Source organism: Pseudomonas sp. F-14 TE3623, from assembly GCF_053629015.1.
In genome coordinates this window covers 1,690,514-1,746,474 of sequence record NZ_JBRJHM010000001.1, presented here as the reverse complement: position 1 = coordinate 1,746,474, position 55,961 = coordinate 1,690,514, and the positions used below count along the sequence as shown (strand labels likewise).

Annotated in this window: 57 protein-coding genes (2 of these 57 running past the window's edge); 25 read left to right on the top strand and 32 right to left on the bottom strand. The window is 59.7% G+C overall.

Annotated elements, in window-relative coordinates:
* Positions 1-80, bottom strand: partial view of a thioredoxin-disulfide reductase gene (trxB, locus tag AB7M29_RS07800; RefSeq protein ID WP_217857658.1) — the beginning only. 877 nt of this gene lie to the left of the window's left edge; the window shows 80 of its 957 coding nt (coding positions 1-80); its start codon is at positions 78-80; the stop codon falls past the left edge of the window.
* A gap of 315 nt (positions 81-395) precedes the next feature.
* Between trxB and cysZ the strand changes: the two genes are divergently transcribed.
* Both cysZ and AB7M29_RS07790 read left to right on the top strand, forming a co-directional pair.
* Positions 396-1,151, top strand: a complete 756-nt coding sequence (cysZ, locus tag AB7M29_RS07795; RefSeq protein ID WP_454246635.1) for a sulfate transporter CysZ — start codon at positions 396-398, stop codon at positions 1,149-1,151.
* A gap of 40 nt (positions 1,152-1,191) precedes the next feature.
* Positions 1,192-2,403 carry a glycosyltransferase family 4 protein gene (locus tag AB7M29_RS07790; protein ID WP_454246634.1) on the top strand — a complete coding sequence of 404 codons (1,212 nt, stop codon included), beginning with the start codon at positions 1,192-1,194 and terminating at the stop codon, positions 2,401-2,403.
* An 88-nt stretch (positions 2,404-2,491) separates the two neighbouring features.
* Here AB7M29_RS07790 and AB7M29_RS07785 read toward each other — a convergent pair whose 3' ends face one another.
* The 3 genes from AB7M29_RS07785 to AB7M29_RS07775 form a co-directional block, all read right to left on the bottom strand.
* Positions 2,492-3,595 (bottom strand): NADH:flavin oxidoreductase, encoded by a 1,104-nt coding sequence (locus tag AB7M29_RS07785; RefSeq protein WP_063341534.1) that lies wholly within the window; start codon positions 3,593-3,595, stop codon positions 2,492-2,494.
* Between the two features lie 300 nt (positions 3,596-3,895).
* Complete coding sequence (locus tag AB7M29_RS07780) at positions 3,896-4,378, bottom strand: glutathione peroxidase (protein WP_052965554.1); 483 nt, start codon at positions 4,376-4,378, stop codon at positions 3,896-3,898.
* 122 nt (positions 4,379-4,500) lie between these two features.
* A complete protein-coding gene (locus tag AB7M29_RS07775) occupies positions 4,501-4,986 on the bottom strand; it encodes an FKBP-type peptidyl-prolyl cis-trans isomerase (protein ID WP_007901600.1) in 486 nt (161 codons plus the stop codon).
* Here AB7M29_RS07775 and AB7M29_RS07770 point away from each other — a divergent pair.
* The 3 genes from AB7M29_RS07770 (at position 4,955) to AB7M29_RS07760 (ending at position 8,376) form a co-directional block, all read left to right on the top strand.
* Positions 4,955-5,293 carry a DUF3565 domain-containing protein gene (locus AB7M29_RS07770; protein ID WP_217857655.1) on the top strand — a complete coding sequence of 113 codons (339 nt, stop codon included), beginning with the start codon at positions 4,955-4,957 and terminating at the stop codon, positions 5,291-5,293. The genes AB7M29_RS07775 and AB7M29_RS07770 overlap by 32 nt on opposite strands.
* A gap of 74 nt (positions 5,294-5,367) precedes the next feature.
* The gene (pta, locus tag AB7M29_RS07765) at positions 5,368-7,467 is read left to right on the top strand and encodes a phosphate acetyltransferase (protein WP_217857654.1); all 2,100 of its coding nucleotides are present in this window, start codon (positions 5,368-5,370) and stop codon (positions 7,465-7,467) included.
* The gene (locus AB7M29_RS07760) at positions 7,468-8,376 is read left to right on the top strand and encodes an acyltransferase (protein WP_217857653.1); all 909 of its coding nucleotides are present in this window, start codon (positions 7,468-7,470) and stop codon (positions 8,374-8,376) included. It begins immediately after the preceding gene.
* Positions 8,377-8,542: 166 nt separating this feature from the next.
* Here the strand turns inward: AB7M29_RS07760 and cysN are convergent, their stop codons facing one another.
* The 3 genes from cysN to AB7M29_RS07745 form a co-directional block, all read right to left on the bottom strand.
* The gene (gene cysN / locus AB7M29_RS07755) at positions 8,543-10,441 is read right to left on the bottom strand and encodes a sulfate adenylyltransferase subunit CysN (RefSeq protein ID WP_217857652.1); all 1,899 of its coding nucleotides are present in this window, start codon (positions 10,439-10,441) and stop codon (positions 8,543-8,545) included.
* 9 nt (positions 10,442-10,450) lie between these two features.
* Positions 10,451-11,368: a sulfate adenylyltransferase subunit CysD gene (gene cysD / locus AB7M29_RS07750; RefSeq protein ID WP_008008639.1), complete on the bottom strand. Its 918-nt coding sequence runs from the start codon at positions 11,366-11,368 to the stop codon at positions 10,451-10,453.
* Positions 11,369-11,637: 269 nt separating this feature from the next.
* Positions 11,638-12,396: a Nif3-like dinuclear metal center hexameric protein gene (locus AB7M29_RS07745; protein WP_007901591.1), complete on the bottom strand. Its 759-nt coding sequence runs from the start codon at positions 12,394-12,396 to the stop codon at positions 11,638-11,640.
* A gap of 103 nt (positions 12,397-12,499) precedes the next feature.
* On the opposite strand from AB7M29_RS07745, the gene algW reads away from it, so the two are divergent.
* The 3 genes from algW to AB7M29_RS07730 all read left to right on the top strand — a co-directional run bounded on the left by algW (position 12,500) and on the right by AB7M29_RS07730 (position 16,608).
* Positions 12,500-13,660, top strand: a complete 1,161-nt coding sequence (gene algW / locus AB7M29_RS07740; RefSeq protein ID WP_123719998.1) for a Do family serine endopeptidase AlgW — start codon at positions 12,500-12,502, stop codon at positions 13,658-13,660.
* 109 nt (positions 13,661-13,769) lie between these two features.
* Entirely contained in the window at positions 13,770-15,875 is a 2,106-nt protein-coding gene (locus AB7M29_RS07735; RefSeq protein ID WP_454246633.1) for a TonB-dependent siderophore receptor, read from the top strand.
* 13 nt (positions 15,876-15,888) lie between these two features.
* Positions 15,889-16,608, top strand: coding sequence for a DUF4198 domain-containing protein (locus tag AB7M29_RS07730; protein WP_454246632.1), 720 nt, complete (start codon positions 15,889-15,891; stop codon positions 16,606-16,608).
* A gap of 116 nt (positions 16,609-16,724) precedes the next feature.
* Here the strand turns inward: AB7M29_RS07730 and hisC are convergent, their stop codons facing one another.
* The 10 genes from hisC to AB7M29_RS07680 all read right to left on the bottom strand — a co-directional run bounded on the left by hisC (position 16,725) and on the right by AB7M29_RS07680 (position 24,675).
* Entirely contained in the window at positions 16,725-17,777 is a 1,053-nt protein-coding gene (gene hisC / locus AB7M29_RS07725) for a histidinol-phosphate transaminase (protein ID WP_454246631.1), read from the bottom strand.
* 2 nt (positions 17,778-17,779) lie between these two features.
* On the bottom strand, positions 17,780-19,105 hold the full coding sequence (gene hisD, locus AB7M29_RS07720; RefSeq protein WP_007901571.1) for a histidinol dehydrogenase: 1,326 nt from the start codon (positions 19,103-19,105) through the stop codon (positions 17,780-17,782).
* A 124-nt stretch (positions 19,106-19,229) separates the two neighbouring features.
* On the bottom strand, positions 19,230-19,865 hold the full coding sequence (gene hisG, locus AB7M29_RS07715) for an ATP phosphoribosyltransferase (protein WP_007901570.1): 636 nt from the start codon (positions 19,863-19,865) through the stop codon (positions 19,230-19,232).
* 127 nt (positions 19,866-19,992) lie between these two features.
* Complete coding sequence (gene murA / locus AB7M29_RS07710) at positions 19,993-21,258, bottom strand: UDP-N-acetylglucosamine 1-carboxyvinyltransferase (RefSeq protein WP_007901567.1); 1,266 nt, start codon at positions 21,256-21,258, stop codon at positions 19,993-19,995.
* A gap of 22 nt (positions 21,259-21,280) precedes the next feature.
* Positions 21,281-21,520: a BolA family protein gene (locus AB7M29_RS07705; RefSeq protein ID WP_007912386.1), complete on the bottom strand. Its 240-nt coding sequence runs from the start codon at positions 21,518-21,520 to the stop codon at positions 21,281-21,283.
* A gap of 114 nt (positions 21,521-21,634) precedes the next feature.
* On the bottom strand, positions 21,635-21,940 hold the full coding sequence (locus tag AB7M29_RS07700) for an STAS domain-containing protein (RefSeq protein ID WP_052965564.1): 306 nt from the start codon (positions 21,938-21,940) through the stop codon (positions 21,635-21,637).
* Positions 21,937-22,590, bottom strand: a complete 654-nt coding sequence (locus tag AB7M29_RS07695; protein ID WP_052965565.1) for an MlaC/ttg2D family ABC transporter substrate-binding protein — start codon at positions 22,588-22,590, stop codon at positions 21,937-21,939. The genes AB7M29_RS07700 and AB7M29_RS07695 overlap by 4 nt, the downstream gene beginning before the upstream one ends.
* 11 nt (positions 22,591-22,601) lie before the next feature.
* A complete protein-coding gene (gene mlaD / locus AB7M29_RS07690) occupies positions 22,602-23,069 on the bottom strand; it encodes an outer membrane lipid asymmetry maintenance protein MlaD (RefSeq protein WP_008070583.1) in 468 nt (155 codons plus the stop codon).
* Positions 23,069-23,866 (bottom strand): lipid asymmetry maintenance ABC transporter permease subunit MlaE, encoded by a 798-nt coding sequence (gene mlaE / locus AB7M29_RS07685; RefSeq protein ID WP_052965566.1) that lies wholly within the window; start codon positions 23,864-23,866, stop codon positions 23,069-23,071. Before mlaE ends, mlaD begins: the two co-directional genes overlap by 1 nt.
* Positions 23,866-24,675, bottom strand: a complete 810-nt coding sequence (locus tag AB7M29_RS07680; protein WP_038978972.1) for an ATP-binding cassette domain-containing protein — start codon at positions 24,673-24,675, stop codon at positions 23,866-23,868. Before AB7M29_RS07680 ends, mlaE begins: the two co-directional genes overlap by 1 nt.
* Positions 24,676-24,952: 277 nt before the next feature.
* Here AB7M29_RS07680 and AB7M29_RS07675 point away from each other — a divergent pair, with 277 nt between their 5' ends.
* From AB7M29_RS07675 to AB7M29_RS07630, 10 genes are all read left to right on the top strand, one after another.
* Positions 24,953-25,927, top strand: coding sequence for a KpsF/GutQ family sugar-phosphate isomerase (locus tag AB7M29_RS07675; RefSeq protein ID WP_217857648.1), 975 nt, complete (start codon positions 24,953-24,955; stop codon positions 25,925-25,927).
* Positions 25,927-26,451, top strand: a complete 525-nt coding sequence (locus AB7M29_RS07670; RefSeq protein ID WP_008008625.1) for a KdsC family phosphatase — start codon at positions 25,927-25,929, stop codon at positions 26,449-26,451. Before AB7M29_RS07675 ends, AB7M29_RS07670 begins: the two co-directional genes overlap by 1 nt.
* A 7-nt stretch (positions 26,452-26,458) precedes the next feature.
* A complete protein-coding gene (gene lptC, locus AB7M29_RS07665) occupies positions 26,459-27,031 on the top strand; it encodes an LPS export ABC transporter periplasmic protein LptC (RefSeq protein ID WP_052965568.1) in 573 nt (190 codons plus the stop codon).
* Positions 27,018-27,566 carry a lipopolysaccharide transport periplasmic protein LptA gene (gene lptA, locus AB7M29_RS07660; protein ID WP_052965569.1) on the top strand — a complete coding sequence of 183 codons (549 nt, stop codon included), beginning with the start codon at positions 27,018-27,020 and terminating at the stop codon, positions 27,564-27,566. Before lptC ends, lptA begins: the two co-directional genes overlap by 14 nt.
* Entirely contained in the window at positions 27,566-28,291 is a 726-nt protein-coding gene (lptB, locus tag AB7M29_RS07655) for an LPS export ABC transporter ATP-binding protein (RefSeq protein ID WP_030128011.1), read from the top strand. Before lptA ends, lptB begins: the two co-directional genes overlap by 1 nt.
* Positions 28,292-28,475: 184 nt before the next feature.
* Positions 28,476-29,969: an RNA polymerase factor sigma-54 gene (locus AB7M29_RS07650; RefSeq protein ID WP_032830276.1), complete on the top strand. Its 1,494-nt coding sequence runs from the start codon at positions 28,476-28,478 to the stop codon at positions 29,967-29,969.
* A gap of 79 nt (positions 29,970-30,048) precedes the next feature.
* Positions 30,049-30,357, top strand: coding sequence for a ribosome hibernation-promoting factor, HPF/YfiA family (hpf, locus tag AB7M29_RS07645; protein WP_003178005.1), 309 nt, complete (start codon positions 30,049-30,051; stop codon positions 30,355-30,357).
* 12 nt (positions 30,358-30,369) lie between these two features.
* A complete protein-coding gene (gene ptsN / locus AB7M29_RS07640; RefSeq protein WP_007901530.1) occupies positions 30,370-30,834 on the top strand; it encodes a PTS IIA-like nitrogen regulatory protein PtsN in 465 nt (154 codons plus the stop codon).
* A 2-nt stretch (positions 30,835-30,836) separates the two neighbouring features.
* Positions 30,837-31,694 (top strand): RNase adapter RapZ, encoded by an 858-nt coding sequence (gene rapZ / locus AB7M29_RS07635; protein ID WP_123498993.1) that lies wholly within the window; start codon positions 30,837-30,839, stop codon positions 31,692-31,694.
* Positions 31,695-31,709: 15 nt separating this feature from the next.
* Positions 31,710-31,985 carry an HPr family phosphocarrier protein gene (locus tag AB7M29_RS07630; protein ID WP_217857646.1) on the top strand — a complete coding sequence of 92 codons (276 nt, stop codon included), beginning with the start codon at positions 31,710-31,712 and terminating at the stop codon, positions 31,983-31,985.
* 84 nt (positions 31,986-32,069) lie between these two features.
* Here the strand turns inward: AB7M29_RS07630 and AB7M29_RS07625 are convergent, their stop codons facing one another.
* The 6 genes from AB7M29_RS07625 to pmbA all read right to left on the bottom strand — a co-directional run bounded on the left by AB7M29_RS07625 (position 32,070) and on the right by pmbA (position 37,423).
* Positions 32,070-32,963 carry a ZIP family metal transporter gene (locus AB7M29_RS07625; RefSeq protein WP_217857645.1) on the bottom strand — a complete coding sequence of 298 codons (894 nt, stop codon included), beginning with the start codon at positions 32,961-32,963 and terminating at the stop codon, positions 32,070-32,072.
* A gap of 2 nt (positions 32,964-32,965) precedes the next feature.
* Positions 32,966-33,598, bottom strand: a complete 633-nt coding sequence (locus tag AB7M29_RS07620; RefSeq protein ID WP_454246630.1) for a superoxide dismutase — start codon at positions 33,596-33,598, stop codon at positions 32,966-32,968.
* A 1-nt stretch (position 33,599) separates the two neighbouring features.
* Positions 33,600-34,040 carry a hypothetical protein gene (locus tag AB7M29_RS07615; protein WP_217857643.1) on the bottom strand — a complete coding sequence of 147 codons (441 nt, stop codon included), beginning with the start codon at positions 34,038-34,040 and terminating at the stop codon, positions 33,600-33,602.
* Between the two features lie 27 nt (positions 34,041-34,067).
* Positions 34,068-35,444: a class II fumarate hydratase gene (locus AB7M29_RS07610; RefSeq protein ID WP_454246629.1), complete on the bottom strand. Its 1,377-nt coding sequence runs from the start codon at positions 35,442-35,444 to the stop codon at positions 34,068-34,070.
* Positions 35,437-35,832, bottom strand: coding sequence for a hypothetical protein (locus AB7M29_RS07605; protein ID WP_030128017.1), 396 nt, complete (start codon positions 35,830-35,832; stop codon positions 35,437-35,439). Before AB7M29_RS07605 ends, AB7M29_RS07610 begins: the two co-directional genes overlap by 8 nt.
* Before the next feature lie 244 nt (positions 35,833-36,076).
* On the bottom strand, positions 36,077-37,423 hold the full coding sequence (pmbA, locus tag AB7M29_RS07600) for a metalloprotease PmbA (protein ID WP_217857640.1): 1,347 nt from the start codon (positions 37,421-37,423) through the stop codon (positions 36,077-36,079).
* Positions 37,424-37,531: 108 nt separating this feature from the next.
* Between pmbA and yjgA the strand changes: the two genes are divergently transcribed.
* Positions 37,532-38,056: a ribosome biogenesis factor YjgA gene (gene yjgA, locus AB7M29_RS07595; RefSeq protein ID WP_007901505.1), complete on the top strand. Its 525-nt coding sequence runs from the start codon at positions 37,532-37,534 to the stop codon at positions 38,054-38,056.
* Positions 38,057-38,116: 60 nt separating this feature from the next.
* On the opposite strand, the gene tldD is transcribed toward yjgA, so the two are convergent.
* The 8 genes from tldD to mreB form a co-directional block, all read right to left on the bottom strand.
* A complete protein-coding gene (gene tldD / locus AB7M29_RS07590) occupies positions 38,117-39,559 on the bottom strand; it encodes a metalloprotease TldD (protein ID WP_052965578.1) in 1,443 nt (480 codons plus the stop codon).
* A gap of 12 nt (positions 39,560-39,571) precedes the next feature.
* Positions 39,572-40,426 (bottom strand): carbon-nitrogen hydrolase family protein, encoded by an 855-nt coding sequence (locus AB7M29_RS07585; RefSeq protein WP_123721266.1) that lies wholly within the window; start codon positions 40,424-40,426, stop codon positions 39,572-39,574.
* Positions 40,427-40,611: 185 nt separating this feature from the next.
* Positions 40,612-44,415 (bottom strand): YhdP family protein, encoded by a 3,804-nt coding sequence (locus AB7M29_RS07580; protein ID WP_454246628.1) that lies wholly within the window; start codon positions 44,413-44,415, stop codon positions 40,612-40,614.
* 75 nt (positions 44,416-44,490) lie between these two features.
* Positions 44,491-45,948 carry a ribonuclease G gene (gene rng / locus AB7M29_RS07575; protein ID WP_008008603.1) on the bottom strand — a complete coding sequence of 486 codons (1,458 nt, stop codon included), beginning with the start codon at positions 45,946-45,948 and terminating at the stop codon, positions 44,491-44,493.
* 57 nt (positions 45,949-46,005) lie between these two features.
* Entirely contained in the window at positions 46,006-46,602 is a 597-nt protein-coding gene (locus AB7M29_RS07570; protein WP_217857638.1) for a Maf family protein, read from the bottom strand.
* Positions 46,603-46,692: 90 nt separating this feature from the next.
* The gene (mreD, locus tag AB7M29_RS07565; protein ID WP_038978956.1) at positions 46,693-47,184 is read right to left on the bottom strand and encodes a rod shape-determining protein MreD; all 492 of its coding nucleotides are present in this window, start codon (positions 47,182-47,184) and stop codon (positions 46,693-46,695) included.
* On the bottom strand, positions 47,184-48,332 hold the full coding sequence (gene mreC, locus AB7M29_RS07560; protein WP_217857719.1) for a rod shape-determining protein MreC: 1,149 nt from the start codon (positions 48,330-48,332) through the stop codon (positions 47,184-47,186). The genes mreD and mreC overlap by 1 nt, the downstream gene beginning before the upstream one ends.
* Before the next feature lie 143 nt (positions 48,333-48,475).
* Entirely contained in the window at positions 48,476-49,513 is a 1,038-nt protein-coding gene (mreB, locus tag AB7M29_RS07555) for a rod shape-determining protein MreB (RefSeq protein WP_002555108.1), read from the bottom strand.
* A 210-nt stretch (positions 49,514-49,723) separates the two neighbouring features.
* Here mreB and gatC point away from each other — a divergent pair, with 210 nt between their 5' ends.
* The 6 genes from gatC to AB7M29_RS07525 all read left to right on the top strand — a co-directional run bounded on the left by gatC (position 49,724) and on the right by AB7M29_RS07525 (position 54,948).
* Complete coding sequence (gatC, locus tag AB7M29_RS07550) at positions 49,724-50,011, top strand: Asp-tRNA(Asn)/Glu-tRNA(Gln) amidotransferase subunit GatC (protein WP_007901429.1); 288 nt, start codon at positions 49,724-49,726, stop codon at positions 50,009-50,011.
* 16 nt (positions 50,012-50,027) lie between these two features.
* Complete coding sequence (gatA, locus tag AB7M29_RS07545) at positions 50,028-51,479, top strand: Asp-tRNA(Asn)/Glu-tRNA(Gln) amidotransferase subunit GatA (protein WP_007901427.1); 1,452 nt, start codon at positions 50,028-50,030, stop codon at positions 51,477-51,479.
* A gap of 10 nt (positions 51,480-51,489) precedes the next feature.
* Positions 51,490-52,935 (top strand): Asp-tRNA(Asn)/Glu-tRNA(Gln) amidotransferase subunit GatB, encoded by a 1,446-nt coding sequence (gatB, locus tag AB7M29_RS07540; RefSeq protein WP_217857637.1) that lies wholly within the window; start codon positions 51,490-51,492, stop codon positions 52,933-52,935.
* 149 nt (positions 52,936-53,084) lie between these two features.
* Positions 53,085-53,459 (top strand): septal ring lytic transglycosylase RlpA family protein, encoded by a 375-nt coding sequence (locus tag AB7M29_RS07535; protein WP_038978953.1) that lies wholly within the window; start codon positions 53,085-53,087, stop codon positions 53,457-53,459.
* A gap of 50 nt (positions 53,460-53,509) precedes the next feature.
* A complete protein-coding gene (locus AB7M29_RS07530) occupies positions 53,510-54,571 on the top strand; it encodes a calcium/sodium antiporter (RefSeq protein WP_052965592.1) in 1,062 nt (353 codons plus the stop codon).
* A 41-nt stretch (positions 54,572-54,612) separates the two neighbouring features.
* The gene (locus AB7M29_RS07525) at positions 54,613-54,948 is read left to right on the top strand and encodes a carboxymuconolactone decarboxylase family protein (protein WP_225923234.1); all 336 of its coding nucleotides are present in this window, start codon (positions 54,613-54,615) and stop codon (positions 54,946-54,948) included.
* Positions 54,949-55,091: 143 nt separating this feature from the next.
* Here the strand turns inward: AB7M29_RS07525 and AB7M29_RS07520 are convergent, their stop codons facing one another.
* Positions 55,092-55,961, bottom strand: the 3' portion of a protein-coding gene (locus tag AB7M29_RS07520; protein ID WP_217857634.1) for an AEC family transporter. It continues 72 nt past the right edge of the window; the window shows 870 of its 942 coding nt (coding positions 73-942); its start codon lies off the right edge, out of view; it ends in the stop codon at positions 55,092-55,094.

Here is a 55,961-nt window from a genome sequence, read left to right as displayed (position 1 = left end):
CGGGCGGCATAGACCGCGGCGCTGTAACCGGCAGGGCCGGAACCGAGAATAATCACTCGCGAATGACGAACTTCAGACATGACCTGCTCCTGTTGACCGGGCCCGAAACACTGGGCGCGGAACGCCGGATTGCCGGCGGGAATAAAAAAGGACCGTTGAAAGCACTTGGGGAAGGCTTGGGCTCGACAGTCCTGTAAAAGAATGGGTGCAGCGTATCGAGGGGGCGAAGATTAAGGAAATACGGTTTAACAATCCAGCTCATAGGCGGTCTCTATCCCGTTGCAGTGAATTTATAGACGCCTTTGTTACAGTTAATGTCGATGCCGCTACCGCACTTTCGCCTGTCAGGCAAAGCCGGTAAGGTCGGCGCGTTTACCCTTTGCTCGGAGCACGTTATGCCCGCCCCCGTTCTGTCTGGCCCGCAATACCTGCGCGAGGGCCTCAAGCTGGTCCTGAGCCCAAGCCTGCGCTTGTTCGTGTTGTTGCCGCTGGCGATCAACCTGGTGCTGTTCGTCGGATTGATCTATCTGGCCGGCCATCAGTTCAGTATGTGGGTCGATACGCTGATGCCATCCCTGCCCGATTGGCTGAGCTTTCTCAGCTACATCCTCTGGCCGATATTCGTCGTGTTGGTGGTGTTGATGGTGTTCTTCACCTTCACCATGCTGGCCAACGTCATCGCCGCGCCATTCAATGGCTTCCTGGCGGAGAAAGTCGAAGTGGTGGTGCGCGGCACCGACGACTTCCCGGCCTTCAGCTGGGGCGAACTGATCGCCATGATCCCGCGCACCCTGTCCCGGGAAATGCGCAAACTCGGCTACTTCCTGCCCAGAGCCATCGGGCTGTTCATCCTGTCGTTCATCCCGGTGGTCAACATCATCGCCGCGCCGCTGTGGCTACTGTTCGGGGTGTGGATGATGGCGATCCAGTACATCGACTACCCGGCGGATAACCACAAACTCGGCTGGAACGAAATGCTCGCCTGGCTGCGGCAGAAGCGCTGGCAGAGCCTCGGCTTCGGCGGCAGCGTGTATCTGGTGTTGCTGATTCCGGTGGTCAACATTCTGATGATGCCGGCGGCAGTGGCCGGTGCAACGCTTTTTTGGGTGCGTGAGCGTGGCGCGGAGAATCTGGTGGCAGAACGCCGTTAATCGCGTCACAAATCCATCATCCCACCGTCACAATGACGACATGGCCTCAGCCGACACTGAGGTCATGACGACAACTCTGCATATCACCCTGATCACCGAAACCTTCCCTCCGGAAATCAACGGCGTGGCCAATACCCTTGGTCGCTTGTTCGACGGTTTGCGCGCGCGCGGGCATCAGGTCGAGTTGGTGCGGCCACGCCAGGGTGGCGACCCGCTCATGGGCAGCAACGATGACTTGCTATTGTGTCGAGGCTGGCCGCTGCCGGGTTATCCCGGCCTGCAATGGGGTCAGTCGTCGATGCACAAGCTGCTGCGGCGCTGGAAACGTCATCGTCCGGATGTGTTGTACATCGCCACCGAAGGACCGCTGGGGTTGTCGGCGTTGCGCGCGGCACGGCGCTTGGGGATTTCGGTGGTCAGCGGCTTTCATACCAATTTTCAACAGTACTCAAGCCAGTACGGCCTCGGGCTGCTGACGCGTTTGCTGACTCACTACCTGCGCTGGTTTCACAATCGCTCCACCCTGACCCTGGTGCCCAGCGCCAGCCAGCGACTGGAACTGGAACGCCGCAGTTTCGAGCGCCTGGCGCTGCTCTCTCGAGGCGTCGACAGCCAGTTGTTTCATCCGGCCAAACGACTGAAGCCGCTGCGCGAGCAATGGGGACTGGCCGAGGATGATATTGCCTTCATCCACGTAGGACGCCTGGCCCAGGAGAAGAATCTTGGCTTGCTCAAGCGCAGTTTCGACACGCTGAAAATGACTTATCCACAGCGAAAAATGAAATTGATTGTGGTCGGAGACGGTCCGCAACGATCGATGCTGGAGAAAGAATTGCCCGAGGCGATTTTCTGCGGATCACAACGCGGCGAAGCCTTGGCCAGTCACTATGCGTCGGGGGATGTGTTTCTGTTTCCAAGCCTGACCGAAACCTTCGGCAATGTGGTGCTTGAGGCATTGGCCTCGGGGCTGGGGGTGGTGGCGTATGACCAGGCTGCGGCGGCGCAGCATATTCGCCATGGCCACAACGGCGTACTGGCCATGCCCGGGGATGAAGAGGCGTTCTGCGATGCGGCACGCTGGCTGCTGGAGGAGCGCGAAACCTTGCGCTGCGTGCGTCTTAATGCGCGCCAGCATGCGAGTCGTCAGGGGTGGGCGGCGATTATCGAGCAGTTCGAAGGGCAGTTGCGCGGGGCTTGTCACGATCCTCGTGGCGAGGGGGCTTGCCCCCGTTCGGCTGCGAAGCAGTTGTAAAACCAGCGCACACCGTGTGCCTGATGAAACATATTTTGAGATTTCAGGGCCGCTTCGCGGCCCAACGGGGGCAAGCCCCCTCGCCACATTAAACCAGCGTCATCAAAGCCTCACGGCTAAACGGCAGGATGTCTTCCTCACGACCGTCCCGCACTTTCTGCGCCCAGTCCGGGTCCACCAGCAATGCACGACCCACGGCCACCAGATCGAACTCATCGTTGTTCAAGCGCTCCAGCAGTTTTTCCAGGCTGGCCGGTTGGGCGATCTTGTCGGTGTTGACCATGAATTGCAGGAACTCGCCGTCCAGGCCGACGCTGCCGACGGTGATGGTTGGCTTGCCGGTGAGCTTGCGGGTCCAGCCCGCCAGGTTGAGTTCGGAACCGTCAAACTCCGGCTCCCAGAAACGTCGCGTCGAGCAGTGGAAAATGTCCACGCCAGCGTCGGACAATGGCTTGAGGAATTCACCCAAGGCTTCCGGGGTTTGCACCAACCGCGCGGTGTAGTCCTGCTGCTTCCACTGGGAGAAACGGAAGATGATCGGGAAACCCTCACCGACCGCGGCACGCACCGCCTGAATCAGTTCGATGGCGAAGCGCGAACGATTGGCCAGGCTGCCACCATATTCGTCAGTGCGCTGGTTGCTACCTTCCCAGAAGAACTGGTCCACCAGATAACCGTGGGCACCGTGGATTTCCACGCCGTCCATGCCGATGCTCTGAGCGTCTTTGGCGGCTTGGGCGAATGCGGCAATCACGTCCTGGATATCTTCCTTGGTCATGCCGTGAACCACGACCTGACCGTCCTTCAATTTTTCTGACGGACCGTAACCCGGCACGCTGGCGTCCGGCTCGGTGCCGATGCGGCGCACGCTGCCCACATGCCACAGTTGCGGAACGATCTTGCCGCCCTCGGCATGCACCGCGTCGACGACTTTCTTCCAGCCGGCCAATGCCGCTTCACCATAGAAGTGCGGCACGTTCGGGTAGCCATTGGAGGCCTTGTGACCGACGGTGGTGCCTTCGGTGATGATCAGCCCAACCCCGGCGGCGGCGCGACGACGGTAGTACTCGATCACTTTGGAGTTGGGCACGCCGCCCGGCGAAAACGAGCGGGTCATCGGCGCCATGACGACGCGGGTCGGCAACTCGAGAGCGCCTAGGTGAAAAGGCTTGAACAGGGCTTTGACAGGCATGGGACGCTCCACGGGATATAGACTTTATGACGGCGATAATATGGAGAGTCGCAAGGCTTGAACAGCACTATTGATTGCGGTGATTAAGGTCTAAAAGCTAGGAAATATTGTAGGAGCGAGGCTTGCCCTAATGCCAGTCAGTTAAGGTGCGAAACCTGTGGGAGCGGGCTTGCTCGCGAAAGCGGTGGGTCAGGCAACATCAATGTTTACTGTGCCGCCGTCTTCGCGAGCAAGCCCGCTCCCACATGGATTGCGCTTAACTGACTGGCATTGAGGCTTGCCCGCTCCTACAGGGGGATGTCAGCTCAGCGCTTTTTCGATCGCCTGGATGACAGCATGATCATCCGGCGCCGTTCGAGGCGAGAACCGCGCCAATACGCGACCGTCCTTGCCCAGCAGGAATTTCTCGAAGTTCCAGGTGATGTCGCCCGGGAATTCCGCGCCTTCGCCCGCCAGCAGACGATACAACTGATGACGCTCATGACCGTTGACTTCCAGCTTGCTGGACAACGGAAAGGTCACGCCATAGTTGAGGCTGCAGAATGCCTGGATCTCCTGCTCGGTGCCCGGTTCCTGCCCTGCAAACTGGTTGCACGGCAAGCCCAGCACACTGAAACCCTTGTCCTTGTATTGCTGGTAGAGGTTTTCCAGCGCCGCGTACTGTGGGGTCAAACCACATTTGGAGGCGACGTTGACCACCAGCACGACACGCCCCTTGAAGGGCGCCAGAGGTAGCTCCTGACCATCCAGGGCTGTCAGTTTAAGGTCGTGAAAAGCACTCATGACGAACTCCAAATTCTCGTGTTCTTCTCGAAACAGCCACTTGGCGGTGCCATCAAGGACAGCCGCGGACTAAAAAGGCGCCCTCAGGCGCCTCTCCAGCTCTCTGAGCTTAGCGCAGAAAATCAGTGGTGATGGCCACCTTCGCCATGGACGTGACCATGAGCGATTTCTTCTTGGCTGGCGTCACGGATGTCGATGATCTTGACCTGGAAATTCAGGCGCTGACCAGCCAACGGGTGGTTGCCGTCGACAGTGACATCGTCGCCGTCCAGATCGCGAATGGTGACGATCTGCATCTGGCCGTCCGGAGCGGAAGCGTGGAACTGCATGCCCACTTCCAGCTCGTCAACGCCTTCGAACATGCTGCGGCTCAAAGTGCTGACCAGTTCGGCAGCGTATTCGCCGTAGGCATCTTCAGGTTCTACGGCGACAGTCAGTTCGTCACCGACTGCTTTGCCTTCCAGTGCCTTTTCCAGGCCCGGGATGATGTTACCTGCGCCTTGCAGGTAGACCAGCGGCGCGCCGCCGGCGGAGCTGTCGATGACCTCACCAGCGTCGTTGGTCAGGGTATAGTCGATGGAGACAGCCTTATTGGCGGCGATCAGCATGGGGCGAGACCTTTTGCATAAGAATATAGAAAGACCAAGTTTAGCGAAGCAATCGCCCGAAAGCGAACACAACCCGGACAGACGGGGCGCGACGCAAGCTTCGACCATCACAGGCTTTCATCAGGATGAGGATGGCCACTGGGTAGCCGAGCTTTCCTGCGGCCATACCCAACACCTGCGGCACCAGCCCCCGTGGCAATCCCGGGCCTGGGTGCTGGACCCTTCGCTGCGTAATGAAAAAATAGGCCAGCCCTTTGATTGCGGATGGTGCGCACAAGGCTCGGTTAGCGATAACCTTGACGACTGAATTTCGGTAGATCGTCAGATATAGATGATCACCTGGCGGCCACGGCTGCCCACATGCACTTCCAGAGAATCCGCATGCAAACTTTTTTTATCGCGCCCACCGATTTTGGTGTGGGTCTGACCTCCATCAGCCTCGGGCTGGTGCGTACACTTGAGCGGGCCGGTCTCAAAGTCGGCTTTTTCAAACCCATTGCCCAGCCGCACCCGGGCGACACAGGCCCTGAACGCTCCACCGAACTGGTGGCCCGCACCCACGGTTTGAAACCGCCTCAGCCACTGGGCCTGGCCCACGTCGAGCGGATGCTCGGCGACGGTCAGCTGGACGAACTGCTCGAAGAAATCATCACCCTTTATCAGCAAGCCGCTGTCGGCAAGGACGTGCTGATCGTCGAAGGCATGGTCCCGACCCGCAGCGCCAGTTACGCGGCGCGGGTCAACCTGCATTTGGCCAAGAGCCTCGACGCCGACGTGATTCTGGTATCGGCACCGGAACACGAAGTGCTGACCGAACTGTCCGGCCGGGTGGAGTTGCAGGCGCAATTGTTCGGCGGGCCGAAAGACCCGAAAGTCCTGGGCGTGATCCTCAACAAGGTCAAGACCGACGAAAGCATGGAGGCCTTCGCCTCGCGCCTGAAGGAACACTCGCCGTTACTGCGCAGTGGCGATTTTCGCCTGCTCGGCTGCATCCCGTTCCAGCCCGAACTGAATGCGCCGCGCACCCGCGACGTGGCCGATCTGATGGGCGCTCAGGTGCTCAACGCCGGCGATTACGAAACCCGGCGCATGACCAACATCATCATTTGCGCCCGCACCGTGCGCAACACTGTGGAGCTGCTCAAACCCGGTGTGCTGGTGGTAACCCCTGGCGATCGCGACGACATCATCCTCGCCGTCAGCCTCGCGGCGATGAACGGCGTGCCTCTGGCCGGCCTGTTGCTGACCAGCGACACCCTGCCCGACCCGCGCATCATGGATTTGTGCCGTGGCGCCTTGCAGGCCGGCCTGCCGGTGTTGTCGGTCAGCACCGGTTCCTACGACACCGCCAACCAGTTGAACGGCTTGAACAAGGAAATCCCGATCGACGACCGCGAACGTGCGGAGATCATCACCGATTTCGTCGCCAGCCACCTCGACGCCAACTGGCTGCACCAGCGCTGCGGCACGCCACGGGAAATGCGTCTGTCGCCAGCGGTGTTCCGTTATCAACTGATCCAGCGCGCCCAAGCCGCCAACAAGCGCATCGTGTTGCCCGAAGGCAGCGAGCCGTTGACCGTGCAGGCCGCGGCGATCTGTCAGGCGCGCGGCATTGCCCGTTGCGTGTTGCTGGCCAAACCGGCAGACGTCGAAGCCGTCGCCCGCGCCCAAGGCATCGAGTTGCCGCCGGGGCTGGAAATCCTCGACCCGGACCTGATCCGCGAGCGTTACGTCGAGCCGATGGTTGCGCTGCGCAAGACTAAAAGCCTCAACGCGCCGATGGCCGAGCAACAACTGGAAGACACCGTGGTGATCGGCACCATGATGTTGGCGCTGGATGAAGTCGACGGGCTGGTGTCCGGGGTCATTCACTCCACCGCCAACACCATCCGTCCGGCCCTGCAGCTTATTAAAACGGCTCCGGGCTGCACGTTGGTGTCTTCGGTGTTCTTCATGCTGTTTCCGGAAGAAGTGCTGGTTTACGGTGACTGCGTGATGAACCCGCACCCGAGCGCCAGCGAACTGGCCGAGATCGCCTTGCAAAGCGCCGATTCGGCGGCGGCGTTCGGCATCACTCCGCGGGTAGCGATGATCAGCTACTCCAGTGGCGAGTCGGCCAGCGGCGAAGAAGTCGAGAAAGTTCGCGAGGCCACGTTGCTCGCCCACGAACAGCAAAACTCGCTGTTGATCGACGGCCCGTTGCAGTACGACGCCGCCGCCAACGAAACCGTGGCCCGACAACTGGCGCCGAACAGTCAGGTGGCCGGGCGTGCCACGGTGTTCGTGTTCCCCGACTTGAACACCGGCAACACCACCCACAAAGCCGTGCAGCGCAGCGCCGACTGCGTCAGCCTCGGGCCGATGTTGCAAGGCCTGCGCAAGCCGGTGAATGACCTGCCGCGCGGCGCGCAGGTTGACGACATCGTCTACACCATCGCGTTGACCGCGATCCAGGCTGCCAACCGACCTATGGATGTTTAAATGCTGGATTTTCTACCTGCACCCCTGCGCGGCGTGATCGCCTCGCTGTTGTTGGCGCTGAACACGATTGTCTGCTGCACGCCGCTGTTCGTGGTGGCGATCTTCAAACTGCTGCTGCCCTTCCCCGCCGCCCAGCGTTTCACCGACTGGCTGATGGGCCACATCCACGAAACCTGGATCAGCAATAACAAGGCCTGGATGGATCTGCTCGGGCACACGCGTTGGCAGCTCAGCGGGCTGGAAGGCCTGGACTATCAGCACTCGTACCTGATCACCAGCAACCACCAGAGCTGGGTCGACATCATGGTGTTGCAGTACGTGCTCAACCGTCGCATCCGCCCGCTGAAGTTCTTCCTCAAACAGCAACTGATCTGGGTGCCGGTGATTGGTCTGGCGTGGTGGGCGCTCGGTTTTCCGTTCATGAAGCGTTACTCCAAGGCCTATCTGGAGAAGCATCCAGAGAAGAAAGGCAAAGACCTGGAAACCACCCGCAAGACCTGCGACAAGTTCCGCAATAACCCGGTGGGGATTTTCAACTTCGTCGAAGGCACGCGCTTCACCGAGGGCAAGCACGTACAGCAGAGCTCACCGTTTCGCTACCTGCTCAAGCCGAAAGCGGGCGGTATTGCCTTCGTGCTGGATGCCATGGGCGACCAGCTGGAAGCCATCATCAACGTAACTATCCACTACCCGGCCGGTCGTCCGGGCTATTGGGATTTGCTCTGTGGAAACGTGAAGGATGTGGTGGTGCACTTTCAGGAGCTGAAGATTCCACCGCAGTTCGTCGGCAAGAACTACGACCAGGACGGTGCATATCGGCTCGAGTTTCAGGGTTGGATCAATCAGCTGTGGAATGACAAGGATGCGCTGCTGGGGCAGATGCATCGCGAATTTCCAGACAAACACTGATCCAGTGTGGGAGCGGGCTTGCTCGCGAAGGCTGGCTGACATTCAACATTTATATTGACTGACACACCGCTTTCGCGAGCAAGCCCGCTCCCACATTGAATATCGCAGGACACAAAAAACCCGCAGACGATCACTCATCTGCGGGTTTTTTATTTACAGCTAATGCTTAGATCGCGCCACGCTGACGCAGCAGATCCAGCACTTGCTTGACGCTTTCTTCCAGCGACAGCGACTGGGTGTCGATCACCAGATCGGCATTCAGTGGCACGTCGTACGGGAAGGATTCGCCCGGGATGTTGTCGCCACCTGCCGCGTACAGACCTTGCGGATCACGCTCGGCACAGACCGTCGGAGAGGCCTGGACGTACACCGTCAGCAGACGCTCCTTGCCGATCAGTTCCCTGGCCTGCTCACGACCTTCAGCACTCGGCGCAACGAAGGCTGCCAATGTCAGCAAACCGGCTTCGTTGAACTGACGCGCAACGTGCGCCGCACGACGCCAGTTCTCGGTACGCCCGGCACGATCCTGTGGCAGACCTTTATTCAGGTCGTGACGCAGGTTCTGGCCATCGAGTACAAACACCGCACGACCCAGGTCGAACAGCTTGCGTTCAACGGCGTAAGCCAGGGTGCTTTTGCCAGCGCCCGACAAGCCGCTGAACAACACGGTGGCCGGTTGCTGACCAAAGCGCTGGGCACGTTCTTCGGTAGCCACGTGAGCCAGTTTGCCGTGATGGGTGCTGGTGCCATGGCTCAACGGCTGGGCGATGATCATGCCGGCCGCGACCGTACCGTTGGTCAGTCGATCGATGACGATGAACGAACCGGTGGTGCGGTTGCTGTCGTAACCGTCCAGCGCGATGGCGGCGTCGAGGCTGATCTTGACCCGACCGATCTCGTTCAGCTGCAGCGAGCTCGCCGGCCCTTCGGCCAAGGTGTTCACGTCCACGCGATTGACGATGCTGGTGATCGAACCCGGCACGTAAGTCGTGGCGCGCTTGATGTCGTATTTCTTGCCCGGCAGCATCGGCTCTTCGGCCATCCACACCAGCATGGCGTCGAAGGCGTCAGTCACTTGCGGCTGGTTGTCGGCATGCACCAGCAAGTCGCCGCGGGAGATGTCGATTTCGTCTTCCATGGTCAGCGTCACCGCTTGACCAGGACCTGCATGCTCCAGCTCACCTTCGAAGGTGACAATGGATTTCACACGGCTGCTCTTGCCCGACGGCAACACAACGACTTCGTCGCCCTTGTGCACGATGCCGCTGGCCAGGGTGCCGGCAAAACCACGGAAGTTCAGGTTCGGACGGTTGACGTACTGCACCGGGAAACGCAAATCGGTGTAGTTACGGTCATTGGCGATTTCGACGGTTTCGAGGATTTCCATCAGCGACTGGCCGGTGTACCACGGCGAGCGCTCGGACTTGTTCACGACGTTGTCGCCCTTGAGCGCGGACATCGGCACGAACGCCATGGTGGTCGGCTTGAACGCGATGCCTTCGGCGAACTTCAGGTAATCGGCCTTGATCGACTCGAACACGCTTTCGTCGAAGCCGTTGAGGTCCATCTTGTTGATGGCGACAACGATGTGCTTGATGCCCAGCAACGAGGCGATAAAGCTGTGGCGACGGGTCTGGGTCTGCACGCCGTAACGGGCGTCCACCAGAATGATCGCCAGGTCACAGGTGGATGCACCGGTGGCCATGTTGCGTGTGTACTGCTCATGGCCGGGGGTGTCGGCGATGATGAATTTGCGCTTGGCGGTGGAGAAATAGCGGTAGGCGACATCAATGGTGATGCCCTGCTCACGCTCGGCCTGCAAGCCGTCGACCAGCAACGCCAGGTCGATATCTTCACCGGTGGTGCCGACTTTTTTCGAGTCGCGGGTGATGGCTTCCAGATGATCTTCGTAGATCATTTTGGAGTCGTGCAGCAGGCGCCCGATCAGGGTGCTCTTGCCGTCGTCGACGTTGCCACAGGTAAGAAAGCGCAGCATTTCCTTGCGTTCGTGCTGGCCCAGATAGGCGAGGATGTCCTCGCTGATCAAATCAGATGCGTGCGACATGACAACCCCTTAGAAATAACCCTGACGTTTCTTTTCTTCCATCGAACCTGCGCCATCGTGATCGATGACTCGGCCCTGGCGTTCGGAAGTTCGCGTCAGGAGCATTTCCTGAATGATGTCGGTCAGGCTGGTGGCCTCGGACTCGACCGCACCGGTCAACGGGTAGTCGCCCAGCGTACGGAAACGGACCTTTTTCTTGACGATGCGCGCCTTGTCTTCGTCGCTCAAGTGATTGAGCAGGCGTTCGTCGTCGATCATGATCCAAGTGCCATTCATCTCGATAACGTCGCGCTCGGCTGCGAAATACAGCGGCACGATCGGGATACCTTCGAGGTAGATGTACTGCCAGATGTCCAGCTCGGTCCAGTTCGACAACGGGAATACGCGGATCGATTCGCCCTTGTTGACCTTGCCGTTGTAGACGTTCCACAACTCGGGACGCTGGTTTTTCGGATCCCAGCGGTGCTTGGTATCACGGAAGGAATACACGCGCTCTTTGGCCCGGGATTTCTCTTCGTCGCGACGGGCACCACCGAATGCCGCATCGAAGCCGTACTTGTCGAGGGCCTGTTTAAGGCCTTCGGTCTTCATGATGTCGGTGTGCTTGGCACTGCCGTGGGTGAGCGGGTTGATACCCTGCGCAACACCCTCGGGATTCACGTGCACCAGCAGGTCCAGGCCGAGCTCTTCGACCATGCGGTCGCGGAACGCGTACATTTCCTTGAACTTCCACTGGGTGTCGACGTGCATCACCGGAAACGGAAGTTTGCCCGGGAAGAATGCCTTGCGCGCGAGGTGCAACATCACGGCGGAGTCTTTACCGACGGAGTACAGCATCACCGGGTTATCGAACTCGGCGGCGACCTCGCGGATGATGTGGATGCTTTCGGCCTCCAGCTGTTTCAGATGCGTCAGTTTGTCGACCATGGCTACTCACGAAAACGATCTTATGGACGGCCTGCGGGCCGTGTTCGAGCGGGGAATCCTAGCACAGCGCCCCCTTCTAATCAGGACGCTGGCTAGATCGAAAGGGTATATGAATATACCTGCCCGTTCGGGTGTTCGAGGATCTGTGTGGGAGCGGGCTTGCTCGCGAATGCGGATTCACATTCAACGCAGATGTTGACTGAGATACTGCCTTCGCGAGCAAGCCCGCTCCCACATTTGATCCGGGGTGTTCATCAAAAATCCGCCCGTCAGATAGGGTTCGGGCAATCGATGAAGATGTGCTCGAGGGCGAAACGTCGCGCCAGGTAATCGCCCAAAGCCTGCACACCGTAACGCTCGGTGGCGTGGTGACCGGCGGCGATGAAGCTGATGTCGTTTTCCCGGGCGCTGTGGAACGTCTGCTCGGAGGCTTCGCCGCTGAGGTACAGATCGACGCCGGCCAACACCGCCTGATCAATGTAACCCTGGCCGCCACCGGTGCACCAGCCGACCCGACGAATCATCTCGCTGCCTTCGATCAGCAACGGCTCGCGCCCCATGACTTCCTGCACGCGACGGGCGAAATCGCGAGGGGTCATCGGTTCGCTCAACGAGCCGACCAGGCCAACGACTTTCAGATTGTCCGGATCCAGCGGGCCTTCGACGGTGATGTCCAGTTGCCGGGCAAGCTGCACGTTATTGCCGACTTCCGGGTGCAAATCCAGCGGCAAGTGATAGGACAGCAGGCTGATATCGTGCTTGAGCAAGGTTTTCAACCGGCGCTGCTTCATGCCGGTAATACACGGGTTCTCGCCTTTCCAGAAATAGCCGTGATGCACCAGCACCAGATCGGCCTGGGCCTCTACCGCGGCGTCCAGCAACGCCTGGCTTGCAGTAACCCCGCTGACGATGCGCATCACTTGCGGCCGGCCTTCGACCTGCAAACCGTTGGGGCAGTAATCGGCGATCTTCGCACTTGCCAGGTAGCGGTCGGCTTCTTCGACCAGGGTGCTCAGGGCGACGGCCATAAAAGACTCCTAAATATCCCGTTCAGAGGCGCGCTCGGCCTCGTATAATGCGCGACATTATGGGCGGTCTCACACCGCCTGCAACCTCTGTAGGACGTGCTTAATGCTCAAGGCGCTGCGTTTTTCCGGCTGGCCGCTGTTGGCCGGCGTGCTTATCGCTCTATTGATTATGCAGCGTTACCCGCAATGGGTCGGGCTACCGAGCCTGGACGTGAATCTGCAGCAAGCCCCGCAAACCCTCGGTCTGCAGCAGGGGCCAGTGTCCTATGCCGACGCGGTAACCACGGCCGCGCCGTCGGTGGTCAACCTGTACACCACTAAAGTGGTCAACAAGCCCAGCCATCCGCTGTTCGAAGATCCGCAGTTCCGCCGCTTCTTCGGCGACAACTCGCCCAAGCAGAAGCGTATGGAGTCGAGCCTGGGTTCGGGCGTGATCATGAGCCCGGAAGGTTACCTGCTGACCAACAACCATGTGACCAGCGGTGCCGACCAGATCGTGGTGGCGCTCAAGGATGGTCGTGAAACCCTGGCCCGAGTCATCGGCAGCGACCCGGAAACCGACCTCGCGGTGTTGAAGATCGACCTGAAAAACCTGCCGTCGATCACCGTCGGCCGTTCCGACAATATCCGTATCGGCGACGTGGCCCTGGCCATCGGCAACCCGTTCGGCGTCGGCCAGACAGTGACCATGGGCATCATTAGCGCCACCGGGCGCAACCAGCTCGGGTTGAACAACTACGAAGACTTCATCCAGACCGACGCCGCGATCAACCCCGGCAACTCCGGCGGTGCGCTGGTGGACGCCAACGGCAACCTGACCGGCATCAACACGGCGATCTTCTCCAAGTCCGGCGGTTCTCAGGGCATCGGCTTCGCGATCCCGGTCAAACTGGCGATGGAAGTGATGAAATCGATCATCGAACACGGCCAAGTGATTCGCGGCTGGCTCGGCATCGAAGTGCAACCGTTGAGTCAGGAACTGGCGGAATCGTTTGGTCTGTCGGGACGTCCAGGGATTGTGGTCGCGGGGATTTTCCGTGACGGCCCGGCACAGAAGGCCGGCCTGCAACTGGGCGACGTGATCCTCAGCATCGACGGTGAACCGGCCGGCGACGGTCGCCGCTCGATGAACCAGGTGGCGCGAATCAAGCCGACCGACAAGGTCACCATTCAGGTGATGCGCAACGGTAAAGAGCTCAAGCTCACGGCAGAAATCGGTCTGCGTCCACCGCCCGCGCCGATCAAGGAAAAAGAAGGAGAGTAAGCCGGTAGGAGCTGCGCCCTCAGCAGCTACATAACTCCGAAGCCGTAACAGCAGACATTCTCATTAGGCATGTTATATTGTTTCAATATCACTATTGGAACAACATAACATGTCGTCTCGAACAATGGCTTCCCTCGCAGGCCTGGCCCTCGGTTTGCTGGGGGATCCGGTCTTCGCCGAAGAATCGCAAACCGTTGAACTGGACGCCATCAGCGTCACCTCCGACTACGAATCCCCCACCGGCCCGGTCAAGGGTTACCGCGCCACGCGCTCTGCCAGCGCAACCAAGACCGACACGGCCATTCGCGATATCCCGCAATCGATCAGTGTGATTCCCGTCAGTGTGCTCAAGGATCTGGGCAGCACCAGCGTCGAGCGCGCGCTGGATTTTGCCGGTGGCGTATCGAAACAGAACAACTTCGGCGGCCTGACGCTCTACGAATACAGCGTGCGCGGCTTCACCACGTCGGAGTTCTACAAGGACGGTTTCAGCGCCAACCGCGGTTATCCAAGCACGCCGGACGTGGCCAACATCGAGCGCATCGAAGTGCTCAAAGGCCCGGCTGCCAGCCTCTATGGTCGTGGCGATCCGGGCGGTACGGTGAACATCGTCACCAAAAAACCCCAGCCCGAAGCCTTCACCACACTGCAAACCAGCGCCGGCAGCTGGGATCGCTATCGCACCGCCGTGGACGTCAACACACCGCTGGATGATGACGGCAATGTGCTGTCCCGGGTGAACCTGGCGGTCGAGGACAACCACAGCTTCCGCGATCACGTCGACAGTCAGCGTGTGTTCGTTGCGCCTTCCTTCAGCTGGCAACTGAACCCGGACACCAGCCTGCTGGTGGAGAGCGAGTTCGTTCGTCACAGCTCGACATTTGATCGCGGTATCGTCGCGCCGAACAATAAATGGAGCGGTGTCTCCCGTTCGACCTTCCTTGGCGAACCCAACGACGGCAACATCGACAACCACAACAATCTGCTGCAAGCCGCCCTCGAACATCAGCTCAACGATAGCTGGAAACTGCGCCTGGCCAGTCATTACAAGGAAGGCAAACTCTGGGGCTTCGCCTCCGAAAATCGTCCCCTGAACGCCGACGGCCACACCGTCAACCGTCGCTACCGCGAGCGCGATACCAACTGGCACGACAGCATCACCCAACTCGAACTGCGCGGTTTGTTCGACATCGGCAGTTGGCAACACGAACTGCTGATCGGCAGCGAATACGAGAATTTCCGCAAGAACGAACGGATTACGACCATTGCCGGCGGCTCGTACGCCATCGATATCTATCGACCGATCTACGGCCAGCCGAAACCCGAGGGCGCACGCTCCGGGACCGACTTCTTCGAGCATGTCGAAAGCCAGGCGCTGAACCTTCAGGACCAGATCATTTTCACCGACAAACTGCGCGGCATGCTCGGTGCGCGCTTTGAGCATTTCGAACAAAGCATCGACGATCACAGCCGCAACGCGACCAGCCGCCAGCGCCACGACGCACTGACCCAGCGAGCCGGCCTGCTTTACCAACTGACGCCCGAAGTGGGGTTATTCGCCAACGCTTCCACCTCGTTCAAACCGAACAACGGGCTGGACGCCGCCGGCAAATCCTTCGACCCGGAAGAAGGCGTCGGCTATGAAGTCGGGATCAAGAGCGAGCTGTTCGACGACCGCTTGAGCACCACCCTCGCCGCCTTCCATATCGAAAAGGAAAACGTCCTGGCGCTCGACCCGAGCACCGATTCCAGCCGCGCCATGGGCAAGGCCCGCAGCCAGGGTGTCGACCTGCAAGTCACCGGGCAAGTGACCGACGCCGTGCGAGTGATCGGTGCTTTCGCTTACATCGACGCCGAAGTCACCCAAGGCGACAAGGTCATTCCCACCGGCAGCCGAATTCTCGGCGTAGCCAAACGCAGCGGAAGTCTGTTGGGTGTTTATGAATTTCAGGACGGCCATTTGCGCGGTTCGGACCTTGGTGCAGCGTTCACCTGTGTCGGTGATCGCTCGGGTGAAGCCGGCAGCGACTTCGAACTGCCGGCCTACCACACCGTCGACCTGCTGGCCCATTACAAGGCCAGCGAAAACGTCACTGTGGGCCTGAACCTGAACAACCTTTTCGACGAGAAATACTTCGAGCGCTCCTACAGCAACTACTGGGTCAACCCCGGCGAGCCACGCAATTTCACCGTCAGCCTGACACTCAACCTGTAAAAGGACGTCCACCATGCAACACGGCAAAACCCTTCTGCTCATCGCGGCCCTCTTCGCCACTCAAGCTTCGGCCCATGGCCTCTGGACCGAACAACGTCGCGGCAACATCGAAGTCATCTACGGCCATGGCGCCGAAGACAACGCTTTCAAGGCGCAGAAAATCAGCGGCGCGTGGGCCTATGACGTAGCCGGAAAAATGATCCCGGTTAATGTGCAACGCCTGGCCGACCACGCCCGCCTGCAGCCGTTGAAACCACCGGCAGTGATGGCCGTGGCGCTGAACAATGGCATGTGGTCGCAAACGGCGGATAAAAAATGGATCAACGAAGGACGCAGCAAAGTACCGGGGGCCATTGAGTCGACTCAGACCTTCAAGTACAGCCTGGCGATATACCAGCCGGGGGCGAAGTTGCCGAAGCTCGATCAGATGAAATTGCTGATTCTGCCGGAGGTTGATCCGCTCACCGTGGGACCGGGCAAATCGTTGCCGGTTCGAGTGCTATTGGACGGTAAGCCTGCGGCGGGTGTGAAGCTGGTGGGCGACTATCGCAGCGCGCCGAATACGTTAAGCACCGAGACCGACGCAGAGGGTCGGGCGCAAGTATTGGTGCGTAATGAAGGGTTGAATGTGATTGCGGCGCAGATGGAGATTCCGCTGAAGAACAACCCGGATGTGGCGACGCGCGGGCTGTTCACGTCGCTGACCTTCCTGGGCGAACTGCATCACGAGTAACCCACAAAACCTTGTGGGAGCGAGCCTGCTCGCGATAGCGGTTTTGCATTCAACATCAATGCTGAATGTTATGGCCTCATCGCGAGCAGGCTCGCTCCCACAGGATCGGGGAAGCCTTACAGGTCGCCGAGGCCGTCGATCAGTGCCTGATTCTGCTCCGCCGCGCCGATGGAAATACGCAGGAACTGGGCAATCCGCTCTTGCTTGAAGTGCCGAACGATCACGCCCTGTTCGCGCAACTTCGCCGCCAGCCCTGCCGCATCGTGCTTCGGGTGACGGGCGAAAATGAAGTTTGCTGCCGACGGCAACACCTCAAACCCCTTCGCTTCCAGCTGCGCGACTACCTTCTCGCGACTCTCGATGACCAACCGGCAGGTCTTGTCGAAATATTCGCGATCCTCGAACGCCGCCGCAGCCCCCACAATCGCCAGACGATCCAGCGGGTAGGAGTTGAAGCTGTTCTTGATCCTCTCCAGCGCCTCGATCAGGTCCGGATGCCCCACCGCCAGACCCACCCGCAGGCCCGCCAGCGAACGGGACTTGGACAGGGTCTGGGTCACCAACAGGTTCGGATAACGATCCACCAGCGTGATCGCCGTTTCACCGCCGAAATCAATGTAAGCCTCATCCACCACGACCACCGAGTCCGGGCTGGCCTTGAGGATTTGCTCAACCGCGTCCAGCGCCAACAGGCAACCGGTCGGCGCGTTCGGGTTGGGGAAAATGATCCCGCCGTTCGGCTTGGCGTAGTCCGCCGGGTTGATCTGGAACTGTTCATCCAGCGGCACCGCGTCGAATGCAATGCCGTACAACCCGCAGTAAACCGGGTAGAAGCTGTAGCTGATGTCCGGGAACAACACCGGCTGATCGTGTTGCAGCAAACCGTGGAAAATGTGCGCCAGCACTTCATCGGAACCGTTGCCGAGGAACACCTGATTGCCCTGCACGCCGTAGTACTTGGCAACCGCCTGCTTGAGCAGGTCGCTGTTCGGGTCCGGGTACAGACGCAGGTTGTCGTTCAGTTCGGTCTGCATCGCGGCCAACGCTTTGGGCGATGGACCGTACGGGTTTTCGTTGGTGTTGAGTTTCACCAATTTAGCCAGCTTCGGCTGTTCGCCCGGCACGTAAGGCACCAGGCTCTTGACGAAGGGACTCCAGAATTTACTCATGCTCAGTTGCCCTTCTTATCGTCAACGATGCGGTATTCAGCGCTACGGGCGTGAGCGGTCAGCGACTCGCCACGGGCCAGCACGGAAGCGGTTTTACCCAGTTCGGAGGCACCCTGCTCGGAGCAGAAGATGATCGACGAGCGCTTCTGGAAGTCGTAAACCCCCAGTGGCGAAGAGAAGCGCGCGGTACCGGACGTCGGTAACACGTGGTTTGGACCTGCGCAATAGTCGCCCAGGGCTTCGGACGTGTGGCGGCCCATAAAAATCGCGCCGGCGTGGCGGATCTGCGGCAACCAGGCCTGGGGATCGGCGACCGACAACTCCAGGTGTTCCGGCGCAATGCGGTTGGCCACTTCAATGGCTTGTTCCATGTCGCGAACCTTGATCAGCGCACCGCGACCATTGATCGAAGTTTCGATGATTTCGGCGCGCTCCATCGTCGGCAGCAGTTTGGCGATGCTCGCAGCAACCTTGTCGAGGAACTCGGCGTCCGGGCTGACCAGAATCGCTTGGGCGTCTTCATCGTGCTCGGCCTGGGAGAACAGGTCCATGGCAATCCAGTCCGGATCGGTCTGACCGTCACACACCACGAGGATCTCCGACGGCCCGGCGATCATGTCGATGCCGACCTGACCGAACACGTGGCGCTTGGCGGTGGCGACATAGATATTGCCCGGGCCAACAACCTTATCGACCTTCGGCACGCTTTCGGTGCCGTAGGCCAACGCGGCAACTGCCTGAGCGCCGCCGATGGTGAACACCCGGTCAACGCCGGCAATGCAGGCCGCCGCTAGCACCAGTTCGTTGATTTCGCCGCGAGGGGTTGGCACGACCATGACCACTTCGGTCACGCCGGCAACCTTGGCTGGAATTGCGTTCATCAGCACCGAGGACGGGTACGACGCCTTGCCACCCGGCACATACAGACCGGCGCGATCCAGCGGCGTGACCTTCTGGCCCAGCACGGTGCCGTCGGCTTCGGTGTAGCTCCAGGAATCCTGTTTCTGTTTTTCGTGATAGCTGCGCACGCGGGCCGCGGCTTTTTCCAGCGCTTCGCGCTGAGGCACGGTGATGCGGGTCAATGCCAGTTCCAGGCGTTCGCGCGGCAGGATCAGGTCTGCCATCGAGGCGACTTGCAGGCCGTCGAATTTCTGGGTGAATTCCACCAGCGCCGCGTCGCCACGCTCGCGCACAGCCTTGATGATGTCCAGCACCCGCTGATTGACCGAGTCGTCAGACACACTTTCCCAGCTCAGCAGATGATCCAGATGATGTGCGAAATCCGGGTCAGCAGCGTTGAGTCGGCGAATTGCAGTCGGTGCGGTCATAGCGAGAGCCTCATAGGATTGGCAAAAACTCAGGCGCCCGAAGCTAACATTCGATCCGCTTGGGCACCTGAGAATTCTGGCTATGAGGCGGATAGACGGCGCGACTCAAGGTCGCGCAGGTAAATCAGCCGCGGTGTCGAGACTCCACTGCCTTGCGCAGGGTGTCGATCAACGCCTGGATACGGGCGTGTTGCATTTTCATCGAAGCTTTGTTGACGATCAGCCGCGAGCTGATGTCGGCAATGAAATCCTGGGGTTCCAGGCCATTGGCACGCAGGGTGTTACCGGTGTCGACCACGTCGATGATCTTGTCCGCCAGACCAATCAGCGGCGCCAGCTCCATCGAGCCGTAGAGCTTGATGATGTCGACCTGACGGCCCTGCTCGGCGTAGTAACGCTTGGCGACGTTGACGAATTTGGTCGCCACCCGCAGACGGCCCTTGGGCTCGACATCGCCGACACGGCCGGCGGTCATCAGCTTGCAGAGGGCAATTCGCAGATCCAGAGGCTCGTACAGACCCTGGCCGCCATATTCCATCAGCACATCTTTACCGGCGACGCCGAGGTCCGCAGCACCATGCTCGACGTAAGTCGGCACATCGGTGGCGCGCACGATCAGCAGGCGCACATCGGCCTGGGTCGTGGGGATGATCAGCTTGCGGCTCTTGTCCGGATTCTCGGTCGGCACGATGCCCGCTTCAGCCAGAAGCGGCAGGGTGTCGTCAAGGATGCGGCCCTTGGACAGTGCGATGGTCAACATGGGAAACGTCAGTCCTTATCAAGGTACTCATGCCCGGTCGCAAACGGCGCCGGACATACATCGAGGCCATTACAGCCCCGACTTGAACGAAATCAACAGGCGCGTCCCTGCGCCCATGCAGCAGAAACTAGCCCGGTACGCGGCGGATTTTCGCGCCGAGCATCTGCAGTTTCTCTTCGATGCACTCGTAACCACGGTCGATGTGGTAGATGCGGTCGATCAGGGTATCGCCTTCGGCGATCAGCGCCGAGATCACCAGGCTGGCCGAAGCACGCAGGTCGGTGGCCATTACTGGCGCGCCCTTGAGCTTTTCGATGCCGGTGACGATGGCGGTGTTGCCTTCGACCTGGATATGAGCGCCCATGCGGTGCAGTTCGTATACGTGCATGAAGCGGTTTTCGAAGATCGTCTCGATCACCGCACCAGTGCCTTCGGCAATGGCGTTGAGGGAGATGAACTGCGCCTGCATGTCGGTCGGGAACGCCGGGTATGGAGCGGTCCGCACGTTAACGGCTTTTGGCCGCTTGCCGTGCATGTTCAGCTCGATCCAGTCTTCGCCGCAGGTGATTTCAGCACCCGATTCGCGGAGCTTTTCCAGAACGGCTTCGAGGATGGTCGGATCAGTGTCCTTGACCTTCACACGCCCGCCAGTTACCGCTGCCGCCACCAGGTAGGTGCCGGTCTCGATACGGTCAGGCATCACCTTGTAAGTGGTCGGGTGCAGACGCTCGACGCCATCGATGGTGATGGTGTCGGTGCCGGCGCCAGTGATCTTGGCGCCCATGGCGTTCAGGAAGTTCGCCAGGTCGATGACCTCAGGCTCGCGAGCGGCGTTTGCCAGCACGCTGCGGCCCTTGGCCAGAGCGGCCGCCATCATGATGTTCTCGGTACCGGTCACGCTGACGGTGTCGAAGAAGAAGTGTGCACCGCGCAGGCCACCCTCAGGGGCCTTGGCCTTGATGTAGCCGCCTTCGACGTCGATAACCGCGCCCATGGCTTCGAGGCCACGGATGTGCAGGTCGACCGGCCGCGAACCGATGGCGCAACCGCCAGGCAGTGCAACTTCGGCTTCGCCGAAACGGGCAACCATCGGGCCCAGCACCAGGATCGAGGCACGCATGGTTTTCACCAGTTCGTACGGCGCGATCAGGGTCTTGATGGTGCGCGGGTCGATTTCGACACTGAGCTTCTCGTCGATCACCGGCTCAATGCCCATGCGACCGAACAGCTCGATCATGGTGGTGATGTCGTGCAGGTGCGGCAGGTTGGCAACGGTAACCGGGCCATCGCACAGCAGGGTTGCAGCCAGGATCGGCAGGGCAGAGTTCTTTGCCCCGGAGATGCGGATTTCGCCATCAAGACGAACGCCACCGGTAATAATCAATTTATCCATAAGAATCTCGACGCCCTTGGGCTCAGGTGCGCTCGGCCCAGGCCGCGCTGCTGAAAAATTTCATAGTGACCGCATGGATGCTGCCATCGGTGATCCATGGGTTCAAATGGGCATAGATCTGCTGCTGACGCTTCACCGGGCTCAACGCCGCCAGTTCATCGCTAATCACGTTCAGCTGAAAGTTGCAGCCTTCGCCCTCAACTTCTACCAGCGTTCCGGGCAACTTTCCTTCAAGGAAGCTCTTCACTTCTACGGCCTGCATGCTCAACCTCAATCGGCGCCCTGTGCGCGCGGGTCGGACATCATACAAAAAAGCCCCGCGCCTGCGAACCCCGCGAAGCAGGACTCTGACGGGGGGCTTCTTTATAGATGCGGTTCAGGGTTGCGCCAACAGCTCGGTCAGTTCACTGACCTGAGCGATTTCGCGCATGTCTTCGGGCATCGCACGAACGCTCAAGGCCTTGCCGGCCGCCTGAGCATCGCGCATGAAGCACAGCAGCAGCGACAAGCCGACGCTGCTGGACTTCTCCACTGCGGAGCAATCGACCACCAGCGCAGCCGCGTTACTGGACTTGATCAGTGCCTGCCCCTGCTTGCGCAGGTTCGGGCCTGTGCGGTAATCCAGCACGCCACTGAGCAGCAGCTCGCCGGATTCGCTCATGCGAATGGCCGACTCACTCATTGGGTTTGGGTCTCGGTAGATTTTTCCGTGGCTTCCTTGGCTTTGGCGACTTCCCCGGCCCAACCGTTGATGGTTTTGTCCAGATCGTTGCCATTGCGCTGCATCGCATCAGCGAACTGATCGCGGAACAGCTTGCCGATATTGATGCCATTGATGATCACGTTGCGCAGCTTCCACTCGCCATTGATCTTTTCGAGTGTGTAAGACACAGGATAGATTGCGCCGCTGCTGCCTTTGACCGTCATGCCAACGCTGGTACGGTCTCCCGACTCATCCTTGGCAGGATCGACGACAATGCCCTGGTTGTCGTACTCAAGCAAAGCATTGCCATAGAACTGGAACAGGCCTTTTTTGAAGTTCTCGACAAACTTCTGCATCTGCTCGGGGGTGGCCTTGCGTGAATACTTGACCGTCATGATGCTCTTGGAAATACCTTCGGCATCCACCACAGGACCGACGATGGTATTCAGCGCCGTATAAAAGTCCTGCGGGTCCTGCTTGTACTTTTCTTTGTTGGCGGCAAGATCCGCCAACAACCGGGTGGTGGTGTCCTGTACCAGATCGTGCGCGGAAGGCCCCGCCACGGCGTTAGCCATCAACGGCAAGGCCGCGAGAATCACCAACAGGCCACGTCGCAAGATAGAGATCATTCAAAAGCTCCTCATTTGGCGTCTTTGCTAACGGTATTGAGCAGAAATTTACCGATCAGGTCCTCGAGCACCAGTGACGACTGCGTGTCGTGGATGGTTCCACCCTCCTTGAGCAGGGTTTCCTCCCCGCCCACACTGATACCGATGTATTTCTCACCCAACAGGCCAGCGGTCAGGATAGATGCAGTGGAGTCAGTCGGTAGATTATCTACGCGCTTTTCCAGTTGCATGGTCACCCGACCGGTGAAGCTGTCGCGGTCCAGATCGATCGCCGTGACCTTGCCGATGGTCACACCGGCCATGGTCACTTTAGCTCTGACCGTCAAACCGGCGATATTGTCGAAATACGCATAAAGTTTATAAGTATCGGTGCTCGCCGTCGGAGCCAGGCCACTGACCCGCAGGGCCAACAGCAGCAAAGCCAGGATGCCAGCCAGCAAGAAAAGGCCGACACCGATTTCCAGGGTGCGGTTTTGCATCAGAAATCTCCAAACATCAAGGCGGTCAAAATAAAGTCCAGGCCGAGTACAGCCAAAGAGGCATACACCACGGTCTTGGTAGTGGCACGACTGATCCCCTCGGAAGTGGGCTCACAGTCATAGCCTTGGAATACGGCGATCCAGGTCACGACGAAGGCAAAAACGATGCTTTTGATAATGCCGTTGAGCACATCGTCGACAAACGTCACGCTGTTTTGCATGTTCGACCAGTAGGAGCCTTCATAGACACCCAGCCAGTCGACGGCCACCCACGAACCGCCCCAGATACCCACCACGCTGAAAATCATCGTCAGCACCGGCAGGGAAATGAAGCCGGCCCACAGGCGCGGGGCAATGATGTACTTGAGCGGGTCGACCCCGATCATTTCCAGGCTGGACAATTGCTCGGTGGATTTCATGTTGCCGATTTCGGCGGTCAGCGCCGAACCTGCGCGCCCGGCGAACAACAAGGCCGTGACCACCGGGCCCAGTTCACGCAACAGCGTCAGCGCAACCATCTGCCCGACTGCCTGCTCCGAACCGTAACTGGACAGAATGTTAAAGCCCTGCAGCGCCAGCACCATGCCGATGAATACCCCGGAGACCACGATGATCACCAGGGACATCACGCCCACCGAATGCAGTTGCTTGACCAGCAGGCCAAAACCGCCGCCGATGCCGCCACGACCGAGCAAGGCATGAAACAGGAACAGCGCCGAACGCCCGAATACCGCCAGCACATCGATGCCGGCGAAGCCGAAGCGGCGTACTCTTTCTATTAATGAAATCTTGCGCATTAGCGCTTCCCCAGAAGATCTGCGCGGTAATCCGGCGCTGGAAAGTGGTATGCGACCGGGCCGTCGGGTTCGCCAGTCAAGAATTGACGAATACGTGGCTCATCCGATTTCATCAAATCCTTGGGTGTGCCCTGGCCCAACACTTGCCCGTCGCCCACCACAATGAGGTGGTCAGCGATGCTCGCGGTCTCGGCCAGATCGTGGGAGACCACGATGCTGGTGATGCCCAGCGCATCGTTGAGCAGGCGGATCAGGCGCACCAGCACGCCCATGGCGATCGGGTCCTGGCCGACGAAAGGCTCGTCGTACATAAGGATTCGCGGATCGAGCGCAATTGCCCGGGCCAGCGCGACGCGACGCTTCATGCCGCCGGACAATTCGTCAGGCATCAGGTCGATGGCGCCACGCAAGCCCACGGCCTGCAATTTGAGCAAGACAATGTCGCGGATCATTTCTTCCGGCAGTTCGGTATGAACACGCAGCGGAAAGGCAACGTTCTCGAACACATCAAGATCGGTAAACAACGCGCCGCTCTGAAACAACACACCCATGTGCTTGCGCGCATCGAACAGATCGCTGCGCGACAACGTCGGCAGGTTCTGGCCGTTGACCCAGACTTCGCCGCTGGTAGGACGCAATTGTGCGCCTATCAACCGCAGCAGCGTGGTCTTGCCACACCCGGAAGGCCCCATGATGCCGGTGACCTTGCCGCGCGGTATGCGGATATCGACGTTATTGAAAATGCTGCGCGTACCGCGCTTGAAGGTCAGTCCCTTCAGCTCGACCGCGTAGGCGTTATCGGCACTCATCTAAACTCCTTGCGATGCAGCCTCTCACTCGGACGCCTGGCTTTCTGGCGAAAGCACATACCTCCCCGGGCAGGCCGAACTGGCGGCGAACTATATCACTGCAAAGCTCAAGCGCCCAAGGCCCAAGCCGGGCATGTTCAGCAACATGACCTCCTGAAATCATCTATTTAGAGAGGATTGGGTAACAAGGAATGACAAACCACGACGAACTAGCGTGAGGGTTTTGTTCATTACCGTTATAATCGCCGCCTTTTCATCAGGCTATTCGATTTCCGACATGAACCAATCCAGCGACCTGATTCAATCCGCACAACGCACCATCCGCCTCGAACTGGAAGCCGTACAAGGCTTGCTACCCCATATCGATGCGGATTTCGTACGTGCTTGCGAGATGATTCTGGCCAGCAAAGGCCGTGTGGTCGTGGTCGGCATGGGCAAATCGGGGCACATCGGCAACAAGATTGCCGCCACCCTCGCCAGCACCGGCACCACGGCTTTCTTCGTGCACCCGGCCGAGGCCAGCCATGGCGATATGGGCATGATCACCCGTGACGACATTATTCTGGCGCTGTCGAACTCCGGGTCCACCAATGAAATCGTCACCTTGCTGCCGCTGATCAAGCGCCAGGGCATTCAGATGATCAGCCTGACCGGCAACCCCGAGTCGCCGCTGGCCAAGGCTGCGGAAGTCAACCTCAATGTAAGCGTCGAACACGAAGCCTGTCCGCTGAATCTGGCGCCCACCTCGTCGACCACCGCGGCACTGGTCATGGGCGACGCTCTCGCCGTTGCCTTGCTTGAAGCTCGCGGTTTTACCGCTGAAGATTTCGCTTTTTCCCACCCGGGTGGCGCCCTTGGTCGGCGCTTGTTGCTGAAAGTGGAAAATGTCATGCATGCCGGCACCGAATTACCGCAAGTCATGTGCGGCACGCTGCTCAAGGATGCCTTGATGGAAATGACCCGCAAGGGGTTGGGCATGACCGTTGTACTGAGCACAGATGGAAAGCTCGCCGGGATCTTCACCGACGGCGATCTGCGCCGCACTCTGGACCGCACCATTGATATCCACAGCACGACCATTGATGAAGTGATGACCGCCCACGGCAAGACCGCCCGCGCCGAGATGCTCGCCGCCGAGGCGCTGAAAATCATGGAAGACCACAAGATCAGCGCACTGGTAGTGGTCGACAGCGAAGACCGCCCGGTCGGTGCCTTGAACATGCACGATTTGCTGCGTGCGGGAGTAATGTAATGAGCACGGACCTGCTGCAACGCGGCAAACAGATCAAACTGGCGGTATTCGACGTCGACGGCGTACTGACCGATGGGCGCCTGTACTTCCTCGAAGACGGCAGCGAATTCAAGACTTTCAACACCCTCGACGGCCAGGGCATCAAGATGTTGATGGCAGCCGGCGTGCAGACCGCTATCATCAGCGGCCGCAAGACCCCTGTGGTTGAACGGCGTGCAAAGAACCTCGGTATTCCACACCTTTATCAAGGTCGCGAAGACAAACTGGTGGTGCTCGACGAACTTCTTGCCCAGCTCAACCTGAGCTATGAACAAGTGGCCTACCTTGGCGACGACCTGCCAGACCTGCCGGTGATTCGCCGTGTCGGCCTGGGCATGGCGGTGGCCAGCGCTGCCAGTTTCGTGCGCGAACACGCCCACGGCATCACCCAGGCCCGTGGTGGCGAAGGTGCTGCTCGCGAATTCTGCGAATTGATCCTGCGCGCCCAGGGCCGCCTCGATGCGGCCAACGCCGCGTACCTGTGAGCCCATCATGCTGAGCAAAAAGATTCGTAACATCCTGATGTTCGGTTGCATCGCAGCGATTTTTGCAGCGGTCGGCTACTGGAACATCAGCCCGGAACGCTTCCTCGACAAACCGGTGGTGAAGGTCGATGAAAGCGCGATCGACTATTACGCCATCAACGCCCATAGCGTGCAGTACCTGCCCGACGGCAAACTGCAATACGAAATGACGTCGGACAAGGTCGAGCACCTGAAAGCGACCGAAGTGACGTTGCTGACCAATCCTGACCTGAACATGTTCCGTGGCACCGAATTCCCCTGGCACGTCCAGAGCGAACGCGGCGAAGTCAACCCGGACGGCACTCAGGTCGAGCTGATTGACTCGGTACGTATCACGCGTTTCGATGAAAAAAACCGCAAAACCCTGATTACCACCACCCGTATGACAGTGTTCCCGCAGCAGCAATATGCGCAGACCGATCAACCCGTTAGAATCGACGGCGCTGGCGGTGTATCGACAGGCAACGGAATGAAAGCGTACTTGAAAGAAAGCAGGATACACCTGCTATCGAACGTAAGAGGACAGTATGAGGCTCGTTAAAACTCTCCCTATTTTGCTCAGTCTGGGCGCAGCACTGGGAAGCGTGAGCGCCTGGGCTCTGCCGAACGATCAAGAGCAGCCTATCCGCATTCAGGCCGACGATGCCCAACTGGACGACAAGAATGGCGTTGCCACTTATAAAGGCGATGTAATCATTACGCAGGGCTCGATGAAGGTCACCGGTAACACCGTGACCATCACCCGCACCCCGGCCGGCGACATCGACGTGGTGACTTCGGTGGGCAACCTCGCCTACTTCGAGCAACTGCAAACGGCGGGCGACACCAAGCCTGTTCAGGGTTACGGAGTGACAATTCAGTACCACGCCTCGCAAAACCGCGTCGTGCTGATCGATCGCGCCAAAGTCATCGACAAAGACAACAACGTCACCCAAGGCGAGAAAATCGTCTACGACACAGTCAAAAAGCTTGCGAGTGCCGGTCGTGCCACGGGTAACAAGGTTACCGAGGAGCGTCCTCGCATCGACATGGTGATCCAGCCGAAGAAGAAAACCGACGAGCAAAAGGCCCAGTAATGGCAACTCTGAAAGCTCAGCATCTGGCCAAGAGCTACAAGAGCCGTCAGGTCGTGCGCGACGTCAGCCTGTCCATTGACAGCGGTCAGATCGTCGGCCTGCTTGGCCCTAACGGCGCCGGTAAAACCACCTGCTTCTACATGATTGTCGGCTTGGTACAGGCCGATCAGGGCCGTGTACTGATCGATGACCTGGACGTCAGCCACCAGCCGATGCACGGTCGTGCGAAGGCGGGTATCGGCTATCTTCCGCAAGAAGCGTCGATCTTCCGCAAACTGTCGGTGGCCGACAACATCATGGCCATCCTCGAGACTCGCAAGGAACTCGACAAGGCCGGTCGTCGCCAAGAGCTGGAAAGCCTGCTGCAGGAATTTCACATCCACCACATCCGCGACAACCTCGGCATGAGCCTGTCCGGTGGTGAACGCCGCCGCGTGGAAATCGCCCGGGCACTGGCCACCAATCCGAAATTCATCCTCCTAGACGAACCCTTCGCCGGTGTGGACCCGATTTCGGTGGGCGACATCAAGCAGATCATTCATCATCTCAAGGCCAAAGGCATTGGTGTGCTGATCACGGACCACAACGTCCGTGAAACCCTGGATATCTGCGAAACCGCCTACATCGTCAACGATGGTCAACTGATCGCTGAAGGTGACTCCGCCACCATCCTAGCCAATGAACTGGTCAAGGAAGTGTATCTGGGTCATGAGTTCCGCCTGTAAGCACTCAGGTGCCCGGGTCGCCGAGAGAGCGCTCACTTCAATAAAAAATCAATAACTTTTTATTGTTACAGCGCTCTAGGCAAACACTTCAGTTTCGGGCATATAATTTGCTTATGTTTGGCGCTTCGGCGCCCTGTAGTGGATGGCGCATGTGCGCCGGCGAATAAGGTGTTAAGCCCCTGCCATGAAACCATCGCTAGTCTTGAGAATGGGCCAGCAGCTGACGATGACACCGCAGCTGCAACAGGCCATCCGCCTGCTCCAATTGTCGACCCTGGACCTGCAACAGGAAATCCAGGAGGCCCTGGAGTCCAATCCGATGCTCGAACGCCAGGAAGAAGGCGACGACTTCGATAACGCAGACCCCTTGGCCGATAGCGCCGAACAGAAACCCAACGCCGACATTCAGGAACCCTCCTACCAGGAAACCGCCCCGACGGTGGATAACCTCGAGGAAGGCGACTGGAACGAACGAATTCCCAACGAGTTGCCCGTCGACACGGCCTGGGAGGACGTCTACCAGACCAGCGCCAGCAGCCTGCCGAGCAATGATGATGACGAGTGGGATTTCACCACCCGCACATCAGTCGGTGAAAGCCTGCAAAGCCATTTGCTCTGGCAGCTGAACCTGGCACCGATGTCCGACACCGATCGTCTGATCGCCGTAACCCTGATCGACTGCATCAACAATCAGGGCTACCTGGACGAAACCCTCGAGGAAATCCTCGAAGCGTTCGACCCGGAACTGGACATCGAACTGGACGAAATCGAAGCCGTCCTGCACCGCATTCAACAATTCGAACCCGCTGGCATCGGCGCCCGCAACCTCGGTGAATGCCTGCTGCTGCAACTGCGCCAGCTGTCCGCCAAGACCCCTTGGCTGGCCGAGGCCAAGCGTTTGGTCACCGATTACATCGACCTGCTCGGCAGCCGCGACTACAGCCAGCTGATGCGCCGCATGAAGCTCAAGGAAGATGAGCTGCGCCAGGTCATCGAATTGGTCCAGAGCCTCAACCCACGCCCGGGCTCACAGATCGAGTCCACTGAAGCCGAATACGTCGTTCCCGACGTGATTGTGCGCAAGGACAACGAGCGCTGGCTGGTGGAGCTGAATCAGGAATCTGTGCCACGCCTGCGGGTCAATGCCCAATACGCCGGCTTCGTGCGCCGCGCTGATACCAGCGCTGACAACACCTTCATGCGTAACCAGCTGCAGGAAGCTCGCTGGTTCATCAAGAGCCTGCAAAGCCGCAATGAAACCCTGATGAAAGTCGCCACCCAGATCGTCGAGCATCAGCGCGGCTTTCTTGAATACGGTGACGAAGCCATGAAGCCGTTGGTACTGCATGACATCGCCGAAGCGGTGGGTATGCATGAATCGACGATTTCACGGGTGACCACACAAAAATTCATGCATACCCCACGGGGCATCTATGAACTGAAATACTTTTTTTCCAGCCACGTCAGTACCTCCGAAGGCGGTGAATGCTCGTCCACAGCGATCCGCGCGATCATCAAAAAACTGGTTGCTGCGGAAAATCAGAAAAAGCCGTTGAGTGACAGCAAGATCGCTGGTTTACTGGAGGCACAAGGCATTCAGGTAGCCCGTCGCACCGTCGCCAAGTACCGCGAATCCCTGGGGATCGCGCCTTCCAGCGAACGGAAGCGGTTGATGTAGCCGCCGGGCTCGCCACAGCGTTCCAGTGGCAGGCATTTCTGCCTGCCGCTTTATGCACTGGCAACGAAGGAGAAGCTGTATGCAAGTCAACATCAGTGGACACCAACTGGAAGTGACCGAACCCCTGCGCACCTACATCGGCGAAAAACTCGACCGATTGGAGAGGCATTTCGACAAGATCACCAATGTGCAAGTCACGATGAACGTCGAAAAACTGCTGCAGAAGATCGAAGCCACGCTGCATATTCCCGGCGGAGAAGTGGTCGCCAATGCCGAGCATACGGACATGTATGCCGCCATCGACCTGCTGACCGACAAGCTGGATCGCCAACTCAAAAAGCATAAGGAAAAGACCCAGAGCCTCCTCCAGGGCGCGACCGGTCGTTAACACCCCCAATCCATGATCCGACTAGAAACCATCCTGACCCCCGGCCGTTCCCAAGTGAACGCGCCGGGTGGCAGTAAAAAGAAAGCCCTCGAGCAAATTGCCAACCTTATCCACCGCGAAGTACCGGATCTGGAAATGCAGGACGTCTTCGAGGCCCTGATTGCCCGTGAGAAACTCGGTTCTACCGGTTTCGGCAACGGCATCGCCATCCCCCATTGCCGGCTCAAAGGCTGCACCTCGCCAATCAGTGCGCTGCTGCACCTGGAAGCCCCTATCGATTTCGACGCCATCGACGGTGCCCCGGTTGACCTGCTGTTTGTGCTGCTGGTCCCGGAAGCTGCCACCGATGCACACCTGGAATTGCTCCGCCAGATCGCCAGCATGCTGGATCGCAAGGAAGTGCGTGAAAAACTGCGCAGCGCCCCGAGCAATGAAGCCTTGTATCAGGTTGTCCTGGACGAGCAGAACGGTCACTAATCATGCGCCTGATCATCGTCAGCGGCCGCTCCGGCTCAGGTAAAAGTACCGCCCTCGATGTGCTCGAGGACAACGGCTATTACTGCATCGACAACCTGCCTGCCGGCTTGCTGCCGGAGCTGGCCGAACGCGCGCTGATTCATACTGAACTGGCACAACCGCTGGTGGCCGTGTCTATCGATGCGCGTAACTTGCCGAGCCACCTGTCACGGTTTCCCGAATTGCTGGAAGAGGTCCGCAGCCGGCATATCCAGTGCGATGTGCTGTACCTGGACGCCGACGAAGAAACCTTGCTCAAACGCTTTTCGGAAACTCGCCGTCGTCACCCGCTGAGCAGCGCCAATCGCTCATTGGCGGAGGCGATTCAGGACGAGACCAATCTGCTGGGGCCTATCGCCGATCTGGCCGACCTCAAGGTCAACACCACCAATCTGAACCTGTATCAGCTACGCGATACCATCAAGCTGCGCCTGCTGAATCAGCCGGAGCCTGGTACTGCGTTCCTGGTGGAATCTTTCGGGTTCAAGCGTGGCATGCCGGTGGACGCCGATCTGGTGTTCGACGTGCGCTGCCTGCCCAACCCTTACTGGAAGCCGGAGCTACGGGCACAGTCCGGGCTCGATCAACCGGTGGCCGAGTACCTGGCGGCACAGCCTGACGTCGAAGAGATGTTCCAGGACATTTCCTCGTACCTGCTCAAGTGGCTGCCCCGCTTTGCCGCCAGCAACCGCGCCTATGTCACCATTGCCATTGGCTGCACTGGCGGGCATCACCGCTCTGTCTACCTGACCGAACGTCTGGGTCAGGTCCTGCAAAAAACCCTGAAGAACGTCCAGGTCCGCCACCGCGACCTCAGCTAAAGGATTCACATCGCGATGCCTGCTCTGGAAATCGAAATCATCAACAAGCTGGGCCTGCATGCCCGCGCGTCTGCAAAATTCGTTGGGGTCGCCGGTGAGTTCAAGGATTGCACGATCAGGGTAGGACGCACTCCGGAATCCACGGTCGATGGCAAAAGCATCATGGCAATGATGATGCTCGCTGCGGGCAAGGGCACCAAAATCCACCTGATCACCGAAGGCGAACAAGCGCAGGAAGCGCTGAATGCGCTAACAGACTTGATCAACCGTTACTTCGACGAAGGCGAATGAACATCAAAAGATCGCAGCCTTCGGCAGCTCCTACATGGGATTGCGGACATCTGTAGGAGCTGCCGAAGGCTGCGATCTTTTTTCTCAAGCCAACGCGGTATCCATCACCATCATCAGACAAAACCCGATCAGCAGCCCAAGGCTTGCCAGTTTGTCGTGACCATGGCGGCGCGATTCGGGAATGACTTCGTGAGTCACCACCAGCAACATCGCACCGGCCGCCAGTGCCAGCCCCAAAGGCAACAGCAGTTCGGCCAGGCTCACCAGCCAGGCGCACAACAATGCGAAGACCGGCTCGACCAACCCTGACGCAGCACCGATCAGGAACGCCTTCACCCGCGACATCCCTGCTCCGGCCAACACCAACGCAATCACCAGCCCTTCCGGCACATCCTGCAAAGCTATGCCCATGGCCAGGCTGTCGGCGTCAGGCATGCCACCGCCGGCCGAGACGCCGACCGCCATGCCTTCGGGGATGTTGTGGGCGATGATGGCAAACACAAACAACCAGATCCGCGGTGGAATCACCGATCGCTCCAGTGTCCCCACGAGCATTTCAGGCGTAGCGCCGGACACCTTGCGATCCACCAGAAACAATCCGAATGCACCCAGCATGATGCCGAAGCTGATCAGGCCGCTGGCCGCCCAAGGGGTCAGGCCGAGGTTTCCGGCCGCGGCAATGCCCGGCACGATCAGCGAAAACGCCGTCGCCGCGAGCATTACCCCGGCCCCGAAACCGAGCAATATGTCGCTGACTACCTGAGGCATCTGCCGAATCACCAGCACCGGCACCGCGCCCAAAGCGGTGCCCAAGGCGCAAATCGCCCCACCTTGCAGGGCGCGCTGCAGTTTCGGTTCGAGGTCCAGCCAGCTCAGCCCTTGAGCAGCCAATAACGTCATGCCCGCCAGCAGTAACAGCGATCCCAGTGCGTAACGAAACATTCGTCCACTTCCGACCGCCAGTGTTTCAGTACCCATAGTCAGCCCTGGATTGTTTTATAGAGACTTAGCGCAGCCTGATAACGCGCGGCGACTTCGGGCCAATTGATCACGTTGTAGAACGCATTGATGTATTCCGGACGGCGATTCTGATAGAGCAGGTAATAAGCATGTTCCCAGACGTCCAGGCCGAGAATCGGCGTATTGCCGTTCATCAATGGGCTGTCCTGGTTGCCGCTGCTTTCAACGATCAAGGTCTTTTGCGGCGTCACGCTCAACCAGGCCCAACCGCTGCCGAAACGGGTCAGCGCAGCTTTGGTGAAGGCCTCCTTGAAGTTGTCGAGACCACCCAGCTGCTCATCGATAGCCTTGGCCAGTGCACCTTCAGGCTGGCCACCGCCGTTGGGCGCCATGACTTCCCAGAACAACGAATGGTTGGCATGCCCACCGCCCTGATTGATCACCGCCGCACGAAGTTTTTCCGGCAATTGCTGGACAGCCGCCACCAGTTTTTCCACCGGCCATTCAGCAAACTCAGTGCCTTCGACTGCAGCGTTGAGGTTGTTGATGTAGGTCTGGTGGTGTTTGGTGTAGTGGATTTCCATGGTCTGCGCATCGATGTGCGGTTCCAGGGCGTCGTAGGCGTACGGCAAGGCAGGCAGGGTAAAAGCCATTTCAATGAACTCCATGTTGTAGGGGCGCAGGCTGATGCGAGGACGAAGCGGTGCCGGTGCGCAGCAAACGGTGGGTGCGTGGATACTCGCCGTGATCGCTGATGAAATTCAGCAGCTCGACATAGGTTTTGCTGCTCTGGCGCAGCGCAGCTTCGCGCAAGGCCGGCGCCAGTCGCGGGTCCTGCATGGTCTGCAACAGTCGTTGATGGATCGCGCACAAGTATTCGGCGCTCTCCTCCGGCTGGTTCAGACGCAAGTGCAGGTCCGCCAGGTTGTGGTGGGAAATCACGCAAGCCGCCACCGCTTCGTCGGCATCCGCCCAGCGCTCGAATAACACCAGGGCCAGGGCCAATGCCTGCAAATAAGCCTCGCGGGCATCGACCAGTTCGCCCAGCATGAAACAGCGATTTGCTCTTTCGATCGTGCGTTTCCAGTGCTCCATGGTGAGCCTCCAAAGCGGTAGCAGTGATTACACGCCGCCTGCGGTGAGCTTCTCTGGGTTGAGCAATGCTTCCAGTTGGCTGCGCGTCAGTTCGGTGTGTTCCAGGGCGACATCGATTACCGGCCGGCCCTGCTGATAAGCCTTCTTGGCAATTTCAGCGGCTTTTTGGTAACCAATGATCGGGTTGAGCGCGGTGACCAGAATCGGATTGCGCGACAGTGCTTCCTTGAGCCGGGCCTCGTTGACCTTGAAGCTGGCGATAGCCTTGTCGCCCAGCAGGCGGCTGACGTTGGCCAGCAACTCGATACTGCTCAGCAGGTTCTGGGCGATGATCGGCAACATGACGTTCAACTCGAAATTGCCCGACTGGCCGGCGACGGTGATCACCGTGTCGTTGCCGATCACTTGAGCGGCGACCATCGCGGTTGCTTCCGGGATCACCGGATTGACCTTGCCGGGCATGATCGACGAGCCGGGCTGCAAGGCTTCGAGTTCGATTTCACCGAGCCCGGCCAACGGGCCGGAATTCATCCAGCGCAGGTCATTGGCGATTTTCATCAAGGAAACCGCTGTGGCTTTGAGCTGCCCTGAAACGCTGACCGCCGTGTCCTGCGAGCCGATTAGCGCAAACAGGTCCTTGCCCGGGGTGAACTGCACCTCAGTCAGTTGGCTCAGTTGCTGGCTGAACCGCGCCGCAAACTCCGGATGGGCATTGATTCCGGTGCCCACCGCCGTGCCGCCCTGGGCCAGGGATTGCAGGCTTGGCAGCAGATCCTGCAAATGACCGATGTTGGCCTTGAGCTGCTGCGCCCAACCATTGAGCACCTGACTCATGCGCACGGGCATGGCGTCCATCAAATGGGTACGCCCGGTTTTTACGAACGGATGAACCTGCTCGGCCTTGTGTTCGATCACCTGCACCAGATGCACCAGCGCCGGCAGCAACTGCTCATGCAAGCTCAATGCGGCACTGACATGGATGGTGGTCGGGATGATGTCGTTGCTGCTTTGGCCACAATTGACGTGATCGTTGGGATTCACCGGCTCGCCCAACAAGCGGCTGGCCAGAGTGGCGATCACTTCGTTGGCGTTCATGTTGGAGCTGGTGCCAGAACCGGTCTGGAAGATATCCACCGGAAAGTGCTGCATGAAGTCGCCCTCAAGCAGACCTTGAGCCGCGTCAACGATGGCCTTGCCCTGAGACTCGCTGATCTGTTTGAGCTCGACGTTGGCTCGGGCGGCCGCAGCCTTGGCCAGAATCAGCGCCCGAATGAACTGCACGGGCATCGGTTTGCCGCTGATCGGGAAGTTATCCACCGCGCGCTGGGTTTGCGCGCCATACAAGGCATCTGCCGGGACCTGTAACTCGCCCATGCTGTCGCGTTCGATACGTGTGTTACTCATCGGGAGATCCTTGCACCAGTTCTATGAGAGGGATGGAGGGTTGCAACTCGCAGGTCGCCAGTTGCCACGCGTAGCTTTGCCAGCGCTTGAGGCGGCAGCCGCAGAGTGATTGACGTTCGAGATCGCGCAACGGCCGCCAAGCCTGGTCAAGACACAGGCTGCGCCAGTGCCAGGGCAGCGCGACATCGGCGGCGGTGTCGAGCAGCAAGCGGAAAGAGGTTTCGGCGATGGTCCAGGGAGAGGTGGCCGTGCAACACGCCAGATACCGGCCTTCGGCCAGGTAATGTTCAATCAGGCGCGGCTCGTCAGGGTCCATGGCGCAACGGATCTGGCGACTCATCCAGCGCCAGCTTTCGAGGTAAGGCTGCTCGTGCAAGGCAGAACTCATGATCCGGGCTCATTCGGTAATGAGATTTATTATTAGATGATAATGAGAACCAAAACAAGACATCCAACACAAACCGATCATTGTGGGAGCGAGCCTGCTCGCGATGGCGGCCTGATATTCAAAATTGATGTCGGCTGAGACACCGCCTTCGCGAGCAGGCTCGCTTCCACAAGGGACGGTGCACGGCCCAATAAAAAAGCGCGCCACCCAATTGGGAGGCGCGCCTTTTTTGTGCGGTCGGAGGTTAGCTACCCGCCACTGTCATACGCTCGATCAACACCGAACCGGTGCGAATGTTGCTGCGCAATTCCAGGTCATTACCGACTGCAATGATCTGCTTGAACATGTCGCGCATGTTGCCGGCGATGGTCACTTCCTGGACCGCGAACTGGATTTCGCCGTTCTCGACCCAGAAACCCGCCGCGCCACGGGAGTAATCGCCCGTGACCATGTTCAGGCCCTGCCCCATCAGTTCCGTGACCAACAGGCCGCGGCCCATGCGGCGCAGCAAGGCGGCCTGATCTTCATCGCCATGGGTGACGAACAGGTTGTGCACGCCGCCGGCGTTGGCGGTGCTCGGCATGCCCAGCTTGCGGCCGGAGTAGGTGCCGAGTATGTAGGACACCAACTCGCCCTTCTCCACGAACGGTTTGGCGTAGGTCGCCAGGCCATCGCCATCGAAGGCCGAACTGCCCAGGGCGCGCATCAGGTGCGGACGTTCATCGATGGTCAACCATTCCGGGAACAGCTTCTGCCCCAGCGTGCCTTCGAGGAACGAGGACTTGCGATACAGACTGCCGCCGGAGATCGCCGACAGAAAACTGCCGAACAAGCCACCGGCCAATTCTGCCGAAAACAGCACCGGCACTTCGCAGGTCGGCACCGGACGCGCGCCCAGACGGCTCGCCGCCCGTTGCGCGGCACGTTGGCCGATGCTCTGCGCAGAGGCCAGCAAATTGCCCTGACGGTTCACGTCATACCAGTAATCGCGCTGCATCTGGCCATCGGCTTCGGCGATCATCACGCAACTGAGGCTGTGACGAGTCGACGCGTATCCGCCGATAAAACCATGGCTGTTGCCGTAAACCCGGCAGCCCTGGTGAGTGTTGAGGGTGGTGCCGTCGGCATTCTTGATCCGGCTGTCGGTGGCAAACGCCGCCGCTTCACAGGCCAAGGCCTGCTCGATGGCTTGCTCCGGGGTAATATCCCATTGATGGAACAGGTCGAAATCCTGCAGATCCTTGGCCATCAACGCGGCATCCGCCAAGCCCGAGGCTTCGTCTTCGGAGGTGTGCTTGGCAATGGCCAGCGCGGCGGCGACGGTTTCGCGAATCGCGTCCGAACCACTGGCCGAGGTACTGGCCGAGCCTTTGCGCTGCCCCACATACAAGGTGATGCCAAAGCCCTGATCGCGATTGAACTCAACGGTTTCGACTTCCCGCTGACGCACCGTGGTCGACAAGCCCTGCTCCAGCGACACGGCCACTTCACAGGCACTGGCGCCCTGGCGCTTGGCTTCAGCGATGATCTGCTCGACTTGTTCTTGCAGTGCCGGCAACGCTTGTGGGCCGACGCTTTCAACTGCACTCATGCTGTTCTCCACTCAAATTCTGCTTTCGGCTAGGGCCTTCGAGCGACCGGGCCGGACAAGCGGCCCCCGACTGGTTATCATGGCGGCGTTTCTTTGCGGACGGCCACCATGGTTGATTCTTACGACGACTCCCTCGATACGGGAGAAAAAAGCAAATCCCAGGTTAAACGCGAGCTTCATGCTCTGGTTGACCTTGGCGAGCGCCTTACAACACTCAAGCCTGACTTGCTGGCAAAACTGCCGTTGACCGACGCTATGCGCCGGGCCCTGGCTGATGCGCCCAAGCACACCGCGAATATCGCGCGTAAACGGCACCTTATGTTCATCGGCAAACTGATGCGCGATCAGGACACTGACGCCATTCTGACTCTGCTCGATCAACTGGATGCCTCCACTCGGCAGTACAACGAACGTTTCCATGGCCTGGAACGCTGGCGCGATCGCTTGATCGCGGGCGACGATGCAGTCCTGGAGAAGTTCGTGCTCGACTACCCGGAAGCTGATCGTCAGCAATTGCGCTCCCTGATCCGTCAGGCCCAGCACGAACTGGCGACCAACAAGCCACCGGCCTCGAGCCGTAAAATCTTCAAGTACATCCGTGAGCTGGACGAGACTCAACGCGGTCTGCGTTAAGTCCCGAATCGGGTGAGTTGCCTCGCAACTCACCCGAAGCTTCACTTTTTCAAGCGTCCCTTACGATCCTGTGCCACCCACAGTGATCGCATCAATTTTCAGCGTTGGCTGGCCGACACCCACCGGCACCGACTGCCCATCCTTGCCACACGTTCCCACACCGCTGTCCAGCGCCAGATCGTTACCGACCATCGACACCTTGCTCATGGCTTCCGGCCCGTTGCCGATCAACGTCGCGCCTTTGACCGGGGCAGTAATCTTGCCGTCTTCGATCAGGTAGGCCTCGCTGGTGGAGAAAACGAACTTGCCGCTGGTGATGTCCACCTGACCGCCGCCGAGGTTGGCGCAGTAGATACCCTTTTTCACCGAGGCGATGATTTCCGCCGGGTCGCTTTCGCCACCGAGCATGTAAGTGTTGGTCATGCGCGGCATCGGCAGGTGCGCGTAGGATTCGCGACGACCGTTGCCGGTGCGGGCTACGCCCATCAGGCGCGCGTTGAGCTTGTCCTGCATATAACCTTTGAGCACGCCGTTTTCGATCAGCGTGGTGCACTCGGTCGGCGTGCCTTCGTCATCGACGCTCAGCGAACCACGACGCCCGGCAAGGGTGCCGTCATCGACGATGGTGCAGAGCTTCGAGGCAACCATCTCGCCCATGCGCCCGCTGTAGGCCGAACTGCCCTTGCGGTTGAAATCGCCTTCCAGACCATGGCCGACGGCTTCGTGCAGCAACACGCCGGACCAACCCGAACCCAACACCACCGGCAACGTACCGGCCGGAGCCGGGATCGCTTCCAGATTCACCAGCGCCTGACGCAACGCTTCGCGGGCATAGCCCATGGCGCGGTCATCGCTGAGGAAATAGCGGTAATCGGTACGACCGCCGCCGCCATGACCACCGCGCTCACGACGGCCATTCTGCTCGACGATCACGCTAACGTTGAAACGCACCAGCGGCCGCACATCCGCCGCCAGCCCGCCATCGGTGGAAGCAATCAAAATCCGTTCCCAGACCCCTGCCATGCTCACGGTGACCTGCTGGATACGCGGGTCGAGGGCGCGAGTCGCCACATCAATGCGCTTGAGCAGCTCGACTTTCTCGGCACGGGTCATCACTTCCAGCGGGTTATCCGGCCCGTACAATTGGGCGACATCCTGGGTGGTGAACGCTTGCACAGTGCCGTTCTGCCCGGCCCGGGAGATCGAACGGGCCGCACGGGCCGCCGCGCCCAGCGCTTCGAGGGTGATTGCATTGCTGTAGGCGAAACCGGTTTTTTCGCCCGATTGCGCACGCACGCCGACACCTTGGTCGAGGTTGAAGCTGCCTTCCTTGACGATCCCGTCTTCCAGCGCCCAGGATTCGGAAATCTGCCCCTGGAAATACAGGTCGGCGGCATCGATGCCCGGGCCGGCCAGATCGCCGAGCACACCTTGCAGGCTCTCGATCGTTACGCCGCCGGGCGCCAGGAGGTGTTCACTGACGGAGGACAACAACTCGCTCATATGCTTTACGCCTTAAATTCGTCGTTCTGATGCAGGTCGCTGGGCGCCCTGCGAGAAAAAGCGCCGGTGAGTGGACACCGGCATCCGCGCCCTGATGGACGCCTGTTCGCTGCTGTCGCGTTGGGCCAGCAGCACGGCCTCGCCCTGATCTTGTTGTGCCAGCACACGCCCCCATGGGTCGACGATGGCGGCGTGACCAAAGGTTTCTCGTGGCCCCGGATGCGTCCCACCCTGGGCGGCCGCGAGCATGTAACACTGAGTCTCGATGGCCCGCGCACGAATCAGCACGTCCCAATGGGCCGCGCCGGTCACCGCGGTAAAGGCCGATGGCGCGGTAATCAACTCCGCGCCGGCCGCACGCAATTCACTGTAAAGCTCCGGAAATCTTAAGTCGTAACAGACGGTCAGACCGACTCGACCGACGGGCGTGTCGGCAACCACCACGCCACTGCCATAAGCATAGTCATCGGATTCGCGATAACGCCCGCGATTGTCCGCCACGTCTACGTCGAACAGGTGCAGCTTGTCATACCGTGCAACGGTTTCGCCCTGATCATCGACCAGCAACGAGCACGCATGCACTTTGGCCGTCGGTTGATCTACCGGCGGCAACGGCAATGTGCCGGCCACTATCCATAACTTGAGGTCACGGGCGGTCTGTTTCAACCATGGCAGGATCGGGCCTTCGCCCAAGGCTTCGGCGCGGCCGATGTCGGCAATGTCACGACGGCCCATGGCAGCGAAGTTTTCCGGCAGCACGGCAAGCCGCGCGCCACCGGTCGCCGCCTGCTCAAGCAGACGACGGGCCTGGGCCAGATTGGCCAGCACGTCGCTCTGGCTGACCATTTGAATCACCGCTACAGACATGGCCTATTCCCTATGTGAAATCTACGCATACCTGTAGGAACTGCGGAGTGAAACGAGGCTGCGATCTCTTGACCTTGATTTTTAAAGTCAAAAGATCGCAGCCTGCGGCAGCTCCTACAGGGGTAAGCGGCGTCGCATGAAAACATGCTACTCCATAGGCCCAAAGAGTGCTTTTTCAAAAGAATTCAAAAAGGCTTGTCGAAGGTGATTTTCGGTTCTTTCCATGGGCCTTTGACGGTGTATTTGACGCTGGCAAAACGCGCCACGCGGTCACCGATCAGCTTATCGATCAGGAACAGCGCCCCGCCGACGGCCGGTGCACCGACGATCAGCGCGGCAATCGGCAGGTTGTTGGTCACCGGTAAAGTCACCAACAACTTGGCATCGACCTGATCACCCACCAGGTCCAGTGTGCCGTTGAGCTCCACATTGCTCGACGGACCGGTCAGCAGAATCGGTTCACGGGTCACGTAGACCCCGTTACTGGCGACCAGCAGGCCTTTGACCCGGTCATAGCTCAAGCCTTTGCCGAACAGGTCGGAAAAGTCCAGGCGCAAGCGTCGGCCGATGGAATTGAAGTTGAGCAGGCCAAATACCCTCAGCGCCTGAGCGCTGCCCTCGACTTCAACAAACTGACCTTTATTCAGGGACGCATCAAGGCTGCCGGAGAAGCGTTTGGTGGCCAGCCACGCGGGTGACCCAGGCCAACGACCATCGACATCCATATGAAATTCTTCACTGGTGACGCTCGGCGCAAAACCCCAGCCCTTGAGCACGTCGGCAAGGTTCCTGCCACTGACTCGGCCTTTGTACCAACTGCTGGAATTACCCGGAACGCCTTCCCATCCACCGCTACCCCGCAAGAGGATGCCCTTGAGGCCCAGATCAAGAGCATTGAAGGCGACGCCCTTGGCGGTCGGCCGAACTTTCAGGTGCCATGCGCCCACCAGATCCGGCCCCTGGAACAGCTGATTGATGGTGACATCCAGCGCCGGGATCTTCGTCGGGTCCACCGTGGCCAGCGGATCCGGCGAATTCTCGTCAGCCAGCGCCGTAGGGTCTCGTGCCGGCAAACGTACGTATTGCAGATTGACCGCAATCGGTGCGGCTTTCGCATCGGGAATTCCCACGCTGCCCTTGGCCTGCTCGCTGTCTAGCTGCAAGGCCCACGCGGTCGGTTTACGCGTCAACTGCACCGACGCCTGATCGAGGGTGGTGCCGAAACCAGTGAGTTTTCCAACCTTCAAATCCGCGCCACTGAGCAACTGTTTGGCACTGCCACCTGGATCCTGACCGGCATACTTGTTCACCAAATCCTGCCAAGGAGCAACATCCAGCTCGGACAGTACACCACGCACGCGCAAGCCTTTGGCGCCGGGCAACACAGCACTGCCGCCACCGAGAAACAACTCGCCGCGACCGTCGGCGAAATTGCCGGTCGGTGCCGCAAACGTGAAGCTCGCCAGTTCACCATAGGTGGCCCAGTAACGCCGCTCCGGTCCCTGCAGGGTCATGCGGAACACGGTATCGCGCCCGACATCGGCCGCCATGCCGAACGGTGCCGGCAAATCCACCGCCACGCCTTTGAGGTTGGAGCTGACCATCAATTGGCTGTCGGCGCCATCAAGGTTCAGCTGCAACTGATAAGGAATCATCCCCGTCACTGGCAATGGCTGAGTGACATTCAGCCAATCGGTGAGTTTCTTGACCTCGACCTCACCCGATGCGGCAACCCGAGTGTTGAGCTTGCCCGGGCTGCCTTCAGCGAAGATCTGTGCGGTCACCGGCTTGTCGAAGGCTCGCGCCGTGATCTTTTGCCCGCTCAGCCCCTTGGTGCTGTCGAAACGGAAATCGCCCTTGAGTTGTGTCAGTTCCAGAGTGGGCTCACTGAGCTTCAAACGGGCCTTGGCGGTCTTGAAGTCGACGAGGATTTTCGGCTGCTCGCCTTTGACCAGCGGGATATCGAGTTTGAGCTTGCCTTGCAGATCGCCCTCACCTTCCCAACCGGCGAAGGTGTCGGCGGTGCCGATCGGCGCTTCCTGCAGAATCTTCAGGCCATCGCCCAACCCGCCAGCGAACGCGCCGTCGAGGAACAGATGAGTGCTCTGCCCGGCAGGTACACGGGGAATATTGACGTAGACGTCGCTGACCTGGGTGTCGAGCAATTGGCCCTTGCTGGCGAGGATCCGCACACCGCTGTCTTCGATGAACACATCGCCACTGACCTTGCTGACATGCGGCCAGCCTGGCTGAAACGCCAGCTCGGCATCGTGGACCTTGAAGAACAGGCTGATGCTGCGAGCCGTTTCGGCGGCGCCGTGGTTCAGCGAACCCTGGTACTGGAAGAAGCCTTCATCCACCGCGCCTTTGAGAATCGCGGTGCGCAGCCATTCGTCCAGCCCCGGACTGAGAACTGTGGGCAGGTACTTGGCGGTGTAGCGACCGTCGCCGTCGACCAGGCCGACCCGCAGGTCCATGTAGTCTTCCTGGGTGTGATCGAAATGCAGGCGGATCAGGAAGTCGCCGGCAATCTTGCCCTCCTCGCCCAGTACCTTCAGGTACGGTGCGATCAGGGTGAAACCCTCTTTGTCGAGTTTCCAGGTCAACCGGGCGTTGGCTTGAATGTACTGCCATGGCTTGGCGAAAATCGGGTCCAGGTGCAGGGAGAAATCCTTGCTGTCCATGCGCAGCTCGCCCTGACCGAGGTCGCCGCTGATGTTGCCGCTGACATTTCGCACCGCCGGTGCACCGCGATAAGCATCGAAACCGACATTATCCAGGTTGGCGGCAAAGTTGAATTTGCTGTCATCGGTAGCGGCTGGGCGAAAATCGATCAGCACATTGCGCAAAACCCCGGTGACCTTGAGCCGCTCGACCGCCGTGGCGATCCCTTCGGGCAGTGGGCCCAAGGCGTTTAGCAACGGAGTGAACGGTGTGAGATCGAGACGGTCGGCTTGCAGGTGCAAGAGCTCTGGCACCTTGTCTGTCGCGGCAGTTTGTTGAAATTGCAGTTTCGATTCCCAGCGGGTGTCGCCCAGGCTCATCGCCAGAGAATCCAGGGTCACCAGAACGCCTGTGGAACTGCGCTGGAAATACCCGTTCAGCGCCAGATTATTGATCTGGATCGGCTTGCGCTCGGCATAGGCGCCCTTGAGTTGCGGCGCGTTCAAACGAATCGCAGCGCGTTGCACGGCGCCCTTGCTCCAGTTAATCCAGAACTCGCCACCGGCCTTTATCTCGGAAAAATTCCATTGCTGGGTCAGGCGCTCGGGCAACCATTTTGACCAATCACTCTGCGGCAGGCTCAGGTAAGCGTCCGCTTCGCCGTCCTTCCATTGGGCAGAGCGCAAACGGGTGCGCAGGCTCATCGCCACCGGCTGGCCGTCGGGCAGGGTCAAACGGGCATCGAGCCGCTGGCGGGATGGACCGGTTTTCAGATTCAGGCCGACGTACGTCAGGGTCAGCGGCGACTCTCCCAATGGCTGCAAGGTGATCTGGCTGTCGAGTACCGACAGCTGCTGGACCATCTGCATGCGATTGAGCAGTTGCTCCGGGTTCAGCGGCTGGTCCTGCTGCACCGGCAAACCTTCCAGCGCCCAATGACCGTCTTCACCTTCCTTGAGGCTGATCTTCAGGCCGTTGAGTTCCAGGTGTGCGATGCGCACTTCGCGCGCCAGCAGGCTGGCCCAGAGGTCCGGCACCGCGCGCACCTGATCCAGGCGCAGGGCATTGGAACCCACCCCGACCATCACGTCATGAGCCAGCAGAACCGGGGCGAGGCCGCTCCAGTTGCCTTCCAGCTTTCCGATCTGCAGGGGCATGCCCAAGGCATCGCTGGCTTTGTCTTCGACGTCGGCACGGTACTCGGCCACCAGCGGCGTCAGCTCTCGGCCGAGGCTGACGAACAGCGCCATCAGCACTAAACCCAACGCACACAGGCCCAGACCCCAGCGGGTCAGTGCGGCCAAAATGCGGGTCAGACGCTCCATGTCAGTTGGCTCCCATGGCAAAAATACCGCAAAAAGCTGAGGCCAGCCGTTCTAGTGGAGGTGAAACACAACGATTCAGAGCAACACCACGTCGTATTGTTCCTGGGAGTACATGGTTTCCACCTGAAACCGAATGGTGCGCCCGATAAAGCCTTCGAGCTCGGCGACGTTGCCCGACTCTTCGTCGAGTAAACGGTCGACCACTTTCTGATTCGCCAGCACCCGATAGCCTTCGGCCTGATAGGCCCGGGCCTCACGCAGGATTTCGCGGAAGATCTCGTAGCACACGGTTTCCGGGGTTTTGAGTTTGCCGCGCCCCTGGCAGCTGCTGCACGGTTCGCACAGCACTTGCTCAAGACTTTCGCGGGTGCGCTTGCGGGTCATCTGCACCAGGCCCAACTCGGTGATGCCGATGATGTTGGTCTTGGCGTGATCGCGTTCCAGTTGCTTCTCGAGGGTGCGCAACACCTGACGCTGATGCTCTTCATCTTCCATGTCGATGAAGTCGATGATGATGATCCCGCCCAGGTTACGCAGGCGCAACTGACGGGCAATGGCGGTGGCGGCTTCGAGGTTGGTCTTGAAGATGGTTTCTTCGAGGTTGCGATGACCGACAAAAGCGCCGGTATTGACGTCGATGGTGCTCATGGCTTCCGCCGGATCGACCACCAGATAGCCGCCGGACTTGAGCGGCACCTTGCGTTCCAGGGCTTTCTGGATTTCGTCTTCGACGCCGTACAGGTCAAAGATCGGCCGTTCGCCAGGGTAATGCTCCAGACGGTCAGCGATTTCCGGCATCAGTTCGGCGACGAACTGCGTGGTTTTCTGGAAGGTCTCCCGGGAGTCGATGCGAATCTTCTCGATCTTCGGGCTCACCAGGTCACGCAAGGTGCGCAGCGCGAGGCCGAGGTCTTCGTAGATCACGCTCGGCGCGCTGATGGTCTTGATCTGTTCGTTGATCTGGTCCCAGAGCCTGCGCAGGTAGCGGATGTCCATGAGGATTTCATCGGCCCCGGCGCCTTCGGCAGCGGTACGCAGAATAAAACCGCCGGCTTCCTTGATGCCTTCTTTGGCCACGCAGTCAGTGACCACTTGCTTGAGGCGTTCGCGCTCGGCTTCGTCCTCGATCTTCAAGGAAATGCCGACGTGGGCGGTACGCGGCATGTACACCAGATAGCGCGACGGAATCGACAGTTGCGTCGTCAGGCGTGCGCCTTTGGAGCCGATCGGGTCCTTGGTGACTTGTACCACCAGGCTCTGACCTTCATGAACCAGCGCGCTGATGCTCTCCACCGCAGGGCCTTCGCGCAGGGAAATCTCCGAGGCGTGAATGAATGCTGCGCGGTCCAGCCCGATATCGACGAAGGCGGCCTGCATGCCCGGCAATACCCGCACGACCTTGCCTTTATAGATGTTGCCGACGATCCCGCGCTTTTGCGTGCGCTCGACGTGGACCTCTTGCAGGACACCGTTTTCGACCACCGCCACGCGTGATTCCATCGGCGTGATGTTGATCAGGATCTCTTCACTCATGGCAGGGTCTCGTTCAGGCATGTTCACGATAATGGCCGCATCTTGTCAGTACGACGCTCAACGCGCGTTAAAGGTTTGCCAACAGGGTATGCCGAAATGGCCGAGTAGCTCGCAGGTTTCGCACAGCGGCAATCCGACCACCGCCGAATAACTGCCGTTGAGCCCGGCGACGAACACCGCGCCCAGTCCTTGAATCCCATAACCGCCAGCCTTGTCCCGAGGTTCGCCGCTGGCCCAGTAGGCCGCGGCTTCGTCACGGTCGATGGTGCGAAAACGCACCAGGCTGCGCACCACCAAAGACTCGCAGCGCGAGCCATCGCGCACAGCAATCGCCGTCAGCACTTCATGTTCGCGCCCTGACAACAGCATAAGCATGGCGCATGCGTCGGCTTCGTCCACCGGCTTGCCGAGAATTTTCCCGTCCAGCACCACGGCGGTGTCGGCACCCAGCACGCAGAAATCCGCGTCGGACACGATCGTCCCGTGCCCGGCTTCAGCCTTGCCGCGCGCCAGACGCTCGACATAGGCCGATGGGGATTCTTCAGGTAAGGGGGTTTCATCGATGTCCGCGCTGATGACGGAGAACGACACGCCGATCTGCGTGAGCAGTTCACGCCGACGCGGCGAGCCTGAGGCGAGGTACAGCTGCTTCATCAAGACATCTCCCTGCTTGGCGCCCTGTCTCACAAATACTGTTCCTTTTTGGCGAGACAGGGCACCGGTGCGGGCACATGCCTGACCGAATTAATTGATTTTGTAGCGTCGACGCAACCCGCGCAAACCGTAGCTGATCCATGGCCAGAGCAACGCGCTGACCAGTGCCGGCAACACCAGCGCCAAGGTCGGCTGACGATTGCCGGTCAGGGCGCTCAGCCACAACTGAACCAGTTGGGCGAGGCCGAAGATCACCAGGATCACCAGGCTTTGTTGCCACATCGGGAACATGCGCAGGCGCTGTTGCAGCGATAGCACCAGGAAGGTAATGAGCGTGAGGATCAACGCGTTCTGGCCCAACAACGTGCCATACAGTACGTCTTCGGCCAGCCCCAGGCACCAGGCGGTCACCATGCCGACTTTCTGCGGCAGGGCCAACGCCCAGAAGGCCAACAGCAAGGCCAGCCACAGAGGACGCAGGATTTCCATGAATTGCGGCAACGGCGAAACGCTGAGCAGCATGCCAATGGCAAAGGTCAGCCAGACCATCCAGCCGTTCCGGGAGGAAGTTGCACCGCCCATTATTCTCTTCCCCCAGTGGTAGCCGGCGCGGAGACAGGCGGTTTGGCAGCAGGCTTCACGGCAGCGGGCTGGGCCGTCGGTGGTTTGGCGGCGGCCGGTGCCGTCGCGGGTGGCTTGCTGGCAGCATGGGCAGCGGCAGGTTTTGCCGGGGTCGCGACAGCAGGCGCGACAGCAGGTGCCGCCGCCGGAACAGCCGGAGCAGCGACAGTAGCCGGTATCACCGACACGGCCGGTTTAGGCACGGTCGCTGGAATGATCGGCCCACCGCCGTGCTGGTCCAGCGCTTCCTGAGCCTGGGCGGCTTCGTTGGCGCGCTCCTCGGCTGTGCGACCGTCACTGAACACCAACAGCAGATAACGGCTGCGATTCAACGCGGCGGTCGGCACCGCACGGACGATGGCGAACGGCTGACCGGAATCGTGAATTACTTCCTTGACCGTCGCCACCGGGTAACCCGCCGGGAAACGCTGGCCGAGGCCGGAGCTGACCAGCAGATCGCCTTCTTTAATGTCGGCGGTATCGGCCACATGACGCAGCTCAAGGCGTTCCGGGTTCCCGGTGCCGCTGGCAATCGCCCGCAGACCGTTACGGTTCACCTGCACCGGAATGCTGTGGGTGGTGTCAGTCAGCAACAGTACGCGGGAGGTGTACGGCATCAACTCCACCACCTGACCCATCAGACCGCGGGCATCGAGCACTGGCTGACCGAGGACCACACCGTCGCGCTCACCTTTATTGATGATGATGCGATGGGTAAAGGGGTTGGGGTCCATGCCGATCAACTCGGCCACTTCGACCTTTTCGTTGACCAGCGCGGAAGAGTTGAGCAACTCGCGCAGCCGAACGTTCTGCTCGGTGAGGGCGGCCAGCTTTTGCATGCGCCCCTGCAACAGCAGGTTTTCGGTTTTGAGTTTTTCGTTTTCGGCGACCAGTTCGGTCCGGCTGCCGAATTGGCTGGCCACACCTTGCCATAGCCGCTGCGGCAGGTCGGTGATCCAGTAAGACTGCATCAGCACCAGCGACATTTGGCTACGCACTGGCTTGAGCAGTGTGAAGCGGGCATCGACCACCATCAGCGCGACCGATAGCACGGCCAGCACCAACAAGCGCACGCCCAGTGAGGGGCCTTTGGTGAAAAGCGGTTTAATAAGCCGCTCCTCCCAGGCAAATGTTCTCTTTATTCATACGGCATCAAACCGGCCTGGATGCAGACTGACAGAAGATAAACGCCAACAGGCAGCACTGCAAAGTGCTGCCTGCGCGCTCAACAGCATAGAGGCGATCCGGCGACTTATTCGCTGGAAAGCAGATCCATGGTGTGTTTATCCATCATTTCCAATGCACGGCCACCGCCACGAGCAACGCAGGTCAACGGGTCTTCGGCGACGATCACCGGCAGACCGGTTTCCTGGGCCAGCAACTTGTCGAGGTCGCGCAGCAAGGCGCCACCACCGGTCAGTACCAGACCACGTTCGGCGATATCCGACGCCAGCTCCGGAGGCGATTGCTCCAGAGCACTTTTCACGGCCTGAACGATGGTGGCCAGGGACTCTTGCAGAGCTTCCAGCACTTCATTGGAGTTCAGGGTGAATGCTCGTGGAACGCCTTCGGCCAGGTTACGGCCACGAACGTCGACTTCACGAACTTCGCCGCCCGGGTAGGCCGTACCGATTTCCTGCTTGATGCGCTCGGCGGTGGATTCGCCGATCAGGCTGCCGTAGTTGCGACGCACGTAGGTGATGATCGCTTCGTCGAAGCGGTCGCCGCCAACCCGTACGGATTCGGCATAGACCACACCGTTGAGGGAGATCAGCGCGATTTCAGTGGTACCGCCACCGATATCGACAACCATCGAACCGCGAGCTTCTTCTACCGGCAGGCCAGCACCGATCGCAGCAGCCATCGGCTCTTCGATCAGGAATACTTCACGGGCACCGGCACCAAGGGCCGATTCACGGATGGCACGACGCTCAACCTGGGTCGATTTGCATGGAACGCAGATCAGCACACGAGGGCTAGGCTGCAGAAAGCTGTTTTCGTGAACCTTGTTGATAAAGTACTGCAGCATTTTTTCGCAGACGCTGAAGTCGGCGATCACACCGTCCTTCATCGGACGAATGGCAGCTATGTTGCCCGGCGTACGGCCGAGCATGCGCTTGGCCTCGGTGCCGACAGCAACGACACTTTTCTGGTTACCGTGTGTCCGAATAGCCACAACGGAGGGCTCATTCAGGACGATACCGCGCTCGCGCACGTAAATAAGGGTGTTGGCAGTGCCCAGGTCAATGGAAAGATCGCTGGAAAACATGCCACGCAGTTTCTTGAACATGGGAAAGGGACCCTAGGCAACGCGTGGGTAAAAAAGTGCGGCAAACTCTAACAACGACAGGGATTTTGGGCAAGGCGCCAATATGTTAAATTGGCCGCTTTTCTATGCACCAAGCCCCACAATCGCGGCCTTGAGACCGTAGAAATGCGGTAGTGTTCCGACAATCTAACACACGGACGCCGTCCGTTCTGTTTTCCACTGGAGAATCCCATGGCGCTTGAACGCTCCGACGTGGAAAAAATCGCTCATTTGGCCTGCCTTGGCCTCAATGATGCCGATCTTCCACACATCACTTCGGCCCTGAACAGCATTCTCGGGCTGGTCGACGAAATGCAAGCGGTCAATACCGACGGTATCGAGCCGCTGGCCCACCCATTGGAAGCGAGCCAGCGTCTGCGTGCAGACGTCGTGACCGAAACCAATCATCGCGAGGCCTATCAGTCCATCGCACCAGCGGTCGAAAACGGCCTGTATCTGGTTCCGAAAGTCATCGACTAAAGGGAAAGAGCCTGCAATGCATCAATTGACTCTGGCCGAGATCGCCCGCGGACTCGCCGATAAAAAGTTTTCTTCCGAAGAGCTGACCAAAGTCCTGCTGGCGCGTATCGCCCAGCTCGACCCGCAGCTCAACAGTTTCATCAGCCTCACCGAAGACCTGGCGCTCCAGCAGGCGAAAGCCGCTGACGCTCGTCGGGCCAACGGTGAGAGCGGCGCCCTGCTCGGCGCGCCGATCGCGCACAAAGACTTGTTCTGCACCCAAGGCATCCGCACCAGCTGCGGCTCGAAGATGCTCGACAACTTCAAAGCACCGTACGACGCCACCGTGGTCGCCAAACTGGCTGCTGCCGGGGCCGTGACCTTGGGCAAGACCAACATGGACGAATTCGCCATGGGGTCGGCCAACGAGTCGAGCTACTACGGCGCGGTGAAAAACCCGTGGAACCTGGAACACGTTCCGGGCGGCTCGTCTGGCGGTTCGGCTGCTGCGGTTGCCGCTCGTCTGTTGCCAGCGGCGACGGGCACCGATACTGGAGGTTCGATTCGTCAACCCGCCGCGCTGACTAACCTCACCGGCCTGAAACCGACATACGGTCGCGTTTCGCGCTGGGGCATGATCGCTTACGCGTCCAGCCTCGATCAGGGCGGCCCATTGGCCCGCACCGCCGAAGACTGCGCGATCCTGCTGCAAGGCATGGCCGGTTTCGACCCGCAGGACTCCACCAGCATCGACGAGCCCGTGCCTGATTACAGCGCCGGCCTCAACGGTTCGCTGCAAGGCCTGCGCATTGGCGTGCCGAAGGAATACTTCAGCGCCGGTCTCGACCCGCGCATCGCCGACCTGGTCATGGCAAGCGTTGAAGAGCTGAAAAAGCTCGGCGCCGTGGTCAAGGAAATCAGCCTGCCGAACATGCAGCACGCAATCCCTGCGTATTACGTGATCGCCCCGGCGGAAGCGTCTTCCAACCTGTCGCGTTTCGACGGCGTGCGTTTCGGCTATCGCTGCGAAGACCCGAAAAATCTGGAAGACCTGTACAAGCGTTCCCGTGGCGAAGGTTTCGGCCCGGAAGTGCAGCGCCGGATCATGGTCGGCGCCTACGCGTTGTCGGCCGGTTACTACGACGCCTACTATTTGAAGGCGCAGAAGATTCGTCGTCTGATCAAGAACGACTTCATGGCCGCCTTTAATGAGGTCGACATCATCCTCGGCCCAACCACGCCGAACCCGGCCTGGAAGCTCGGCGCCAAGAACAGCGACCCGGTCGCTGCGTACCTGGAAGACGTCTACACCATCACCGCCAACCTCGCCGGTCTGCCGGGCTTGTCCATGCCTGCAGGTTTTGTCGATGGCCTGCCGGTCGGCGTGCAATTGCTCGCCCCGTATTTCCAGGAAGGCCGCCTGTTGAACGTTGCCCATCAGTATCAGCAGAACACTGACTGGCACACCCGCACCCCAACCGGCTTCTGAGGAGAAACACATGCAATGGGAAGTCGTGATCGGGCTGGAGATTCATACCCAGCTCACCACCCGGTCGAAAATCTTTTCCGGTAGTTCCACCACCTTCGGTTCCGAGCCGAACACCCAAGCCAGCCTGGTAGACCTCGGCATGCCCGGCGTACTACCGGTGCTGAACCAGGAAGCGGTGCGCATGGCGGTGATGTTCGGCCTGGCCATCGATGCCGAGATCGGTCAGCACAACGTGTTCGCCCGTAAAAACTATTTCTACCCGGACTTGCCCAAGGGCTACCAGATCAGCCAGATGGAATTGCCGATCGTCGGCAAGGGCCATCTGGACATCGCTCTGGAAGACGGCACAGTCAAACGCGTCGGCATTACCCGCGCGCACCTGGAAGAAGACGCCGGTAAAAGCCTGCACGAAGAGTTCAACGGTGCCACCGGCATCGACCTGAACCGCGCCGGCACGCCGTTGCTGGAAATCGTTTCCGAGCCGGACATGCGCAGCGCCAAGGAAGCCGTGGCTTACGTCAAGGCTGTCCACGCGCTGGTGCGTTACCTGGGCATCTGCGACGGCAACATGGCCGAAGGCTCGCTGCGTTGCGACTGCAACGTGTCGATCCGTCCGAAAGGCCAGGCTGAATTCGGCACCCGCTGCGAGATCAAGAACGTCAACTCGTTCCGCTTCATCGAGAAGGCGATCAATACCGAAGTCCAACGTCAGATCGAGTTGATCGAAGACGGCGGCAAGGTGATCCAGCAGACCCGTCTGTACGATCCGAACAAAGACGAAACCCGTCCGATGCGCAGCAAAGAGGAAGCCAACGACTACCGTTACTTCCCCGACCCGGACCTGCTGCCGGTGGTCATCGAAGACTCGTTCCTCAACGACGTGCGCGCCACCCTGCCGGAACTGCCACCGCAGAAACGCGAGCGCTTCCAGGAACAGTTTGGTCTGTCGGTCTACGACGCCAGCGTCCTGGCCACCAGCCGCGAGCAAGCCGATTACTTCGAGAAAGTTGCGAGCATCGGCGGCGACGCCAAACTGGCGGCCAACTGGGTGATGGTTGAACTGGGCAGCCTGTTGAACAAACAAGGCCTGGACATCGACCAGTCGCCGGTCTCGGCCGAGCAACTGGGCGGCATGCTGCTGCGCATCAAGGACAACACCATCTCCGGCAAGATTGCCAAAGTGGTGTTTGAAGCGATGGCCAACGGCGAAGGCAGCGCAGACGAGATCATCGACAAGCGCGGCCTCAAGCAAGTGACCGACACCGGCGCAATCTCGGCGGTGCTGGACGAAATGCTCGCGGCCAACGCCGAGCAGGTCGAACAATACCGCGCGGCAGACGAAGCCAAACGCGGCAAGATGTTCGGCTTCTTCGTCGGCCAGGCCATGAAAGCCTCCAAAGGCAAGGCCAACCCGCAACAGGTCAACGAACTGCTTAAAAGCAAGCTCGAAGGCTGACCGGAATGGAGCCAGATCTTAAGCCTGGCTCCATTCCCTTGTGGGAGCGGGCTTGCTCGCGAACGCGGTCCGGCACTCAACACAAGGTTGACTGTCAGAATGCATTCGCGAGCAAGCCCGCTCCCACATTTGTTTCCGGGATACCTTTTATGAAGCGTCTGCTCAGTGCCTGCGCCCTGCTCTCTCTGCTGGCCGGTTGCGCCAGCACGGATATTGTTGATCCACACGGCTACGACAAGACCGGCGTAGCTTCGTATTACGGCGCCAAACACCATGGCAAACGCACCGCCAGTGGCGAGCGTTTCAACCAGCACGGCCTGACCGCCGCCCATCGCCAGTTGCCGTTCGGCACCCGAGTGAAGATTACCAACCTGAATAATGACAGGTCCTGCGTGGTGCGCGTCAACGACCGCGGGCCATACTCTCGTGGGCGCCTGATCGACGTGTCACGCGAAGCGGCCGAACAGTTGGGCATGCTGCGCAGTGGCACCGCGAAAGTTCGCGTGCAAGCCCTCGACGACTGATAGACGGAGCGCTGACTATTTTCGGACTTGCCGATTTACCCCTGATCAGCGTGATTGAATTGTTCAGCGGTCTGTTTTTACTGATCGCCGGTGCCGAACTGATGGTGCGCGCCGCTGTGCGCCTGGCCGCGCGACTGCATGTGCGGCCGCTGATCATCGGCCTGACCATCGTGGCCCTCGGCAGCAGCGCACCGCAGATGGCGGTCAGCCTGCAAGCCACCCTGGCGCAAAACGCCGACATCGCCGTCGGCAGCGTGATCGGCAGCAGCATCTTCAACATCCTCGTCACCCTCGGGCTCTCGGCGCTGATTATTCCGCTGCGGGTTTCGCGGCAATTGGTGCGCCTGGATATTCCGCTGATGATCGGCGCCAGCCTGCTGGTGTTCGTACTGGCTTGGAATGAAGAACTGAACCGCACAGACGGCATTATTCTGTTAGGCGCGCTGGTGCTGTATCTGGGCTTGCTGCTGCGCCAGTCGCGGCACTCGGCCCGTCCGTCATCGAGCGCTCATGACGCACCGCAGGCACCATGGTTCAGCAGCTTGCTGATGATCGTCGCCGGGCTGGCGATGCTGGTGTTCGCCGGGCACTTGCTGCTCGGCGCCGCAGTGGCGGTCGCGACCGACCTGGGGTTATCGGAGCGGATCATCGGCCTGACCATCGTCGCCGTCAGCACCTCCCTGCCGGAGCTGGCCACTTCGTTGATCGCCGCGTTGCGCGGTCAGCGGGACATCGCGGTGGGCAACGTGATCGGCAGCAACCTGCTCAACCTTTTGGGCGTGCTCGGGCTCACGGCATTGATCGCGCCGTCGCCGCTGTCGGTCTCGCCCAACGCCCTGGATTTCGACCTGCCGGTGATGCTCGGTGTCGCGGTGCTGTGCCTGCCGGTGTTCTATTCCGGCTACCGGGTGACGCGCGCCGAAGGCCTGCTGTTCTTGGGTTTGTACCTGGCCTATGGGCTGCACGTGGTGTCGTTCACCACTGGAATGCCACTGGCCGGCAAGCTTGAACACCTGATGCTGTTTTTCGTCCTGCCGGCGCTGGGGGCGTTTTTGCTGTTCACGTCGCTGCGCGCCTGGCGTCGCCAACACCACAAGAGGGAATTGCCGTGAGCACTGATAAAAAGCCTGGGGTTGAAGTCCGCCGCCAAGTGATGGGCGACGTCTTCGTCGACCGCGCCTTGGGCAACGCCACCGAGTTCACTCAGCCGCTGCAGGACTTCGTCAATGAACACGCTTGGGGCGGTGTGTGGAACCGTGAAGGTCTGCCACTGAAAACCCGCAGCCTGATCACCCTCGCCGCGCTGACCGCATTGAAGTGCCCGCAAGAATTGAAAGGTCACGTGCGCGGCGCGCTGAACAACGGCTGCACCGTGGAAGAAATTCGCGAGGCGCTGCTGCATTGCGCGGTGTATGCCGGCGTGCCGGCGGCGATCGATGCGTTTCGGGCGGCGCAGGAAGTGATTGATAGCTACCAGAAGCCTGAGTAAGTCGCTGACATTTCTGGTGGCTGTTCAGTCGTCTTCGCGAGCAAGCCCGCTCCCACATTTGGAATGCATTCCCCTGTGGGAGCGGCGGTGCGACGATTCGACTTGCTCGCGAATGGATCTAAAAAACACCACAAATCCTGAAGCTAAATCCACCCACCCCACTGCAACAAAAAGATCCCGACGTTGGTGGTGACCGCCGCCATCAGCGTGGTAATCACGATGATCGCCGCCGCCAGTTCATGATTGCCATTGGCCTGCCGAGCCATGACGAAACTGGCCGCAGCGGTCGGGCTGCCGAAGTAAAGAAACAGAATCCCCAACTCCGCCCCGCGAAAACCCCAGAGCCAGGCACCAAGCGTCGCCAGCACCGGCAGACCGATCATCTTCACCAGGCTTGAACTCAGCGCCATCGTGCCGCTTTTGCGCATCGCCGCCAGCGACAACGTGCCACCGATGCAGATCAACGCCAACGGCAAAGTGGTTTGTGCCAGGTACTGGCCGGACTTTTCCAGCCACCCCGGCAAACCGATTTCGAAATAGGCAAATGGCGCCGCCGCAAACACGCTGATGATCAACGGGTTGACCATCACGCTTTTGCAGATACTCCACGGGTCAGACTTGATCACCGGGCTGTAGACCGCCAGCACGATGGTCGAAAGCGTGTTGTAGAACAGGATCACCAGCGCCGCGAGAATCGCCCCGAGGGAAATCCCGTAGTCGCCGTACATGCTCGCCGCCAGTGCCAGGCCGATAACGCCGTTGTTACCGCGAAACGCGCCTTGGGTGTAAATGCCCCGGTCTTCCCGCGGGCATTTCCAGATCGCCCAGCCCCAGGCAATCGCAAAACACAGCAGCGTCGCGACCGAGAAATAGATCAGCAACGCCGGTTGCAACGCCGCGTGCAGGTCGGCATGCAAGATGCCCAGAAACAGCAACGCCGGCATGGTGACGTTGAACACCAGGGCCGACGCGGTATGAATGAAATTGTCGTTGATCCAGTCGATGCGCTTGAG

Bases quoted from the DNA above. Each gene is read 5' to 3' on its own strand.
- AB7M29_RS07525 (WP_225923234.1), top strand. From the start codon at position 54,613: ATGGGCGACGTCTTCGTCGACCGCGCCTTGGGCAACGCCACCGAGTTC.
- lptB (WP_030128011.1), top strand. From the start codon at position 27,566: ATGGCAACTCTGAAAGCTCAGCATCTGGCCAAGAGCTACAAGAGCCGT.
- mreD (WP_038978956.1), bottom strand. From the start codon at position 47,184: ATGGGCGGTGCAACTTCCTCCCGGAACGGCTGGATGGTCTGGCTGACC.
- AB7M29_RS07730 (WP_454246632.1), top strand. From the start codon at position 15,889: ATGCAACACGGCAAAACCCTTCTGCTCATCGCGGCCCTCTTCGCCACT.
- rng (WP_008008603.1), bottom strand. From the start codon at position 45,948: ATGAGTGAAGAGATCCTGATCAACATCACGCCGATGGAATCACGCGTG.
- AB7M29_RS07780 (WP_052965554.1), bottom strand. From the start codon at position 4,378: ATGAGTGCTTTTCACGACCTTAAACTGACAGCCCTGGATGGTCAGGAG.
- AB7M29_RS07705 (WP_007912386.1), bottom strand. From the start codon at position 21,520: ATGCAGGCCGTAGAAGTGAAGAGCTTCCTTGAAGGAAAGTTGCCCGGA.
- cysN (WP_217857652.1), bottom strand. From the start codon at position 10,441: ATGTCGCACGCATCTGATTTGATCAGCGAGGACATCCTCGCCTATCTG.
- lptC (WP_052965568.1), top strand. From the start codon at position 26,459: ATGCTGAGCAAAAAGATTCGTAACATCCTGATGTTCGGTTGCATCGCA.
- gatB (WP_217857637.1), top strand. From the start codon at position 51,490: ATGCAATGGGAAGTCGTGATCGGGCTGGAGATTCATACCCAGCTCACC.
- lptA (WP_052965569.1), top strand. From the start codon at position 27,018: ATGAGGCTCGTTAAAACTCTCCCTATTTTGCTCAGTCTGGGCGCAGCA.
- cysZ (WP_454246635.1), top strand. From the start codon at position 396: ATGCCCGCCCCCGTTCTGTCTGGCCCGCAATACCTGCGCGAGGGCCTC.
- hisC (WP_454246631.1), bottom strand. From the start codon at position 17,777: ATGAGTAAATTCTGGAGTCCCTTCGTCAAGAGCCTGGTGCCTTACGTG.
- AB7M29_RS07620 (WP_454246630.1), bottom strand. From the start codon at position 33,598: ATGGCTTTTACCCTGCCTGCCTTGCCGTACGCCTACGACGCCCTGGAA.
- AB7M29_RS07650 (WP_032830276.1), top strand. From the start codon at position 28,476: ATGAAACCATCGCTAGTCTTGAGAATGGGCCAGCAGCTGACGATGACA.
- AB7M29_RS07670 (WP_008008625.1), top strand. From the start codon at position 25,927: ATGAGCACGGACCTGCTGCAACGCGGCAAACAGATCAAACTGGCGGTA.
- AB7M29_RS07675 (WP_217857648.1), top strand. From the start codon at position 24,953: ATGAACCAATCCAGCGACCTGATTCAATCCGCACAACGCACCATCCGC.
- pmbA (WP_217857640.1), bottom strand. From the start codon at position 37,423: ATGAGTGCAGTTGAAAGCGTCGGCCCACAAGCGTTGCCGGCACTGCAA.
- AB7M29_RS07630 (WP_217857646.1), top strand. From the start codon at position 31,710: ATGCCTGCTCTGGAAATCGAAATCATCAACAAGCTGGGCCTGCATGCC.
- AB7M29_RS07580 (WP_454246628.1), bottom strand. From the start codon at position 44,415: ATGGAGCGTCTGACCCGCATTTTGGCCGCACTGACCCGCTGGGGTCTG.
- algW (WP_123719998.1), top strand. From the start codon at position 12,500: ATGCTCAAGGCGCTGCGTTTTTCCGGCTGGCCGCTGTTGGCCGGCGTG.
- tldD (WP_052965578.1), bottom strand. From the start codon at position 39,559: ATGAGCGAGTTGTTGTCCTCCGTCAGTGAACACCTCCTGGCGCCCGGC.
- AB7M29_RS07775 (WP_007901600.1), bottom strand. From the start codon at position 4,986: ATGCTGATCGCCGCCAATAAGGCTGTCTCCATCGACTATACCCTGACC.
- hisG (WP_007901570.1), bottom strand. From the start codon at position 19,865: ATGTTGACCATCGCACTGTCCAAGGGCCGCATCCTTGACGACACCCTG.
- AB7M29_RS07760 (WP_217857653.1), top strand. From the start codon at position 7,468: ATGCTGGATTTTCTACCTGCACCCCTGCGCGGCGTGATCGCCTCGCTG.
- AB7M29_RS07535 (WP_038978953.1), top strand. From the start codon at position 53,085: ATGAAGCGTCTGCTCAGTGCCTGCGCCCTGCTCTCTCTGCTGGCCGGT.
- AB7M29_RS07735 (WP_454246633.1), top strand. From the start codon at position 13,770: ATGTCGTCTCGAACAATGGCTTCCCTCGCAGGCCTGGCCCTCGGTTTG.
- AB7M29_RS07610 (WP_454246629.1), bottom strand. From the start codon at position 35,444: ATGAGTAACACACGTATCGAACGCGACAGCATGGGCGAGTTACAGGTC.
- ptsN (WP_007901530.1), top strand. From the start codon at position 30,370: ATGATCCGACTAGAAACCATCCTGACCCCCGGCCGTTCCCAAGTGAAC.
- murA (WP_007901567.1), bottom strand. From the start codon at position 21,258: ATGGATAAATTGATTATTACCGGTGGCGTTCGTCTTGATGGCGAAATC.
- AB7M29_RS07615 (WP_217857643.1), bottom strand. From the start codon at position 34,040: ATGGAGCACTGGAAACGCACGATCGAAAGAGCAAATCGCTGTTTCATG.
- AB7M29_RS07625 (WP_217857645.1), bottom strand. From the start codon at position 32,963: ATGGGTACTGAAACACTGGCGGTCGGAAGTGGACGAATGTTTCGTTAC.
- yjgA (WP_007901505.1), top strand. From the start codon at position 37,532: ATGGTTGATTCTTACGACGACTCCCTCGATACGGGAGAAAAAAGCAAA.
- hpf (WP_003178005.1), top strand. From the start codon at position 30,049: ATGCAAGTCAACATCAGTGGACACCAACTGGAAGTGACCGAACCCCTG.
- AB7M29_RS07700 (WP_052965564.1), bottom strand. From the start codon at position 21,940: ATGAGTGAGTCGGCCATTCGCATGAGCGAATCCGGCGAGCTGCTGCTC.
- AB7M29_RS07605 (WP_030128017.1), bottom strand. From the start codon at position 35,832: ATGAGTTCTGCCTTGCACGAGCAGCCTTACCTCGAAAGCTGGCGCTGG.
- AB7M29_RS07695 (WP_052965565.1), bottom strand. From the start codon at position 22,590: ATGATCTCTATCTTGCGACGTGGCCTGTTGGTGATTCTCGCGGCCTTG.
- AB7M29_RS07570 (WP_217857638.1), bottom strand. From the start codon at position 46,602: ATGAAGCAGCTGTACCTCGCCTCAGGCTCGCCGCGTCGGCGTGAACTG.
- AB7M29_RS07745 (WP_007901591.1), bottom strand. From the start codon at position 12,396: ATGGCCGTCGCCCTGAGCACCCTGGTCGAAGAAGCCGACCGCTACCTG.
- gatA (WP_007901427.1), top strand. From the start codon at position 50,028: ATGCATCAATTGACTCTGGCCGAGATCGCCCGCGGACTCGCCGATAAA.
- hisD (WP_007901571.1), bottom strand. From the start codon at position 19,105: ATGACCGCACCGACTGCAATTCGCCGACTCAACGCTGCTGACCCGGAT.
- AB7M29_RS07790 (WP_454246634.1), top strand. From the start codon at position 1,192: ATGGCCTCAGCCGACACTGAGGTCATGACGACAACTCTGCATATCACC.
- pta (WP_217857654.1), top strand. From the start codon at position 5,368: ATGCAAACTTTTTTTATCGCGCCCACCGATTTTGGTGTGGGTCTGACC.
- mreB (WP_002555108.1), bottom strand. From the start codon at position 49,513: ATGTTCAAGAAACTGCGTGGCATGTTTTCCAGCGATCTTTCCATTGAC.
- rapZ (WP_123498993.1), top strand. From the start codon at position 30,837: ATGCGCCTGATCATCGTCAGCGGCCGCTCCGGCTCAGGTAAAAGTACC.
- gatC (WP_007901429.1), top strand. From the start codon at position 49,724: ATGGCGCTTGAACGCTCCGACGTGGAAAAAATCGCTCATTTGGCCTGC.
- AB7M29_RS07585 (WP_123721266.1), bottom strand. From the start codon at position 40,426: ATGTCTGTAGCGGTGATTCAAATGGTCAGCCAGAGCGACGTGCTGGCC.
- AB7M29_RS07785 (WP_063341534.1), bottom strand. From the start codon at position 3,595: ATGCCTGTCAAAGCCCTGTTCAAGCCTTTTCACCTAGGCGCTCTCGAG.
- mlaD (WP_008070583.1), bottom strand. From the start codon at position 23,069: ATGCAAAACCGCACCCTGGAAATCGGTGTCGGCCTTTTCTTGCTGGCT.
- AB7M29_RS07680 (WP_038978972.1), bottom strand. From the start codon at position 24,675: ATGAGTGCCGATAACGCCTACGCGGTCGAGCTGAAGGGACTGACCTTC.
- mlaE (WP_052965566.1), bottom strand. From the start codon at position 23,866: ATGCGCAAGATTTCATTAATAGAAAGAGTACGCCGCTTCGGCTTCGCC.
- cysD (WP_008008639.1), bottom strand. From the start codon at position 11,368: ATGGTCGACAAACTGACGCATCTGAAACAGCTGGAGGCCGAAAGCATC.
- AB7M29_RS07770 (WP_217857655.1), top strand. From the start codon at position 4,955: ATGGAGACAGCCTTATTGGCGGCGATCAGCATGGGGCGAGACCTTTTG.